Origin of the sequence: Noviherbaspirillum soli, from assembly GCF_015352955.1 — a bacterium.
In the GTDB taxonomy this organism is placed as follows: domain Bacteria; phylum Pseudomonadota; class Gammaproteobacteria; order Burkholderiales; family Burkholderiaceae_D; genus Noviherbaspirillum_A; species Noviherbaspirillum_A soli.
On sequence record NZ_JACYOX010000018.1, the window covers coordinates 1 to 57,671 of the forward strand.

General features: G+C 63.0%; 49 protein-coding genes and 6 tRNA genes (1 of these 55 running past the window's edge). 15 read left to right on the forward strand and 40 right to left on the reverse strand.

All coding sequences use genetic code 11. The annotated features are described in order from the left end of the window. Both IGW04_RS13980 and IGW04_RS13985 read left to right on the forward strand, forming a co-directional pair. Positions 1-113 (forward strand): transposase (locus tag IGW04_RS13980; protein WP_194713700.1); only part of this gene is annotated, 113 nt, incomplete at its 5' end. A 621-nt stretch (positions 114-734) separates the two neighbouring features. Next, positions 735-1,835: a GNAT family N-acetyltransferase gene (locus IGW04_RS13985; RefSeq protein WP_194713701.1), complete on the forward strand. Its 1,101-nt coding sequence runs from the start codon at positions 735-737 to the stop codon at positions 1,833-1,835. Between the two features lie 38 nt (positions 1,836-1,873). Here the strand turns inward: IGW04_RS13985 and IGW04_RS13990 are convergent, their stop codons facing one another. The 3 genes from IGW04_RS13990 to IGW04_RS14000 are packed head-to-tail and all read right to left on the reverse strand — an operon-like array spanning position 1,874 to position 3,827. After that, positions 1,874-2,740, reverse strand: coding sequence for a hydrolase 1, exosortase A system-associated (locus tag IGW04_RS13990; protein WP_194713702.1), 867 nt, complete (start codon positions 2,738-2,740; stop codon positions 1,874-1,876). Next, positions 2,737-3,579 (reverse strand): hydrolase 2, exosortase A system-associated, encoded by an 843-nt coding sequence (locus IGW04_RS13995; protein ID WP_194713703.1) that lies wholly within the window; start codon positions 3,577-3,579, stop codon positions 2,737-2,739. Before IGW04_RS13995 ends, IGW04_RS13990 begins: the two co-directional genes overlap by 4 nt. Then, complete coding sequence (locus tag IGW04_RS14000) at positions 3,579-3,827, reverse strand: acyl carrier protein (RefSeq protein WP_194713704.1); 249 nt, start codon at positions 3,825-3,827, stop codon at positions 3,579-3,581. Before IGW04_RS14000 ends, IGW04_RS13995 begins: the two co-directional genes overlap by 1 nt. A gap of 474 nt (positions 3,828-4,301) precedes the next feature. Between IGW04_RS14000 and prsT the strand changes: the two genes are divergently transcribed. Continuing rightward, complete coding sequence (gene prsT / locus IGW04_RS14005; RefSeq protein ID WP_228527093.1) at positions 4,302-7,040, forward strand: XrtA/PEP-CTERM system TPR-repeat protein PrsT; 2,739 nt, start codon at positions 4,302-4,304, stop codon at positions 7,038-7,040. Between the two features lie 81 nt (positions 7,041-7,121). Here the strand turns inward: prsT and IGW04_RS14010 are convergent, their stop codons facing one another. From IGW04_RS14010 to rnr, 4 genes are all read right to left on the reverse strand, one after another. Then, a complete protein-coding gene (locus IGW04_RS14010) occupies positions 7,122-7,775 on the reverse strand; it encodes a YceH family protein (RefSeq protein WP_194713706.1) in 654 nt (217 codons plus the stop codon). Between the two features lie 9 nt (positions 7,776-7,784). Next, the gene (cysE, locus tag IGW04_RS14015; protein WP_194713707.1) at positions 7,785-8,534 is read right to left on the reverse strand and encodes a serine O-acetyltransferase; all 750 of its coding nucleotides are present in this window, start codon (positions 8,532-8,534) and stop codon (positions 7,785-7,787) included. 83 nt (positions 8,535-8,617) lie between these two features. Next, complete coding sequence (gene rlmB / locus IGW04_RS14020) at positions 8,618-9,361, reverse strand: 23S rRNA (guanosine(2251)-2'-O)-methyltransferase RlmB (RefSeq protein WP_194713708.1); 744 nt, start codon at positions 9,359-9,361, stop codon at positions 8,618-8,620. After that, positions 9,362-11,905, reverse strand: a complete 2,544-nt coding sequence (rnr, locus tag IGW04_RS14025) for a ribonuclease R (protein ID WP_194713709.1) — start codon at positions 11,903-11,905, stop codon at positions 9,362-9,364. Positions 11,906-12,068: 163 nt separating this feature from the next. Here rnr and IGW04_RS14030 point away from each other — a divergent pair. Further along, positions 12,069-12,153: transfer RNA gene (locus IGW04_RS14030), tRNA-Leu, on the forward strand. A gap of 143 nt (positions 12,154-12,296) precedes the next feature. Here IGW04_RS14030 and galE read toward each other — a convergent pair. Next, positions 12,297-13,319: a UDP-glucose 4-epimerase GalE gene (gene galE / locus IGW04_RS14035; RefSeq protein ID WP_194713710.1), complete on the reverse strand. Its 1,023-nt coding sequence runs from the start codon at positions 13,317-13,319 to the stop codon at positions 12,297-12,299. 186 nt (positions 13,320-13,505) lie between these two features. Between galE and IGW04_RS14040 the strand changes: the two genes are divergently transcribed. Beyond that, positions 13,506-14,693, forward strand: a complete 1,188-nt coding sequence (locus IGW04_RS14040; protein ID WP_194713711.1) for a VanZ family protein — start codon at positions 13,506-13,508, stop codon at positions 14,691-14,693. Here the strand turns inward: IGW04_RS14040 and IGW04_RS14045 are convergent. Beyond that, a complete protein-coding gene (locus IGW04_RS14045; RefSeq protein ID WP_228527094.1) occupies positions 14,686-15,540 on the reverse strand; it encodes a lytic transglycosylase domain-containing protein in 855 nt (284 codons plus the stop codon). The genes IGW04_RS14040 and IGW04_RS14045 overlap by 8 nt on opposite strands. 376 nt (positions 15,541-15,916) lie before the next feature. Between IGW04_RS14045 and IGW04_RS14050 the strand changes: the two genes are divergently transcribed. From IGW04_RS14050 to IGW04_RS14085, 8 genes are all read left to right on the forward strand, one after another. After that, positions 15,917-16,615 carry a hypothetical protein gene (locus IGW04_RS14050; RefSeq protein ID WP_194713713.1) on the forward strand — a complete coding sequence of 233 codons (699 nt, stop codon included), beginning with the start codon at positions 15,917-15,919 and terminating at the stop codon, positions 16,613-16,615. 22 nt (positions 16,616-16,637) lie between these two features. Continuing rightward, positions 16,638-16,910, forward strand: a complete 273-nt coding sequence (locus tag IGW04_RS14055; protein WP_194713714.1) for an HPr-rel-A system PqqD family peptide chaperone — start codon at positions 16,638-16,640, stop codon at positions 16,908-16,910. 2 nt (positions 16,911-16,912) lie between these two features. Next, positions 16,913-17,830, forward strand: coding sequence for an HprK-related kinase A (locus IGW04_RS14060; protein ID WP_194713715.1), 918 nt, complete (start codon positions 16,913-16,915; stop codon positions 17,828-17,830). Then, a complete protein-coding gene (locus IGW04_RS14065; RefSeq protein WP_323744858.1) occupies positions 17,827-18,903 on the forward strand; it encodes a nucleotidyltransferase domain-containing protein in 1,077 nt (358 codons plus the stop codon). Before IGW04_RS14060 ends, IGW04_RS14065 begins: the two co-directional genes overlap by 4 nt. A gap of 361 nt (positions 18,904-19,264) precedes the next feature. Further along, on the forward strand, positions 19,265-20,209 hold the full coding sequence (locus IGW04_RS14070) for a glycosyltransferase family A protein (RefSeq protein WP_194713716.1): 945 nt from the start codon (positions 19,265-19,267) through the stop codon (positions 20,207-20,209). 34 nt (positions 20,210-20,243) lie between these two features. Beyond that, entirely contained in the window at positions 20,244-21,686 is a 1,443-nt protein-coding gene (locus IGW04_RS14075) for an oligosaccharide flippase family protein (protein WP_194713717.1), read from the forward strand. Between the two features lie 85 nt (positions 21,687-21,771). Further along, a complete protein-coding gene (locus tag IGW04_RS14080) occupies positions 21,772-22,806 on the forward strand; it encodes a glycosyltransferase family 2 protein (RefSeq protein ID WP_228527101.1) in 1,035 nt (344 codons plus the stop codon). A 57-nt stretch (positions 22,807-22,863) separates the two neighbouring features. Further along, entirely contained in the window at positions 22,864-24,159 is a 1,296-nt protein-coding gene (locus tag IGW04_RS14085; RefSeq protein ID WP_194713719.1) for a glycosyltransferase, read from the forward strand. Positions 24,160-24,248: 89 nt separating this feature from the next. On the opposite strand, the gene IGW04_RS14090 is transcribed toward IGW04_RS14085, so the two are convergent. The 5 genes from IGW04_RS14090 to IGW04_RS14110 form a co-directional block, all read right to left on the reverse strand. Then, positions 24,249-25,226 (reverse strand): glycosyltransferase family 2 protein, encoded by a 978-nt coding sequence (locus IGW04_RS14090; RefSeq protein WP_194713720.1) that lies wholly within the window; start codon positions 25,224-25,226, stop codon positions 24,249-24,251. Positions 25,227-25,317: 91 nt separating this feature from the next. Continuing rightward, positions 25,318-27,615: a glycosyltransferase gene (locus tag IGW04_RS14095; protein ID WP_194713721.1), complete on the reverse strand. Its 2,298-nt coding sequence runs from the start codon at positions 27,613-27,615 to the stop codon at positions 25,318-25,320. 1 nt (position 27,616) lies between these two features. Then, positions 27,617-28,942, reverse strand: a complete 1,326-nt coding sequence (locus IGW04_RS14100; protein WP_194713722.1) for a putative O-glycosylation ligase, exosortase A system-associated — start codon at positions 28,940-28,942, stop codon at positions 27,617-27,619. Next, the gene (locus IGW04_RS14105) at positions 28,935-30,092 is read right to left on the reverse strand and encodes a glycosyltransferase family 4 protein (protein WP_194713723.1); all 1,158 of its coding nucleotides are present in this window, start codon (positions 30,090-30,092) and stop codon (positions 28,935-28,937) included. The genes IGW04_RS14100 and IGW04_RS14105 overlap by 8 nt, the downstream gene beginning before the upstream one ends. After that, complete coding sequence (locus IGW04_RS14110; protein ID WP_194713724.1) at positions 30,089-31,267, reverse strand: glycosyltransferase family 4 protein; 1,179 nt, start codon at positions 31,265-31,267, stop codon at positions 30,089-30,091. Before IGW04_RS14110 ends, IGW04_RS14105 begins: the two co-directional genes overlap by 4 nt. Positions 31,268-31,679: 412 nt before the next feature. On the opposite strand from IGW04_RS14110, the gene IGW04_RS14115 reads away from it, so the two are divergent. Next, positions 31,680-33,047 (forward strand): UDP-glucose dehydrogenase family protein, encoded by a 1,368-nt coding sequence (locus IGW04_RS14115; RefSeq protein ID WP_194713725.1) that lies wholly within the window; start codon positions 31,680-31,682, stop codon positions 33,045-33,047. Further along, a complete protein-coding gene (locus IGW04_RS14120; protein WP_194713726.1) occupies positions 33,044-34,051 on the forward strand; it encodes an NAD-dependent epimerase/dehydratase family protein in 1,008 nt (335 codons plus the stop codon). The genes IGW04_RS14115 and IGW04_RS14120 overlap by 4 nt, the downstream gene beginning before the upstream one ends. 63 nt (positions 34,052-34,114) lie before the next feature. Here IGW04_RS14120 and IGW04_RS14125 read toward each other — a convergent pair whose 3' ends face one another. From IGW04_RS14125 to era, 26 genes are all read right to left on the reverse strand, one after another. Further along, positions 34,115-34,642: a hypothetical protein gene (locus IGW04_RS14125; RefSeq protein WP_194713727.1), complete on the reverse strand. Its 528-nt coding sequence runs from the start codon at positions 34,640-34,642 to the stop codon at positions 34,115-34,117. Between the two features lie 38 nt (positions 34,643-34,680). Continuing rightward, positions 34,681-35,211, reverse strand: a complete 531-nt coding sequence (locus tag IGW04_RS14130) for a hypothetical protein (protein WP_194713728.1) — start codon at positions 35,209-35,211, stop codon at positions 34,681-34,683. A gap of 285 nt (positions 35,212-35,496) precedes the next feature. After that, positions 35,497-37,422 (reverse strand): XrtA/PEP-CTERM system amidotransferase, encoded by a 1,926-nt coding sequence (locus IGW04_RS14135; protein WP_194713729.1) that lies wholly within the window; start codon positions 37,420-37,422, stop codon positions 35,497-35,499. Positions 37,423-37,424: 2 nt separating this feature from the next. Further along, on the reverse strand, positions 37,425-38,591 hold the full coding sequence (locus tag IGW04_RS14140; RefSeq protein WP_228527095.1) for a TIGR03088 family PEP-CTERM/XrtA system glycosyltransferase: 1,167 nt from the start codon (positions 38,589-38,591) through the stop codon (positions 37,425-37,427). Continuing rightward, the gene (gene xrtA, locus IGW04_RS14145; RefSeq protein ID WP_194713730.1) at positions 38,572-40,110 is read right to left on the reverse strand and encodes an exosortase A; all 1,539 of its coding nucleotides are present in this window, start codon (positions 40,108-40,110) and stop codon (positions 38,572-38,574) included. The genes IGW04_RS14140 and xrtA overlap by 20 nt, the downstream gene beginning before the upstream one ends. Then, positions 40,101-41,327 (reverse strand): TIGR03087 family PEP-CTERM/XrtA system glycosyltransferase, encoded by a 1,227-nt coding sequence (locus IGW04_RS14150; protein WP_194713731.1) that lies wholly within the window; start codon positions 41,325-41,327, stop codon positions 40,101-40,103. The genes xrtA and IGW04_RS14150 overlap by 10 nt, the downstream gene beginning before the upstream one ends. Before the next feature lie 3 nt (positions 41,328-41,330). Beyond that, entirely contained in the window at positions 41,331-42,413 is a 1,083-nt protein-coding gene (locus IGW04_RS14155; RefSeq protein WP_194713732.1) for a FemAB family XrtA/PEP-CTERM system-associated protein, read from the reverse strand. After that, complete coding sequence (locus IGW04_RS14160; RefSeq protein ID WP_194713793.1) at positions 42,410-43,231, reverse strand: XrtA system polysaccharide deacetylase; 822 nt, start codon at positions 43,229-43,231, stop codon at positions 42,410-42,412. Before IGW04_RS14160 ends, IGW04_RS14155 begins: the two co-directional genes overlap by 4 nt. A gap of 136 nt (positions 43,232-43,367) precedes the next feature. After that, a complete protein-coding gene (locus tag IGW04_RS14165; RefSeq protein ID WP_194713733.1) occupies positions 43,368-44,357 on the reverse strand; it encodes an XrtA/PEP-CTERM system-associated ATPase in 990 nt (329 codons plus the stop codon). Between the two features lie 16 nt (positions 44,358-44,373). Continuing rightward, entirely contained in the window at positions 44,374-45,924 is a 1,551-nt protein-coding gene (locus IGW04_RS14170) for a TIGR03016 family PEP-CTERM system-associated outer membrane protein (protein ID WP_194713734.1), read from the reverse strand. After that, positions 45,924-46,829 (reverse strand): XrtA-associated tyrosine autokinase, encoded by a 906-nt coding sequence (locus tag IGW04_RS14175; RefSeq protein WP_323744859.1) that lies wholly within the window; start codon positions 46,827-46,829, stop codon positions 45,924-45,926. The genes IGW04_RS14170 and IGW04_RS14175 overlap by 1 nt, the downstream gene beginning before the upstream one ends. Positions 46,830-46,905: 76 nt before the next feature. Beyond that, on the reverse strand, positions 46,906-48,420 hold the full coding sequence (locus IGW04_RS14180) for an XrtA system polysaccharide chain length determinant (protein WP_194713735.1): 1,515 nt from the start codon (positions 48,418-48,420) through the stop codon (positions 46,906-46,908). A 353-nt stretch (positions 48,421-48,773) separates the two neighbouring features. Beyond that, the gene (locus tag IGW04_RS14185) at positions 48,774-49,352 is read right to left on the reverse strand and encodes an XrtA/PEP-CTERM system exopolysaccharide export protein (protein ID WP_194713795.1); all 579 of its coding nucleotides are present in this window, start codon (positions 49,350-49,352) and stop codon (positions 48,774-48,776) included. A gap of 323 nt (positions 49,353-49,675) precedes the next feature. Continuing rightward, positions 49,676-50,716, reverse strand: a complete 1,041-nt coding sequence (locus IGW04_RS14190) for a hypothetical protein (protein WP_194713736.1) — start codon at positions 50,714-50,716, stop codon at positions 49,676-49,678. A 312-nt stretch (positions 50,717-51,028) separates the two neighbouring features. Beyond that, positions 51,029-51,105: transfer RNA gene (locus IGW04_RS14195), tRNA-Val, on the reverse strand. Positions 51,106-51,123: 18 nt separating this feature from the next. Beyond that, positions 51,124-51,197, reverse strand: a tRNA-Cys gene (locus IGW04_RS14200). Between the two features lie 264 nt (positions 51,198-51,461). Next, positions 51,462-51,537: transfer RNA gene (locus IGW04_RS14205), tRNA-Gly, on the reverse strand. 71 nt (positions 51,538-51,608) lie between these two features. After that, positions 51,609-51,684: transfer RNA gene (locus IGW04_RS14210), tRNA-Gly, on the reverse strand. 136 nt (positions 51,685-51,820) lie between these two features. Then, positions 51,821-51,896, reverse strand: a tRNA-Gly gene (locus IGW04_RS14215). Between the two features lie 53 nt (positions 51,897-51,949). Next, positions 51,950-52,546, reverse strand: coding sequence for a CDP-diacylglycerol--glycerol-3-phosphate 3-phosphatidyltransferase (pgsA, locus tag IGW04_RS14220; RefSeq protein WP_194713737.1), 597 nt, complete (start codon positions 52,544-52,546; stop codon positions 51,950-51,952). Positions 52,547-52,608: 62 nt separating this feature from the next. After that, complete coding sequence (gene uvrC, locus IGW04_RS14225; RefSeq protein ID WP_194713796.1) at positions 52,609-54,465, reverse strand: excinuclease ABC subunit UvrC; 1,857 nt, start codon at positions 54,463-54,465, stop codon at positions 52,609-52,611. A gap of 39 nt (positions 54,466-54,504) precedes the next feature. Continuing rightward, entirely contained in the window at positions 54,505-55,563 is a 1,059-nt protein-coding gene (nagZ, locus tag IGW04_RS14230) for a beta-N-acetylhexosaminidase (protein WP_228527096.1), read from the reverse strand. Next, positions 55,560-55,955, reverse strand: a complete 396-nt coding sequence (gene acpS, locus IGW04_RS14235; protein ID WP_194713738.1) for a holo-ACP synthase — start codon at positions 55,953-55,955, stop codon at positions 55,560-55,562. The genes nagZ and acpS overlap by 4 nt, the downstream gene beginning before the upstream one ends. Then, positions 55,952-56,716 carry a pyridoxine 5'-phosphate synthase gene (locus IGW04_RS14240; RefSeq protein WP_194713739.1) on the reverse strand — a complete coding sequence of 255 codons (765 nt, stop codon included), beginning with the start codon at positions 56,714-56,716 and terminating at the stop codon, positions 55,952-55,954. The genes acpS and IGW04_RS14240 overlap by 4 nt, the downstream gene beginning before the upstream one ends. A 26-nt stretch (positions 56,717-56,742) precedes the next feature. Then, the gene (gene recO / locus IGW04_RS14245) at positions 56,743-57,567 is read right to left on the reverse strand and encodes a DNA repair protein RecO (protein ID WP_194713740.1); all 825 of its coding nucleotides are present in this window, start codon (positions 57,565-57,567) and stop codon (positions 56,743-56,745) included. Between the two features lie 9 nt (positions 57,568-57,576). Further along, positions 57,577-57,671: the 3' portion of a GTPase Era gene (era, locus tag IGW04_RS14250; protein WP_194713741.1), read on the reverse strand. It continues 808 nt past the right edge of the window; 95 of the gene's 903 nt are visible here — the last part of the coding sequence; the start codon falls outside the window, past its right edge; its stop codon occupies positions 57,577-57,579.

Genomic DNA, 57,671 nt, shown 5'->3' on the forward strand with positions numbered 1-57,671 from the left:
AATTCTTTAACAAACTCAAGCAATATCGCAGCATTGCCACCCGCTACGATAAGACCGCCCGCAACTTCCTCGGCGCCATCCATCTTGCTGCCGTTGTTGTCTGGCTTAATTGATGACACGCCCTAGAAATTTTTAACACTTTTTCTACTCCAGACTCATACCGGCGCGCCTCCTTCGAAAGCGGCCTGGTCAATACAGGTCAAAGCCAGGCTGCAGACGCGATCGGAGCGCAACATGACCAATCACAGCAGTATTTATTTCCTACAATAAATATTACTATGAAGAAACGAATTATCCAAGAAGCATTTAAACACAGAACATTCGCACGTCCGGCAATACATGCTGCAGTGCATCATGCACCCGCAGCCTTATTGCGGCTTTCGATATTCGATTGTCGCATCGATACGACTCACAGATATCAAAAAGTCACTAGATTTCCGAACTGCATCAAACTTTCTTGGCATTACAATAAGACTATGGACTACTGGGCGGCATTCCACAGTTGTTATAGCCAGGCTCGATATAACGCAAACCTTGCGCAGCGCATTTCAATAAATTTCCTATAAGCAGCACCATAACCGCCCAGTATTTCGGCAAGCGCACATAGTAAACATGTGACAAGTCTTGGCAAGAAATAATGCCCTGCAGTTGATTGATAGCAATATTGCATCAAGGTTTTCCATCCACAGTGACTTGCCCCTTTTTGATGAACCATCCCATGCACCGTAACGTCGATGTTTGCCGCTGAAGCCTATTCACGTTTTCCCGATATGCCGGAACAGGCGTCCGCATTGTTTGAACAGGCGCTGGAACAAAGAGGGCTGTTCCTCAGCCTTCCCTGGTTCACGCACCTGGCCGCGACCGGGCTCGAAGGCAATGTGCAGCTGCGCCTCTACGGCGTGCGCGAGCAGAGCAACGGCAACCTGGCATTCGTGCTGCCCCTGCGCGAAGCCGCGGGCCGTCGCGGCATGCGTCAGCTGGAAGGCCTGTCGAACTGGTACAGCTCCCTTTATGGTCCCGTCGGCAGCGACGAAGCCGGCCTGCGCCAGGCGATGACAGCCCTGGCGGCGGCGATTGCCGCCGAACGGCCGCGGTGGGACATCCTGGACCTGCATCCCCTGGACCCCGAAGACCCGTCCTTCGAGGCATTGCTGCAGGCGCTGCGCGCGGCCGGCATGGCGACCCAGCGCTATTTCTGCTTTCACAACTGGTACCTCGATGTCGCCGGGCGCTGCTACGACGACTATGCGGCCGGATTGCCGTCGCGCCTGAAGAACACGCTCAAGCGCAAGGGACGGCAACTGGAAAAGTCGGGCCGGGCGCGGTTCGAGATCGTGACCGGCGGAGCGCAGCTGGAAAGCGCCATTGCCGCCTATGAACAGGTATATGCAGCAAGCTGGAAGTCGCCCGAGCCGTCATCGGACTTCATGCCCGGCCTGATGCGGCTTTGCGCCGGCCAGGGCTGGCTGCGGCTGGGCATTGCGACGGTCGACAACGAGCCGGCCGCCGCGCAGCTCTGGATCGTCTGCGCCGGCGTTGCCTCGATCTACAAACTGGCCTATGACGAAAAATTTGCCAGCCTCTCCATCGGCTCCCTGCTCACCGAGCGGCTGATGCGTCAAGTGATCGATATCGACCGGGTCAGGGAAGTCGACTACCTGACCGGGGACGACGCCTACAAACGCGACTGGATGTCGCACAGCCGCGAGCGCTGCGGGATTATCGCGTTCAATCTGCGCTCTGTACGCGGCATCGCGGCGGCGGCCCTGCATCTCGGCGGCGGACTGCTGAAAAACGGCTTGCGGCGGCTGCGCCGCGCACCGGACGCGGCATAGTCGCCGCCGGGCAGGAAGCGCCGCCTCGCCGCCCCGGCTTACCAGCGCTGCAGCCAGTCGGCAGTCCAGCGCGCCACCTGGTTGCGCCATTCAATGCGTGAAAAGGTGTGGTCGGCATCGCGCAGGCGTTCGCGGGCCACCCGCTTGCCGCGCATGGCCCTGCGCCAGTCGCGTCCGGACGCAAGCGCCTCGAATTCACGGGCGGTGAGGTCGGCGCCGCTGGTAATAAACAGCGTGTGCCCGCGGAACCGGGAATAGCCCTCCAGCATCCTCTGCGGCAGCGGCTGGGCGACGGCTTGCGCGGCTGCTCCTGGCTGGCTGGATGCCGCGGCGCCGCGCGTGGCCTTGCCAAGCAGCCCCCGGAACGAGCGCAGCGCCGCGGCCGGGTTGAAACGGCCGGCGGCGATCTTCTTCCACAGCCCCGGATCGAACAGCCTTGTCAGGTAGTAATGCCGCAGGTAGGCGCGCGCCGCCCCCTCCTCGGTGCGGGCCCAGGGATTAAGCAGCACCATGCCGGTCACCCGCTGGTCGTGGTGCGCATAGAGCATGGCTGCCGATGCGGCATCGCACAGGCCCCACAGGACAACTTCCGTTGTGCTGGGCACTTCGAGGAAAAACGCGTCGATTGCGGCGCGCAGGTCCGGTTCCACGTCGGAGAAGTCCCGCAGATCGCCTTCGCTGTCACCCATGCCGCGGTAATCGAAGCGCAGCACCGGCACCCCCTGCGATGCCAGTTCGCGCGCCAGCAGGGTGAACTGGCGATGGCTGCCGACCCGGTATTGCGGGCCGCCAACCACCAGCACCACGCCGCGTGCCGACGCCGGCATGGCCGCCGGCAGCGACAGCACGCCGTACAGCCAGCAGCCTGCGCAGTGAAAACCGACGCCCCGCTCCTCGATGTTCACGCGGTCTCCCCGGCCAGCAATGCCAGGCTGGCATCGAGCAGCGCGGGCGCCTCGGCAATTTCCTGGCTGCTCCAGAAGGCCGGCCCCTGCACCGTCTGCGTCAACAGTTGCCAGCCCTGCTCCACGCAGCGTGCCGCAGCCGCGGCGCGCGCCGGCGCCATGCCGCGCCCTGCCTGCGGCACCGTATCCAGCCAATGCAACGGACATGCCGGCGCAACCATGCCGGCCAGTGTTGCAGCGTCGATCGCCGCAGCCAGCGCCGGCGTCAGGGCATAGCCGGCAATTTCCAGCATGGCGCCCTCGCCCAGGCGGCGGCGCAGAGCATCGACGCCGCCGGCCTCGCCCTTGCCGGCGGCCAGCATGTCGGCCGCCAGTTTCAGCCGCAGGAACTGGGTGAGGTAGGCTGCGCCGTCGGTGACCGGCTGCCATAGCAGCAGAGAGGCAAGGTCAGGCCGCTGCTGCGCCACGTCGAGCGCGAGCAAGGCGCCCAGCCGCAGACCCCACAAGGTCGGCGCGATGTCGGCCTGCATGCGCATCCAGTCCAGCGCGCAGGCGACGTCGGCGCGCCAGATTTCCCATCGGGCATCGCCGGCATCGCCTTCGCTGTCGCCGCATCCGTAGAGATCAAGCTGGAGAACGCCGAAGCCGTGCTGGGCCAACAGACGAGACTGGCATGCCACCATGCGGCGCGACTTGTTCATTTCCTCGGCATGGGCCGGCAGGTGCAGCACCATTCCACGCGTTGCGCCCTGTGGCGGGTGATAGAGGCAGAAGCGTTTGCCGGGACTGGCTTGCAGGAAGAACGGGCGCGCCGGCGGATGGCTGGGCGCGGCCTGCATCAGGCAAGCTTCCGGTCGACGAAAGCGGCGAGGCTGCGCAGGGTTTCGAACACCTCCGCGCTGATCTCGTCATCGGCGATGCTGAAGCCATACTGCTCTTCCAGCGCGGTGATCAGGTTGATCACCGCCATCGAGTCCAGCTCGGGAATCGCGCCCAGCAGGGGACTGTCCGCGGTCAGGTTGGCGCCGCGTTCACCCAGGCCGAGGGTGTCGCTGACAAGGTTTTTCACGTCTTCGAGGGAATGCATGCTGCTGTAGCCGTCCTGTAGCTGTGAGCGCCCGACAAGAATGCGCGCCGGCGGTCTCCGGCCGTGCATGCTGCCGCAGAGATGCCAGAGCCAAATTGTCAGGCGCTCTGTGATTGATCTGATAACGATAAGCCGGGATCATACATCATGGGTCCGACGCGGTTATCGGCCGCCGGCGCCAGGCGGCGGCCGATATCTGCGTTTCCTCAAAACAAGTGCAATTCTATAAAGAATCGGGTGTCAACGCCGGGCGGTTGGTGTACTCTCATGCCAAACTGATATAAGGCAGTCATCGCTCACCGCTCAGCGCAACACGCTCCCGCAGGAACATGTGTAATACCTGCACGATCCGGCAGCGGTGCGCCCTGTCAGAATGCGTCGTCACGATCGATGTGCCGACCGCACCGCCACACCAAGTTCAGAGGAAAAGTCATGCCAAGTAAGAAGACGAAGCTGGCCACATCGGCCGTCGTAATGTCCGGAGTTTTGCTGCTCGGGGGTAGCCTTGCAGGCTGCGGCCGCAGCGACAGCCCGGAAGCGCTGGTGGCGGAAGCTGCCCAGTACCGCCAGAAGGGCGACCAGAAGGCCGCCATCATCCAGCTGAAGAATGCGCTGCAGAAAAAGCCGGACGACGCCGAGGCGCGCTTCATGCTCGGCAGCATCTACAACGAATCCGGCGATCCCCTGTCTGCCGAGAAGGAAATCCGCCGCGCCATGGATCTCGGCGTGGCCAAGGACAAGACCGCGCCCCAGCTCGCCAGGTCGCTGATGGCGCAGGGCAAGCAGCAGGAAGCGCTGGATGCGCTGAACGCCGCCGGCAGCCTGAGCGACGCCGGCGCGCAGGTCATCCGCGGCGACGCCTATACCGCGCTGAACAAGATCCCGGAAGCCAAGGCCGCCTACAACGACGCCCTCAAGATCACGCCCGACACGCCGCTGGCGCTGGTGGGCCTGGCCCGCATTGCCTATGCCGAAAAGGATGTGGCGGGCGCCACCCGCATGGTGGACCAGGCAGTGGCGAAGAATCCGCAGAGCACCGAGGCCCTGATCGCCAAGGCCGACCTGCTGCGCGCGCAGAACAAGAATGACGAGGCGATGGCAGCCTATGACGCGGCCATCAAGATCAAGCCCGACCATGTGCAGAACCGCATCGCCAAGGCCAATCTCGAGATTGCGATGAAGCGCTTCGACGAGGCCAAGGCCGAGATCGAGGCCGCGCGCAAGCTCTCGCCCGGATCGCCCAGCGTCAGCTATGCGCAGGCGCTGCTGGAATTCAGCCAGAGCAATCACAAGCAGGCGCTGGAGTCGATCCAGCAGGTGCTCAAGGTCGCGCCCGACCACATGCCCAGCCTGCTGCTGGCCGGCGCCATCCAGTTTGCGCTGGGCTCCAACGAGCAGGCCGAACGCAACGTCAAGCGCTATATCGATGCCAATCCCGGCAATCCCTATGCAACCAAGCTCCTCGCTTCCATCCTGCTGAAGAACAATGATCCGCAGCGTGCGCTGGCGGTGCTCGGCCCGATGATGCAGCAAACCCAGTCAGACCCGCAGATGCTGAGCCTGGCTGGCGAGTCCTACATGAAGTCGAAGGACTACGAGAAGGCCACCGAGTACTTCGAGAAGGCCACCACGCTGGCGCCGCAGGCGCCGATGATCCGCACCGCGCTGGGCATGAGCAAGCTGGCGCAGGGCGAGAATGCCAGCGGCATGGCCGAGCTCGAGATGGCCAGCAACCTCGACAACAAGAATACCCAGCCCGGCATGCTGCTGGTGATGAACCATCTGCGCCTGAAGGAATACGACCAGGCGCTGGCCGCGGTGAAGAAGCTGGAAAAGGAAAAGCCGAACGACGCCACCATCAAGACCCTAAAGGGCAATGTCCACCTGGCCCGACGCGAGTTTCCGCAGGCACGCGCCAGCTTCGAGGAAGCGGCCAAGCTGCAGCCGACCTACTTCGCGCCGGTCGTGAACCTGGCCCAGGTCGACGTGGCCGAGAAGAAGCCCGATGCCGCCAAGGCGCGCATCGAAGCCTTCATCGAGAAGGACAAGAACAATGTCGAGGCCATCACCGCGCTGGCCAGCCTGGCCAAGTCGCAGGGCAAGAACGACGAGGCCACAGCGCTGTACGAGCGCGCCGCCAACGTCAACGCCAACGACCTGCCGGCCGCGCTGCGCCTGGGCAACCACTACCTGCAGATCAACGACAAGCAGAAGGCGCAGGCGCTGGCGCAGCGGCTGCTGGTCAGCAATCCAAGCAGCCCCGAAGTGCTGGACTTCTCCGGCCAGACCGCGCTGGTCAATGGCGACAAGGAAGGCGCGCTCGACACCTATCGCAAGCTGGCTGGCCTGGTGCCGAATTCGGCGCTGGCGCAGTACCGCATCGCCACGGTGCAGATGCTGATGCAGAACCAGGGCGCGGCCATCGACTCGCTGAAGAAAGCCGTTTCCCTGAAGCCCGACTATCTCGAAGCGCAGGTGGCGCTGGCGGCGGTGCAGGCACGCACAGGCAAGCCGCAGGACGCGCTGGCCACCGCGCGCGAGATCCAGAAGCAATTGCCCAAGCTGCCTGTCGGCTATTCGCTCGAAGGCGACCTGATGATGCTGCAGCAGAAGCCGGCGGAAGCCGTCAAGCCGTATGAGCAGGCAATGGCTGCCAATGGCGGCAACGCGGTGCTGGTCAAGCTGCATGAGGCGCTGACCAAGGCCGGTCGCGCCAAGGACGCCGACGCCACGGTGGCTGCCTGGCTGAAGGCCCATCCGCAGGACACCGCGGTGCGCCTGCATATGGCCACGATGAGCCTGAACAACAATGACAGCAAGAGCGCCATCGAGCAGTTCCAGGCCGTGCTGAAGCAGGAGCCCAACAACATCGGCGCGCTGAACAACCTGGCGATGGCCTACCAGGCGCAGAAGGATGCGCGCGCGGTGGAGTATGCGGAAAAGGCGCTGGCGCTGGCGCCCAACAACCCGGCGGTGATGGACACGCTGGGCTACATCCTGGTGGAGCGCGGCGACATCAAGCGCGGCCTGCCTTACCTGGAAAAAGCCGCCGCAGCCGCGCCCGGCGCGATCAACATCCGCTACAACCTGGCGATGGCCCAGATGAAGGCAGGCGACAAGGAAGCCGCCCGCAAGAACCTGGAGGAAGTCGTCGCCAAGGGTGGCGCGTCAGGCAAGGCGGAGGAAGCCAAGGCCGCGCTGAAGACGCTGTAAGTCGCGTCGATCGGCAAAATAGAATGGCGCCCGCGGGCGCCATTTTCATTGCATCGTCTCGTTGGCAAGCCACCAGCGCGGCTACTCCAGCAGGCGCCTGAACTCGGTGAACTCCGCCGACAGCCTGGCCAGTTCCTCCCGCAACTGCGCCACCTCCGCCTCCAGCTGCGACACCCGGTCCTGCCGCGGTGCGGCGACTGCCTGCCCGGCAGCCTGCTCCGTGCCCTCGGCCGGTTCGCCCGACAGCAGATGCGCATGGCGCGCTTCCTTGGCGCCGGGCGCGCGCGCCAGCTTCACCGCCAGCGGCGGGTATTTATCGATCAGGAACTGCAGCGCTTCCTCGACCGCGGCAACGTTGCCAAATTCATGCATGCGGCCGGCGCGGCTGCGCACCTCGGCCGCGGTCTGCGGGCCGCGCAGCATCAGCATCACCAGCGCGGCCAGCCGGTCCTGCTCCAGCGTCCAGCGCAGGCGCATGCGGTGCTCGTATTTCGCCACGCGCGCACCGGCCTGGCTGACCTCGGCAGCCAGCTTCTTCGCCATGAGCCGGTCCAGCGCGTCCTGCACTTCCTCTTCGGCCAGCGTCATCACAGGGTCGCGGCTGGATAGCTGGTTACAGCCGCCAACCAGCGCATTGAGCGACATCGGATAATTGTCCGGCGTCAGCTGCTCCTTTTCGGCCAGCACCGCCAGCACACGCACTTCAACCGCATCCAGCGGCAGATCGTCGCTCATCAAACTCTCCTATTCCACCAGCCGGTTGAGCTGGTCGGGGTCGAAACGGTCAAGGTCGGCCAGCTTGTCGCAGGCAATGCCCGCCGCCTGCAGCGCAGACAGGATGCGCTGGAGCTGGGCTTCCTGGGTGGCGGTCTGGTTGATCAGGCCATGCAGCGCCCTGGACAGCGGATCGTCGGCATCGGGCGTGACGCCATAGGCGGCAAACATCCGCGCCGCCGCCTGCCGGGCCGGGCTGGCATCGTCCTTTTCGATGATGCGCGCCGGATTGCCGACCGCGGTGGCGCCCGCCGGCACCGGCTTGACCACCACGGCATTGGAACCCACGGTGGCGCCTTCGCCCACGGTAAAGCCGCCCAGCACCTTGGCGCCTGCGCCGATCAGCACGCCGCGCTCCAGCGTCGGATGGCGCTTTGCGCCCTTGACCAGCGAGGTGCCGCCCAATGTCACCCCCTGGTAGATGGTGCAGTCGTCGCCGACTACCGCGGTTTCGCCGATCACCACGCCGAAACCATGGTCGATGAAGACCCGGCGACCCAGGGTGGCGCCGGGATGAATCTCGATGCCGGTGAGAAAACGGCCGATATGGGAGAGGAAGCGCGCGGTCCAGTGCAGGCCGCGCTTCCAGCACCGATGCGCCAGGCGGTGCAGCAGGACCGCATGCAGTCCTGGATAGCAGGTCAGCACTTCCCAGCGGCTGCGCGCCGCCGGGTCGTGCTGCATGATGTTGGCGATGTCCTCGCGCAGCCGGGTAAACATGGAATGGATTAAATCGAAACGGGAGACAGCGATGGTAGCGGCAAATCGCGCCGCGCTGGCATCATTAGCCGGTCAAGGCGCTGTCACACGCCCTTGACCATGCGCTGGCGGCGCGCCTCGTACAGGCACACGCCCGAAGCCACCGACACATTCAGGCTTTCCACCGAACCCATCATCGGCACGTTGACCAGCAGGTCGCAGGTCTCGCGGGTCAGGCGGCGCATGCCCTCGCCTTCCGAGCCCATCACCAGCGCGGTGCCGCCGCTGAAGTCGGCCTCGTACAAGCCCTTTTCCGCGTCGTCGGCGGTGCCGATCAGCCAGATGTCGCGCTCCTTGAGCTCGCGCATGGTGCGGGCCAGGTTGGTGACGGTGATGTAGGGCACGGTGTCAGCCGCGCCGCTGGCCACCTTGGCGGCAGTGGCATTAAGGCCAACCGCCCTGTCCTTGGGGGCAATGACTGCATGCGCGCCGGCGCCGTCGGCAACCCGCAGGCAGGCGCCGAGATTGTGGGGATCGGTGATGCCGTCGAGGATCAGCAGCAGCGGCGGGCCGACCACCACATCCAGCAGTTCGTCGAGATTGCGCGCCAGCGAGATGGCGCCGGCCTTGGCCACCACGCCCTGGTGCCTGCGGCTGCCCACCATGCTCGACAGGCGCTGCTCGTCGGCCTGGATCACCCGCACGCCGGCGGCCTGCACTGCCCGCAGCAACTCGCGCATGCGCGGGTCGTGACGCCCCGCGTCAACATAGATTTCCTCGATGCTTTCCGCTTCATGGCGCAGCCGGGCGGTGACGGCGTGGAAGCCGAAAATCAGTTTGCTTTTCATTTACTTTTGTCGTTTCTTCTTGCCGCCGGCCTTGTCGCCGGCGCTTTTGCGGGAGGTGCGTGCCTTGGGCGCAGCGCCTGCCGCACTGCGTGGCTTGCGGTTGCCGCCATTGCTACTATTGCTGATGTTGTCGGCATTGCCGCCGCGCGCCTTGTGCGGCGCCTGCCGGGCGTCGACAGCCGTCTCGACCGACGACTCGCCGGCCGGAGCGGCCGGGCTGCTTGCCGGCACGTCGTCCGCCTTGCCGCGCCTCTTCTTGCGCCCACCCTGCTCGCTGTCTGCCCGCCGCGCCTCGTTCTTCAACTGGGTATGGATGCCAGGCTCGTTGACCAGTCGCAGGTCGATCTTGCGCGCATCGAGGTCGACCCGGCTGACCTGCACCGTGACCCGGTCGGTCAGCTGGTAGCGCATGCCGGTACGCTCGCCACGCAATTCATGGCGGGTGTCGTCGTACTGGAAGTAATCGGCGCCCAGTTCGGTCACATGCACCAGTCCCTCGATGAACAGGGTGTCGAGCTGGACGAAGATGCCGAAGGGCGCAACGCCCGAGATCGTGCCGGTGAACTCTTCGCCCAGACGGTCGCGGATGAAATAGCACTTCAGCCAGGCCTCGACATCGCGCGAAGCCTCGTCGGCGCGACGCTCGTTGGCCGAGCAGTGCACGCCCAGCGATTCCCAGATCGCGTAATCGCCATCGAGCTTCTTCTTGCCGCTGGCCTTGTCCTGCGCCGCCTTGCGCCGGCCGGCCGGCGACAGCTGGGTATTGAGTTCGCTGACCTCGATGCCGCGCGGATCGTAGCGCTTGCCTTGCAGGATCGCCTTGATCGCACGGTGCGTCAGCAGGTCGGGATAGCGCCGGATCGGGCTGGTGAAGTGGGCATAGGCTTCATAGGACAAGCCGAAGTGGCCGATGTTTTCCGGGCTGTAGACCGCCTGCTGCATCGAGCGCAGCAGCATGGTCTGCAGCAGCAGCGCATCGGGACGCAGCTTGATCTTCGGCAGCAGCTCGGCATAGTCGGACGCGCTGGGCGAGTCGCCGCCACCCAGGTTCAGGCCCATCTGCTTCAGGAAGGTGCGCAGCTGGTCCAGCTTTTCCTTGCTCGGGCTGGCATGCACCCGGAACAGCGTCGGGTGCTTGTGCCGCTCCAGCAGGTCGGCCGCGCAGACATTGGCCGCCAGCATGCATTCCTCGATCAGGCGGTGCGCGTCATTGCGGGTGCGCGGCAGGATCTGCTCGATCTTGCCGGCGCCGTTGATGACGATATAGGTTTCGGTGGTTTCGAAATCGATCGCGCCGCGTGCATGGCGGGCCTGCAGCAGCACGTGGAACAGGTCGTACAGGTTCTGCAGGTGCGGCACCAGTTCCTGCCGCCGCGCCGCTTCCACGCCGCGGGTATTGGTCAGGATGGCGGCGACCTCGTTGTAGGTCAGGCGCGCGGCCGAGTGGATCACCGCCGGATAAAACTGGTAAGCCTTGATCTCGCCCTTGGCGGTGACGACCGCGTCGCAGACCAGCGTCAGGCGGTCGACGTTGGGATTCAGGGAGCACAGCCCGTTCGACAGCTTTTCCGGCAGCATGGGAATCACGCGGCGCGGGAAATACACCGAGGTGCTGCGTTCCAGCGCATCGGCATCGAGCGCGTCGTTGGGACGCACGTAATGGCTGACGTCGGCAATGGCCACGATCAGGCGGTAGCCCTTGCTGCGGCCGATCTTCACCGGCTCGCAATAGACGGCATCGTCGAAGTCGCGGGCATCCTCGCCGTCGATGGTCACCATCGGGATGTCGCGCAGGTCGACCCGGCCGTCCAGGTCGGCCTCGAGCACTTCCGCTGGCAGCTTGGCAGCCTGCTTTCTGGCCGCGTCGGAAAACTCGTGCGGCACGCCGAACTTGCGCACCGCGATCTCGATCTCCATGCCGGGGTCGTCGATGTCGCCCAGCACTTCGATCACCCGGCCCACCGGCTGGGTATAACGGGACGGCTGTTCGGTCAGTTCGACGCTCACCACCTGTCCGCTCCTGGCCTTGCCCGGCGAGCCGGCCAGCAGGATATCCTGGCCGATGCGCTTGTCTTCTGGCACCACGATCCAGGCGCCGTTCTCGTTGAGCAGGCGGCCGATCACACGGCTGTTGGCACGCTCCACCACTTCGACGATGGTGCCTTCAGGCCGGCCGCGGCGGTCGGTGCCGGAAACGCGCGCCTTCGCCCGGTCGCCATGCAGCACCTTCTGCATTTCCTTCTCGGACAGGAACAGGTCGTCGCCGCCATCGTCGGGGATCAGGAAGCCGTAGCCGTCCCGGTGCCCGCTGACCCTGCCTTCGACGAAGTTGGGCATATGGCTCAGCTTGTAAATGCCGCTGCGCTCCGAGCTGATCTGGCCGTCGCGCTCCATCGCATTCAGCCGGCGCATCAGACCCTCGGTTTCATCGGGTCCCACATGCAGCGCCGCAGCGATGGTGCTGGCGTCTTGCGGTTCGCTTGCGGTACGGAGGATGCCGAGGATGTCTTCGCGGCTGGGTATGGAATAGGGAAATTGGCTCAAGAGCGTGTGGTGTTGGTGGTTAAAAATTGAGCGGGTAGTGTAACGGACTAAGGCTTCATTCGCCTAGAACTATGCCAGTTGCAAGAAATCGCTCAAGCCATGTTGACTTCGGGGAATTTGTCTCTATAATGCCAGTCTTCTTTGGGAAGCAGCAGATCCCAAGGCCCACGTGGCGGAATTGGTAGACGCGCATGGTTCAGGTCCATGTGCCGCGAGGTGTGGGGGTTCGAGTCCCTCCGTGGGCACCACGATTTGAAAGGCCGGTTGACATCGTCAACCGGCCTTTTTCTTTTGGCGGGCCTGGCGCGCCGTCGAACCTCGATGTCCGATGCCGCCATCGCTTCAGCGGCCCGTGGCAGCGGGGCCGGCAGACCCCGCCGCATGACCATCCTCAGTCGTCGCCAAAGCCTTCCGGATTACCGCTCTGCCAGCGCCAGTGGTCCTCGCACATCTGGCGCATGCCCTTCTCGGCGCGCCATCCCAGCAATTGCGCCGCCAGGTCCGGCGAGGCGTAGCAGCTGGCGATGTCGCCCGGACGGCGCGGCACAACCTGATACGGCACCGGCCGGCCGCTTGCCTCTTCGAATGCCTTCACCGTTTCCAGCACGCTGTATCCCTGCCCGGTGCCGAGATTGACCGTGAAGCCGCCGTCGTGCGCGAACAGGCGGTTCAATGCCGCCACATGGCCCTTGGCAAGGTCCACCACATGGATGTAGTCACGCACGCCGGTGCCGTCCGGCGTCGGATAGTCATTGCCAAACACCGACAGCTTCTCGCGCCGTCCCACCGCCACCTGCGCGATGAAGGGCATCAGGTTGTTTGGAATGCCGCGCGGGTCCTCGCCTATCAGCCCGCTCTCATGCGCGCCGACCGGATTGAAATAGCGCAGAACGCCGATGCGCCAGGAGGCGTCGGAGTGCTCCAGGTCGCCCAGTATCTGTTCCACCATGAGCTTGGAGCGGCCGTAGGGATTGGTGACGGACAGGCGCGCGCTTTCCACCAGCGGCAATGCCTCCGGGTCGCCATAGACCGTGGCCGAGGAGCTGAACACGAAGACCTTGACGCCGGCATCGGTCAGCGCCTCGAGCAGGTTGACGCTGCCGGCCACGTTATTGTCGAAGTACAGCAGCGGCTTTTCCACCGATTCGCCCACTGCCTTCAGGCCGGCGAAATGGATCACCGCATCGACCCGGTGCCGGGATAACAGCGCGTCCAGAGCGGCACGGTCACGGATGTCGGCCTCGTGCAGCGGGAAGTCCTTGCCGGTGATCTGGCGCACCCGGTCGAGCGCCTTGCGCGAACTGTTGCAGAGGTTGTCCAGCGCGACGATATCAAACCCGCTCTGCAGCAGTTCGACGCAGGTATGCGAGCCGATGAATCCGGAAGCTCCGGTCACGAGTATGGTTTTTGGCATAGAGAGGAAAGCCTTGTGAAGGTGGAATACGGGATAGCCATGTGCCGCAGGCGGCAACGCGCGTGCCATTTTACTCGCGTACAATCCGCCTCCACCCGGGTCTGATCAAGTTTGACGCTCCCCTCTCCCATGCCGCACGACCTTCCTCTCGTTACGCCCCTCGTTCCCGCCCGCTCCGCATGGCGCATGCTGGCCGCCCTGCTTTGCTATGCCGCGCTGCTGGCCTACGGCAGCCTGTATCCGTTTGCGCACTGGCACGCGCCGGAACTGCCGGCAATGGCATTTCTGCTGATCTGGCCGGCCCATCTCGACAAGGCGGACGTGCTGCAGAATGTGCTGGTGTATGCACCCTTCGGGCTGCTCGCTGCACTCTGGCTGGCAGGGACGATGCGCGCCACGCGGGCGGCGCTGCTGGCCACCCTGATGGGAAGCGGACTCAGCCTTGCCATGGAGTGCCTGCAGCAGTTCAACCCGGCGCGGGTCGCTTCGCCGGTCGATATCGCGATGAATGCGCTGGGCAGCGGCCTGGGGGCCCTGCTCGCCGGCACCATGCTGCGGCATACGCTGTCCGGTGCGCTGACGCTGGCCTGGCGCGACCGCTGGTTCCGACAAGGCGCGCTTGCCAATACCGGATTGGTGATCGTGTGCCTGTGGCTGCTGTCGCAAACCAGCCCGCTGGTGCCGACCCTGGATGTAAGCCATCTGCGCCGCGCCCTGTCCGGCCTGTGGCATGCGCTGCATGATCCGCAACTCATCGTCATGGCGCAGTTGCTGACCTACGCCTGCCTGTTCACCAGCATGAGCGCGATGGTCCTGCTGCTGGCGCGTCCGGGCAAGCCGGCGCTGGCGCTGTTCGCGCTGACGCTGCTGTCGCTGCTGGCGGCCAAGGCGCTCATCGTTGGCCGGGTGCTGTCGCTCGAGGCTTGCGCCGGCGCCTGCATCGCGCTGCTGGCAAGCCTGCTGCTGCGCCATCTGCCGCTGCGGATTCTGCCGTGGCTGGGCATGCTGACGATCGTGCTCGGGTTTACGGTTGCGGAACTGGCGCCGGGCGCGCCGTGGATGGTGGCGACCTTCAACTGGACGCTGTTTGCCGGCCAGATGCACAGCGTCGCCGGCCTGTCGAACATTCTCGAACTGCTGTGGCTGTTCATGGCGCTGGCCTGGTTCTTGCGCATCGCGCGGCCCAACGGCGGAGCGCGGCGAACGGCATTCGCTGGCGCCGTACTGACCGCCGTGGCGGTATTTGCGCTCGAATGGCAGCAGCAATGGCATGGCCGCTATGGCGACATCACCCAGGTCATGCTGTGTGTGGCGGGCTGGATCATTCCGTGGTGCGTGCCAGCGTCAGACCGCCCGATCGATCCGCCTATTTGACGCCCGGAGAGCCGGGAGAACCGGAAGAGGCGGCAAGGATGGGCGAAGCCTGCACCAGTCCTTCCCGGTAAGGATGGGTGGTCTTGCGGTAGAGCGCGGTGATGCGGCGCACATAGTCGCGGGTTTCCGGGTAAGGCGGAATGCCGCGATAACGCTCCACCGCTCGCTCGCCTGCATTGTAGGCAGCCGCCACCAGCGGCACATTGCCCTTGAAAAACGCCAGCAGCCACTGCAGGTACGCGACCCCGCCCTTGATGTTGTCTTCGGCGTTGAAGGCGTCCTTGACGCGGAAGCGCTGCGCGGTTTCGGGGATCAGCTGCATCAGGCCCTGCGCATTCCTTGGCGACACCGCCTTGGCATTGAAGCCGGATTCCACGGCAATGAATGCCAGCACCAGTTCCGGATCGATTTCATATTTGAATGACACCTTGCCGACCGTGTTGTAGATATGGCCGCGCGGATAGTTCGGCGCCGCGCCAGCTGGCACGGAGACTGCGGCAACGGCTGGCGGCGGCACCATGCAGGGCGGGACGACGGGCTTGATGGAAGCGAGCTGGCGCATGGTGGCCGCCTGCGCATGCCCCTGCTCGGCGGCCAGCCCAAACAGATGCGCTGCAATGCCGTCATCGCGCGCAACGCCACGACCGTTGGCATACATCCATGCCAGCCCGTACTGCCCATCGGCATTGCCGGCCCTGGCCGCCGCGCAATACAGATCGATGGCGCGGGCATAATCGCGCGGCACGCCTTCCGCATGCTCATAACGTGCAGCCTCTTCGACCAATGCCTGCGGCTTGCGGCTACCCTGACCGTACCCGGCGCCTGCGCTGTCGGCGTGCGCTGCCATGCTGCCGGACAACACGGCGACGCTACAGACAAACCTGGCGAAAAGCGGAAAACGCATGAAACGACCTTTCAATAAGATTCTTGTTGACCGAATTCGCATCGGCCACGCAGAACACATGCGATAATTTAATTATATTCTTTGCAACTTTCTATGCAAAATCTCTGCCTGGCATTGAGTAAGCCATGCTGCGCTGGGCGTTTTTAGGACATGATGCCGACAAACGACTGAAGTGATGTGATATTTGCAACTTCCTGTTGCGTGGCATCAAAGCAATAGCAAGCAGATATCATTCTGATTGTCAACTTTGAATCGCATTCTGTTAGTATTTGAGTAGACGGTTAAAATTACGTCAATTGAAGATACGGGAGTTCACAACATGACGATGGAAAATTCTGGACATGAGGAAACGGGTCGCCAGCCGGAAAACGGCGCAGCGGCGACGCCTCCGCAGGTGCGTAATCCATCGCGCCGCAGGTTCACCCGGGCTGGCGTGGGTGCATCCGCGGTCATTCTGACGCTTACCAGTCGTTCCGCGCTGGCGCAGGTCGCCTGCAAGTCCCCTTCCGGCTTTGCTTCCGCGAACCTGAGCCAGCAGAACACCGAGGCGGCCGCCTGCGATGGCATTACCGCGGCCAACTGGCTGGACCCGAACCGCAAGTGGCCTGTGCCCAAGGAAACACGCTTCATCGACATCTTCGGCAGTTCCAGCCTGATGTTTCGCACTGGTGCGCCGCAAAAATTCTACGACGCCTTTCCCAGCCGCGCCGACAAGAAGGACTTGCCGCCAGGCCAGGCGGCCAAGAGCACTTCTCTGGACGAGGCGACGCTGTACGACGCATTGAATGGCGGCGAAACGCCGGCAGTCGTGAAGTCCATCATCGCCGCTTACCTCAACTTCAAGGCCGGCCTGAATAAATATCCGACAGACCTGCAGGCCATCGCCATCTTCAAGGAATGGCAGGCCAATGGCATTTACACGCCCAGCGCCGGCATCAGGTGGGGTGAAGACGACATCATGAGCTACCTGGGCGCCACCCAGGGCCTGCCATTCACGCAACCGCGCAAGCTCGGCTGATGCAACTGCATTCTGCGTCCAGATGAACTGGAAGCTGCGCGCCGGGCAGCGCCTGCGCATGCTGTCGGACGCCGAGGAAACGGTTGTCTACAACGACCTCTCCGGCGACACCCATCTACTGAGCGGCATCGCGGCCAGCCTGCTGGAACGGCTGCGGCAAGGCCCTGCGGATCGCGACAGCCTGGCCGCCTTTCTCGCCAGCGAATGGGAGCTGGACGCCGACGACGCACCTGCCACGCTGGCCGAGCAACTGCTGTCCGAACTTGCCGCCCTCAGCCTGATTGAGCACACCTGACCTTGAAGATTTCCGAACTGCCAGACGCCGACCTGCGCTTGCGTTTGATGGCCGATGGCGTGTATTTCCGTACCGGGACTTTCACTGCCTGCCTGCGCACCCGCCTCGACCGGGTGGCGGACTCCTTCGGCCTGCTCTACAGCGACTACCCGCTTGTTGACGGCCCCTTTGCCGACTTCCACGTCGAACTCGCGCCGCCGCGCGGCTTGCGTCGCTGGTTCAGGCCGCAGGTGGACTTCATCGCCGACGGCCATGCGCCGTTCGCCGCGCTTCCCGCCAGCCAGGCATTCCCGATGTTCGAATGGGGACTGAACTGGTGCGTCTCCAGCCATGCGCATCATTACCTGATCATTCATGCCGCCGTGATCGAAAAGAATGGCCATGCCGCCATCCTTCCGGCGCCTCCCGGCTCGGGCAAGAGCACCCTGTGCGCCGCACTGATCCATCATGGCTGGCGGCTGCTGTCGGATGAATTGACGCTGATCCGCCGTGATGACGGCGCGCTGGTTCCCTTGCCCAGGCCGGTGAGCCTGAAGAATGCCTCGATCGATGTGATCAAGCGCTACGTGCCGCATGCCACCTTCAGCCCCAGCGTAATGGATACGGTCAAGGGAACAGTGGCGCAGATGAAGGCGCCAAGCCGCAGCATCGAATGCGCCGACCAGGTTGCCAGGCCCGGATGGATCGTGTTTCCGCGCTATGAGGCAAATGCAGCGCTCTCGCTGGCGCCGGTGCCGCGCAGCCGCGCCTTCATGCGGGTGGCCGACAATGCCTTCAATTACACCCGGCTCGGTGCGGCCGGCTTCGAAGCGCTCAGAGGCGTCGTTGCGCACTCCGATTGCTACGACTTCCGTTACAGCAGGCTTGACGAAGCGATTGCCGCATTCGACCAGCTGGCGAGCCAGGCAGGCGCGCGGTGAGGGCGGCACCCGTCCTGGTGCGGGTCCTGCGCGACCCGGAACGGCTGCGCGAGTTGTCTCTGGCGGAATGGGACCTGCTGCTGCGCCAGGCGCGCGCGGCCCAGCTGCTTGCGCGCATCGCCCTGCTGGCGAAGCGCCATGCGCCCGACGCGATTGCACCGCAGGCAGTGCCCCATTTCGAGGGCGCCCTGCTGGTCGCGCAGCGCCACCGGGAAGCGGTGGAGTGGGAAATCACGCAGATCGGGCAGGCGCTTGGCAGCGCCGGGCTGCCGCTGATCCTGCTCAAGGGCGCAGCCTATCTGGCGGCAGGCGCGCCCGCCGCCAGCGGCCGCAGCTTTGCCGACATCGATATCCTGGTGCCCAAGGCGCGCATCAACCAGGCCGAAGCCGCACTGATGATGCATGGCTGGGCCACCAGCCACCATAGCGCCTACGACGACCGCTACTACCGCGCATGGATGCATGAACTGCCGCCCATGCAGCATGGCCGGCGCATGACCGTGGTCGACGTGCATCATGCAATCCTGCCGACGACGGCATCCAGCAAGCCGGACTCGGCCAGGCTCATTGCCGCCGCCCGTCCGCTGCCGGGACGGCCCGGCGTGCTGGTGCTGGCCCCGGTCGACATGGTGATCCACAGCGCCTGCCATCTGTTTCATGAAGAGGAGCTTGAAAAGGGTTTGCGCGACCTGAGCGATCTCGACCTGCTGCTGCGCGATTTTGCCACCCTGCCCGGCTTCTGGTCCGAACTGCTGGCACGGGCAAGCGAGCTGGATCTGGAACGCGCCGTGTTCTATGCCCTGCGCTTTTCGGCGCATCTGCTGGGAACGCCGGTACCGCCGGCAACACTGCAGGCCGCGGCGCGCCTTGCGCCGGGACCAATGACGATGCGCCTGATGGATGCGCTGTATGGCCGGGCCCTGCTGCCGCATCATCCAAGCTGCGGCGACGGCTTTACCGGGCTGGCCCGCCGCCTGCTGTTCGTACGCGCGCACTGGCTAAGGATGCCGCCTGGGCTGCTCGTGCGTCACCTTGCGCACAAGGCTGCGGTTGCCGCCAGAGGGGAAGAATAGAGGAGCGCTGCGGGCGCCCTCCCTCCTCGCGAAAGCCGGCCGCATCGATTCGGCGCACGCCTTGTCGTTTCTCAATGCGCAGCAATCCGCTTCAATACACGGTCAAGGTCTTGAATCACTTGGGACGGCCGATAAGAATGGGATAGGTCGGGACTGGGTTTTTACGCGAACTCAACTATACGGCTTTCATCAATATTTGGTCATTTGAGCAATGCTATACTCCCTATCAACATTTCCCTAATGCATTATTCTTGGAAGAAATCCGTTGACTATCGCCCGAATGGCCCCTAGCCAACGTACTTTCCTGCCAGGGCTTCCCCGGTAGTGCGTCCGCGACTCCCCAACATTCAATACAGCCACAATGTCCATCATTTCCAAAATACAGCAGCGCCTGAGAAGAGACTATTACCGCTGGCTACATCAGAAAGCGAGTCGCGGCATCCTGGAAACGCCGCCGCTCAAGCCTGGCACATTGCCGTTCACGCTGCTGTCGATGGTGCAGAAGCGCGACGTGCTGGCCTACCTGGTCGCCCTGAAGTCCTTTGCAGCATTTGCCTGTCCGCAGCGGGTCGTGGTGGTGTGCGACCCGAGCATCGATGACGCGGACCGCAAGATGCTGCAGTCCCATGTGCCGCATATCGAGCTGCGCGCCGCAGATGAGTTTACCCACCCTGACATTCCGCGCGGCGGCACCTGGGAGCGGCTGCTGGCTATCTGCGATTACGCGCGCGACACCTATGTCGTCCAGCTCGATGCCGACACCGTCACCGTCGACCGACCACAGGAAGTCCTGCAAGCCATTTCGCGCCGCGTCGGATTCGTACTCGGCGAAGCACCAGAACAAACGCTGATCACGCTGCCCATGACCAGCGCAAACGCCCAGGCCGATCCGGACGGGCAAAAGCATATCCAGGGTTATGCCGAAGCCTGCATGTCGCAAGTTGGCCTGCCGGCCGACGCGCTCTACGTGCGCGGCTGCTCGGGCTTCACCGGCTTTCCTCCTTCGGTCGGCATGCGCGAAGCCCTGGTGCATTTTTCCAACTGCATGGCACGCAAGATAGGCCGGCAGCGCTGGTCCGCCTGGGGTACCGAGCAGATCACCTCGAACTACCTGGTGGCCAATGCAGCCGGCACCCAGGTGCTGCCCCATCCAAAATACGGCACACCCGACGTGATGAACAGCGACACCGCCTTCATTCACTTCATCGGCTCGCTGCGCTTTGTCAGCGACCGCTATGAAAAGACCTCGCGCAAGGTGATCGGGCAGATGAAGGAATCAGCCCTGCTACCCAGCCTAAGTGCCTGATTCCCCTTTTATACGATAAGAACGCCGCTTCGCCATGACCAATATCCGTCGCTCCCTGGTAATCAATTTCTTCTCGTCCACGGGAGCGACGATTGTGCAGTTCATCGTCAGCCTGCTGCTGGCGCGCATGCTCAGCCCCGCCGAGATCGGGGTTTTCTCTATGACGGTCGTGTTCGTCAACATCGCCCACATTTTCCGCGACTTCGGTGTCGGCACCTATCTGCAACGCGAACCGGAACTGACGGAAGAGCGAATGCGCGCCGCCATCGGCGTGATGTTTACGACCTCCTGGCTGATTGCCGTTGCGCTGTTCTTCGCCAGCGGCGCGATCAGCGGGTGGTTCGATGAACCGGCCATGCTGCCGGTGATGCAGGTGCTCGCCATCGGTTTTATCTTCATTCCGTTCGGCTCGATTACCCATTCGATGCTGACGCGCGAATTCGCGGCCGGCAAGCAGGCGATCGTCAATGTGGTCGGCACGGCGACCTTTGCCGTGACCTGCCTGGGGCTGGCAGCCCTGGGCTTCGGCACCATGAGCATGGCCTGGGCCAACCTTGCCAATATCATTGCCTGCGCCATCGCTTACGTTCCGCTGCGCCCGAAGATCCTGCCGTGGCTGCCCAGCTTTCGCAAATGGCGCCATGTGATGCATTTCGGCGTCGGGTCGCTGCTGTCGAACTGCCTGGGCTCGATCAACAATGCGCTGCCCGACATCCTGCTCGGCAAGCTCGGCAATGCCACCCTCGTGGGCCTGTTCAGCCGCGCCAGCTCGACCGTGTCGATCTTTGCCTACGTGGCTGGCAGCACGGTCAACTACGGTTCGCTTTCCTACATCTCGCAGGCGCACTACCGGAATGAACCGCTGGGCCCGCTGATCAACCGCGCCACCAGCCTGCTCACCGGCGTTGGCTGGACCGCTCTGGCACTGACCTACGTGTTCAGCAAGGAAATCATCGTTACGCTGTATGGCGAGAAGTGGCTGCCTGCCGTGCCGGCAATCGACGCGCTGCTGCTTGCTTCCGCCGTCGGCATGATGTTCAACTACACCTCGACGGCGCTGGCCGCCATCGGCCGGCCCTACCTGTCCGCCACGCCCATCGTCGCCATGCTGGCCACGCGCATCGTTTTCGGCTACGTGCTGTTCAAGGGCGACATCGAGAGTTTTTCCTGGTCGATCTGCCTGGCCACCCTGATTGCGGCGCCGGTGATGATCTACCAGCACTACGCCTACCTTGGCCATCGCTTCAGCACCATGCTTGTGGCCTTGTGGCCGAGCACGGCGGTGGCACTGATCTGCCTCGCCGCGGCGCTGATGTTCAAGGCCATCCTCCCGGCATCGCTCCCGCCCATGGCGGTCCTGCTGATCCTGGCGCTTCCGCTGGCAAGCGTCTGGTATGTCGCATTGCGACTTACCGGGCATCCGCTGTCGGCCGAACTGCACCATGTCGCCAATGGCCTGAAAGCGCGGCTGGCCTGACCGGAAGCGCCACGCCGCTTCGTCTTTTTGAAATGGGCCGCCTGCAACGGTGAGGCCCGGCTATTTTTGGAGAATCCCTATCGTGATGCCCACCAACCCGCCCGTGCATGACGATGCGGCGCCAGGCAGGCAGACTATCCTGATCAGCATCCTGAACTGGAATTCCGCCGCCGTGACCCTGGAATGCGTCCAGTCGCTGCTTGCGCTGCGTCCCGGCGCCACTTACGAGGCATCGATCGTGGTGATCGACAACGGCTCGGCCGAGCAGGACTATCAGCTGCTTCGGCAAGGGATAGACCCCAGCCGCGTGACCCTGCTGCGGCAGGACACCAACCTGGGTTTTGCCGGCGGCCATAATGTCGCAATGCGCATGGCGCTGGCCCAGGACGCGGATTTCATCTGGCTGGTCAACAGCGACGCCGTGATCGCCCCCGACTGCCTGGAAAAACTGGTGGCGCTGATGCAGGCCCATCCCGACTGCGGCGCCACCTCACCCGTGATCGTCGCGCTCGATGATGACCAGGAAATCGACTTCTGCGGCGCCCGGCACGACTGGCCGCGGCTGGAAACGGCCCGTCCCGGCAGCATCGAAGAGGCACGCAACTGGGAAGCCGGGCATGCCGCCACGATGTGGGTGGCCGGCACCGTGGTGCTGTACCGGGTGGCGGCGCTGCGGCAGGTCGGGCTGCTGGACGAGGCGATGTTTGCCTATTACGAGGATACCGATATCGGCGCCCGCCTGTCGCAGGCAGGATGGCGCAGCCTGGTCGCGTTCGAGGCGCGTGCCCGCCACCTGCGCTATCCCTATGACCTTCTGCACCGGCCGCCGTATTACTTTTACCTGATGACGCGCAACGGCATCCTGTTCTGGACCAGGCATACGCCAGTTGCCTACCGCGGCCGCCTGCGGCTGCGGCTGCTCGACCGCTCGCTGTTCCTGGCCAACATCCTGATGTCGAAGTCGCAGACCGAGAAGGCGCGCGCCTGCATGCTCGGCGCCCTGGATGGCATGCGCGGCAAGGGCGGTCCGCCGCAGCTGGAACGGCGGGTGCCGCGCCTGGTGGACTTGTTGCGCAAGCTGCTGCTGGTACAGCACTCCCGGCACATGGCGTCGAAATAGCAGCGAAGCCGACAGCAATGCATTCCGAAATCAAAAGGCACTACGAGAGGTACACCGATGACACGTAAAAAATTATTGATCCTGACGCAGACCCTGCCGGCGCTGGGCGGCCAGGGCACGGCAATGCGGCTGGGGAACATGCTGGAAGCGCTGGCGCGCCACTTCGACATCACGATGATCTGCGTGTCGGTGGACCGCCCCACCCATCCCGAAATCCTGGCGGAGCGCTGGAAGGACCTGTGCAGCCGCGCCGTGTTCTTCAACGTGGCCGACGAGGGCGAGCCGCTGCGGCATCGGCAGCGCAACACCCTGACCAGGCTGATGAATCCGCATCCGAAGCTGCTCTCCACCTGGCCGGTGGACTACGTCATGAGCCGGCTCAGCGAGTTCCGCAGCGAGCACTTCGATGCGGTGCTGGTATCGCGCATCCGCCTGATGCCGCTGTGGCGGGCGATGCAGGCGCAGCTCGGCGTCTCGGCCGAGCGCAAGATCCTTGACCTCGACGATATCGAGTCGCGTTCGCAGGCATTGCAGGTGAACATGCTGGGCGTGCCGCACCTGGGCAAGATGGGCTATGTGCTGGAGTGGCTGGAGGCAAGGAAGCTGGCGCGCGAGGAAGCCCGCGCCTTCAACGAGATGGAACGGGTGCTGCTGTGCTCGCCGGAAGACAAGGCCCTGCTTGGAGAGCGCTTTCCCGAACGGCAGATCGGCGTGATTCCCAACACGATACGGGTGCCGGCGCAGCATCCCGCGCGCCAGCCGCGCGCGCCGCTGCAACTGCTGTTCGTCGGCACGTTGAACTATGCGCCCAATGAAAACGCGGTGAAATGGCTGACGCAGGAAATCATGCCGGCCATACGCAAGCAGGTTGGCCAGGACAATGCGATCCTGACCGTGATCGGCCGCGGCCCGACCGACTGGATGAAACAGCAGGCAGCGGCAGGCGCCTTCGTGCTGCATGGCGACGTGCCCGATGTCGCGCCTTACTACGAGGCATGCGATGCCGTTCTGGTGCCCATCCGTGCCGGCGGCGGCACGCGCATCAAGATACTGGAAGCCTTCGGGTATGGCCGGGTGGTGATTTCCACCACGCTGGGCGCAGAAGGCATCGAGGCGGAACATGGCAGCGAACTGCTGATTGCCAACTACCCTGCGGAGTTCGCCGATGCGGCCGCGAGGCTGCTGCAGGAGCCCGACCTGTCACGGCAGCTGATCGCCAATGGACGGCAAAAGGTGATGGAACGCTATTCGATGACGGCCTGTGAACAGGCGATCGATGCGGTTTTTGTGCCGACGGGGGCTGGCCCGGCTCAGGCTGCGGTGTCGGATACGCAGGCGACCACGACAGGCTAAAACAAATCGGAAAAGACAAAGCGCCGGGCTGCATCTGGATGCAGCCCGGCGCTTTTGCATTGCGGGCCTGACTGGTCTATATGGGACGCTCAGGCGCCGTCGCGGCCGGACTGGCTCCAGCGCCATACCACGTCCCGCACCATCGGCGGACAGGCCGTGATCGCGCGCTTGAGCTGAAACTTCGGATCGGTGGGCAGGCTTGCAAATTCGGCCGCGGTTTCCCTTGCGGAAGAAAAGTCCCCGCGGGCATAGGCGATATCGAACGCCTCGCGCCGGCGCTGGTGGATCACGGCCTGCACCTGCTGCCGATGCTGCGCAGCGCCGGGATGCGTCTGCAGCGAATGCTCGAGGATGCGTATTTCTCCCTGCAGCATGCGCAGGGTATCGCGGGAATCGTTGCTGTCGTGCTTACGCACGCGCACCAGCGGCATGGTCAGATAGCCAAGCCGGCCACGGCAGACCGCACGCAGCAGGAATTCAAAGTCCTCGCCGCCAACGCCGTTGAAGCGGGCATCATAGCCGCCGACGGTTTCATAGAAGCGCTTGCTGAATGCGCTGCCTGAAGGAAAGAACGGCTGATAGCGAAGCACGCGCCGGTACAGGTCCGGAATCTCTGTGCAATAGCCATCGCCGCATCGGGCGCCTTCCAGCAAATCGGCCGGCGCCTGCGCCAGCTTGTCGGCCTGGTCCCCGTCGCTGGTGAAGGGAATGAAATTGCTATACCAGATGTCGACCCCGGGCTCCGCGGTCATGGCCCGGCGCACGGTCGCGCAGAATGCCGGATGCAGCAGATCGTCGGAATCGCAGAGCACGACGTGGGAGGAACGGCTTGCGGCAACGCCGCTGTTGCGGGCTTTCTGAACGCCGGCATTGACGGACGCGAGCACCACGATGCGGTCGCCATATTTTTCGAGCCGGCCGAGCGTGTCGTCCGTTGAACCATCGTCGACGACGATGATCTCGTCGAACGGCACTTCCTGATCCAGGGCGGATGCGATGGTCTCATCGATCAGATGGCCACGGTTATAGCTGGGTATGACAAGGGACAGCGTTTGCAGCACAGGCATGGCGGATCTTTCGTATTGTAAACATGAAGCGCCGTCTACCCGGGCGCAAGCGAAGCGCGCCTGCCTTCGCCAAGCCCTCCCCCGCAACGCGTCAGCGTTGCCGCAGCACGCGTTCCGAAATCTGCACAAACTGCCTGGCCACTGCCTCGGTATTGTTACACCGCGCAATCTCCATGCCGCGTGTGCCCAGAAAACGCGCCAGGGCTTCATCGTCAAGCAAGGTCAGAACCCGCCCGGCAATCTCGTCCGGATCCTCGCCATTGACGAGAAAACCCGACTGGCCGTCGATCACCGCTTCCACCACGCCGCCGGCGCGGCCGCCAATGACCGGCTTGCCGCAGGCATTGGCTTCACGGAACACCAGGCCAAAGCCTTCGGTATCGCCATCCGGCATCGTGCGGTTGGGCATCAGGAAGAGATCGCATAGCCGGAAATAACGGACCAGATCTTCTTCGGATGCCTTGCCCACCAGCGTGACGTATTCGCCCAGGTTTTCCTCGGCGATCAGGCGTTCGAGTTCGGGCCGGAGTTCGCCTTCCCCAACGATCAGGTAGCGGACATCGGAGCGCTGCCTGATGACCTTGGCCATTGCGCGTATGCCCATGTCGGCACCCTTGCGCGCGACCAGGCGACCCAGGGTCAGCACTACCTTGCACGATTGGAGTCCATGCTTGCTTACAAGTTCCGGATCACGTTCACCCGGCGTGAAGCGTTCGGTATCCACGCCGTTGGGCACCAGTGATACCTGCTCGGCGCGCAGGCCCATCTGCTGGGTCAGGGCGTCGCAGGTAAAGGCGCTGACCGCAATCACCTTGTCAGCCGCGTTCAGGTACTCGCGCCGCTTGTTGCCATGCAGCCGGCCGCCGGTGGCGGTGGTGATCTCTTCACCATGCACGTAGATGATGAGCCTGGTGCCGAATATCTTCTTCAGCGCAATGCCGAGCCAGCTGCCCGATACCAGTTCGCCGATGCAGATCACGTTGATCTGATGCTGCCTGACCAGCCTGGCCGCCGATATCAGCACGTTGACATACAGCGGAATGTCCTGGAAAGCGAAGCGCGCCAGCGACACGGCGATATTGGCCGGCGGCGGCTGCATCATCGGCCGCAGCAGCTTGATGCGGTCGACCGGATACACGGCAGCGGCATCATGCTCGCGCCAGCCATCGATCTCGCGGCCATTAAGATAATTCGTGTGCGCAGTCAGGACCCGCACGCTGCCCGGCGGCATGTGCATGCAGAGGTTTTCATAGACCACGGCCGAGCCGCCATGCAATGGCGCGAATGTGCTGGCCACCATCAGGCAGCGCACCGGCGTCTGCGCCACGCCCTCCTGCCTGGTCCTGGCCAGGGGAACGGTCACTAACGCCTTGCGCTCGGGCGTCATCAGATTGCGCGCCAGTTGCAGCGCCATGCGCTCCTTCGTCAGTCCCCACGGGGTAAAGCGCGGCAACTGGTAGATGTCCGACCCTTGCCGCGCAGCGCCGCCACTGGTGGCGACCGCCGCCTTGTAGCCGCAGGCCCGCACCATGGCGACGTGCCTGCCGTCATAGTCCTTGAGGGGGCGTCCGTTCGGATAGGCAAAGCTGTGCACCGGACCACCAATGATGGCTTCCAGCCTTTCCTTGCAGCCGCCGATTTCTTCCATGGCCTGTTGATCGCCGCATTCATTCAGGATGGGATGGCTGACCGTGTGACCGCCGATCTCGAATCCCTGGCTGTGCAGCTGGCGTACCGAGTCGCGGTTGAACGGCTTGGGCCATACCAGCGGCGACACGACCTGCGCCTCGATCATCTCGATGGCGCCCAGGCGCTCCGCCAGCGGCGCGTACTTGAGTCGCTCCTGCAATTCGGAAATCAGCCTGATGCGGTTGCCGGGCTGCTTCAGGTCGGCATAGGCGGCGAACCCATACGGCAGGCGCGCGCCGCTGTCGGGCAGCGCACGTACCGCCGCGATGATGCGTTCATGCCAGAGCGCCGGCCCATCCAGCTGCTCGGTGGTGACGAAGAAGGTCGCCTGCATGTTGCGCGCACGCAGCGCCGGACTGACGGTGCTGAGCCATTCGTCGTACCCATCGTCGAAGGTGATGGAAACCGCCTTCTTTGGCAGCTTGCCGCGCGCGAGCGCGGTTGCGGCATCGGTCAGCGGCAGGACGGTGGCATGCTCCTTCAGGTAGTCGAGAATGTGCTCGAACTGGGCAAAGACCGGCTCGTTCGGCGTCAGCGGGTCGGCGAACAGGGGCAGCTTGTGAAACAGCAGGATCGTCAGCCGCGCATTCTGGCCCTGTGGCGAGAGCAGCGAAAACAATCCATTGGAAAAGCGTGCCGCGAGCCCGCGGCTCTGCGGCGGCACATCGCCGCGACGCAGGGGTAACAGGGAATTCTGCATGTCAGGCACCGGCATGCGCCCTTCCCGCCTTAAGCGCGGGCTGCGGCTGCATTTCCACGTCCTGGCCAAGCACATTCTTGCGCACGGCTGGCGCGAGCTGCCTGGCAACGATGCGCTGGGTGGCAACCAGCGCTGCCATCACATAGTAGAAGTAATCGTAATACGCCAGCGACAGGAAGGCGCCGCCCACCATGTAGCCGATCATGCTGACCTGTGACATCGCGGCGAAGTCGGCGGCCCATTTAAGCTCGGGATGCATGCGGGTCTTCCTGATGATGCGGTAGGCCATGTGCCAGGTCGATGCCAGCAGGCTGACGAAGATCGCCAGGCCAATATAGCCATGCTCGCCCAGCACCTGGAAATAGATGCTGTGGGCCGCGTGGAAATCGGTTGGGTCCGGCGCATACACCCGGAACATCGCCGGGTTGAACACCATGAAGCCGCCGCCCAGCGCATGGTTCTTCGCCACCTCCATCGCGAAGTACCAGGCATTGATACGGCCCAGCGCCGAGCCGTCGGTCTTGTATTCGCCAATGGACGACATGCGCTCGTGCCACTGCTCCGGCATGGCCAGAAACACCAGCGGGATCATCAGCAGCAGCACCAGGCCGGTGCTGACCTTGTTGCGGCTCTTGAGCCACAGGAAGCCCATCATTACCGCGCCGGCCAGCAGGGCGCCGCGTGAATAGGAGCCGGCGGCCGCCACCATGGTCAGCGCAGTCAGCGCCTCCAGGCTGTGGCGCACCCAGCGTTTCTGCGCCTGCAGCCGCAGATACCAGATGATGGGTGCAGCCATCACCAAGGCCAGCGCCAGGGAATTGTTCTCGGCGATATAGCTGCCGCTCGGCCCGAGCACGCGGTACGAGCCGCCTGTTGCCAGCGTGAACAGGCCGCCCTTGGCGCCAAAGATCGCCAGCGACAGCGCCAGGATCCAGATCATCTTCTTCAGGTCATCTTCCTTCTGCACCACCATGATGGTGACGACCACCATGACGAATGTCTTGATCACGCGGCTCCATTCCGCGTTGACCAGGAAAGGCGGTGAAATCGCAAACAGGGTCGTGACCGTGGTCCATATCATGAACGCCACCAGCAGCACGGTCGGCATCGTGACGGGATACTGCCGCGGCTCCTTCGAAAACAGCACTGCCAGGATCGTGATCGCGGCCACCATCATCGCAAATGGAAAATCGTGCGCCGGGCCGTAGGCAAGGCGGTGCGGGTTCATCAGGCTGATCCACATGAACACCAGGGCACCGATCGCGGGCCGCTTCCACATCACGGGAACGAGGCCGAAGATGATGCCGAATATGACTATGTCACGCATGCTTCGGAATCCTTTTAAACAATTCGACGGCGCGTATCGCGTTTTCCCGCCAGGTCAGTCGCTTCTCGCTGATGGTCTTGCGTGCGTTCTCGCCCATGCGCTCGCGCAGGGCAACGTCGGCGCTGAGCTTGCCGATCGCACCTGCCATGCCATCGGCCGCCTTCGGGTCGAACAATACCGCATTCTGGCCGTCGGTGAGGATTTCCATCAGGTTTGGTTGCGCAGGGCCAATAATCGCCTTGCCGAGGGCCAGATATTCAAACAGCTTCAACGGCGAAGCATATTCCACCACCGCCGGCTGCAGGGCGATATCGAAGGCGGCGACATAGCGCGCGACCTCATCGCGCCCGATCACCCCGGTGAAACTGACGCGATGCCGGATGTTCAGCGCCGTGGCCTGCGCTTCCAGCGCCGCCCGTGCCGGCCCGTCGCCCACCACCAGCAAATGGCGGCTGGACTCAGGCGGATCGTCGGCGATCATCGTGATCACCTTGTCCAGGCCATGCCAGTCGCGCACGAAACCGGTGAACCCGAGCACGATGTTGCCGTCAAGCCCGAGCGCAGCCTTGGCGGCACGGGCCTCGGGCGCCTCGCTGAACTGGCTGGCATTGATCCCGTTGGGAATCACCACGATGCGCTCGCGCGGCACGCCATAGGAGGCCACGATGTCGCCCAGCACCTGGGTCACCGGCAGCACATAGTCGGCCGCTTTCCAGGCATATGCCTGGGACCAGCGCGCCAGCCCCTTCAACGCTAGGCCGTCGTAACGGGTACGTTCCTCGAAGATCGGCGCATTTACTTCCAGCAGCATCGGCAGCCCGAACTTGCGCTTGAGCCAGATGCCGGCGGGCAGGAACAGGTTGTAGCGCTCATACAGGCAATCCGGCCGATGCTCGCGCACCGCCCTGACCAGGCGGCGGTAGGCAACCAGGCTGTAGGCAAGCTCCATCAGCTCATACATCCACTGCGGGATGCTGCGCTTGAGCCACGCGACCATGCCGGCGTCGGAGCCAAAGTCCTCGGTTTCGGCGCTGGGCGGCGCGACCACGATGACTTCATGGCCAAGCTGGCGCAGCGCGCGGATCATCTCTTCGATATGAACGTATTGCCCGTCCTTGGAACGGGTCCGGTGGTGATACAGTATTTTCATGCCCTGCCCTGTGCAGCAATCCTTTGAAATAGCGCGATCTGCCCCTGCGTGGTGTCATCCCAGCTGAATCGCTCGGCATACCGCCTGGTCGCCTCGTGCGACGGGTAACTGGCGCGCAGCGCCGCCACCGCCTCGGCCACGCCATTTGGCGTGCGCTCCCGCATCAATACCCCGGCCTCCGGCGACGCCACCACTTCCGGCGTGCCCCAGACATTGCTCGCCACGACCGGCGTACCGCAAGCCATCGATTCGAGCAGCACGTTGGCCCAGCCTTCCCGGCTGGAAGCCAGCACCAGCGCATCGGCGCCGCCATACCAGCGCTTGAGCTCGGCTTGCGGCAAGGGGCCAAGGAAGCGCACCCTGTCCTGCACCTTCAGCGACTGGGCCAGGTCTTCGAGCTTTTTGCGGTCCGGCCCGCTGCCGGCAATATTGAGGTGCACATCGGGCAGCGCCGGCATGGCCTGGATCACCAGTTCGTGGCCCTTGCGGGGTTCGAGGTGGCCAACCGACATCAATGTGAAGCCTTCCATGCCAAGCTCGGCCCGCAGCGCGGCGCGGTCGCCCGGCTGGAACAGTTCGAGATTGACGCCATTGCGCAACGGGGTGATGCGGCTGCCATCGATGCCCAGCGCCATCATCTCGTCCTTCAACGCATTACAGACGGTGATCATGCCGGCCGCCTGCTCGGCTGCCCAGCGTATCATGCGCCGCGGCAGACGGTATTGCGGCACCAGGTTGATATCGGTGCCGCGGGCCGTTATGACCACCGGCTTGTTGAAATAGCGGCCCAGCATCACGGCGGCGACGCCGTCAGGGTAGAAGTAATGGGCGTCGATCAGGTCGAAGTCATAGCCTTCGTCAATAATGCGGCCCAGCGCGGACTTCAGCGAATTGGCCAGCAGCACCGGCGCTGCACTCATGCCCATCTTCGGGATCACGGGATACCGCGGATGGCTCACGTCCAGGCCGAAGCGCTGCTCGCTGCGCGGCACCTGCGCATAGGTGGCATACAGGCCGAATCGCGGATGCGTGAAGGGAAACCAGGGTACCGGGGCGACCACGCGCGACTGCACCTGGCGGCTGGCCACCAGGTAACGCAGGCGGGTCTCCACGAAAATGCCGTGGTTGGGCCTTTGCTGGTTGGGGAACAAGGTGCTGAACGTAAGTAGTTTCATTGTCCTGTCTGAGAGCGGCGCTACCTTGTGTTGTAGCCTGCGGCCGCGTTTGCACGTGAGAAAAACGCAGCATCATGCCTGATTGACCATAGTCCACAATGAGCCGGCGCATAGTAAAGCAGTTTTGCAGCGGCGCACTGTTTATTGCGTCAAATCAATTGGAAAACCGGCACAGTTGAATGATAATTCATTCTTGATAACATTTACATTGAGCAATATCTAACGTAGTGCGATTTGCGTCGATGTTCTTACCGGTTTGGAAAGCGGCAGTCTGGCCCGGCAAGAATGTTGATGCTGAATCAGCCCGGCGTTATTAGGCCCGGACAGCCCGACGTCGCCGCTATACTGCTGACCTTGTGCCAGGCAGAGCCGCTCTGGCATCCGTTTTCGACTCTTAATACTGAATCCGCTTATGAAAATTACCATTATCGGCACCGGCTACGTTGGCCTGGTTTCCGGCGCCTGTTTCGCCGATGTCGGCAACACGGTCCTGTGCCTGGACGTCGACGCCAGAAAAATCGACATGCTCAACGCGGGCCAGATCCCGATCCATGAACCGGGTCTGGACAAGCTGGTTGCCAGCAACTCGGCGGCCGGACGGATTCTGTTCACCACCGACTACGACCGCGCGGTTGCACATGCCGACGTGATCTTCATTGCGGTCGGCACGCCGCCCGATGAAGACGGCAGCGCCGACCTGCGCCATATCCTGTCGGCCGCGCGCAGCATCGGCCAGCGCATGACGCGCCCGATCGTGGTGGTCGACAAATCGACCGTGCCGGTGGGCACCGCCGACCAGGTGCGCGCCGCGATCGCCGAGGAACTGGCCAAGCGCGACATGAAGATCGACTACACCGTGGTCAGCAACCCGGAATTCCTGAAGGAAGGCGCGGCGATCGACGACTTCATGCGGCCGGACCGCATTGTCGTCGGCAGCGACGACCCGCAGTCGACCAGCATCATGCGCAAGCTCTACGCGCCATTCAGCCGCAATCACGACAAGCTGATCCACATGGATGTGCGCAGCGCCGAACTGACCAAGTACGCCGCCAATGCGATGCTGGCCACCCGCATCAGCTTCATGAACGAACTGGCCAACCTGGCCGAACTGCTGGGCGCGGACATCGAAGCCGTGCGCATGGGCATAGGCTCGGACCCTCGCATCGGGCCGCATTTCCTCTACGCCGGCATGGGCTATGGCGGCTCCTGCTTCCCGAAGGACGTCAAGGCGCTGCTCAAGACCTCGGTCGACCATGGCCGGCGGCTGCATCTGCTCAACGCGATCGAAACGGTCAATGAAGAACAGAAGGCGATCATGTTCGACAAGATCGTCCGCCATTTCGGCAGCTTCCAGGAATTGCGCGGCAAGACCGTGGCGCTGTGGGGCCTGTCCTTCAAGCCCAACACCGATGACATGCGCGAGGCGCCCAGCCTGGTGCTGATCAGGAAACTGCTGGAAGCCGGCTGCCAGGTGCGCGCCTACGACCCGGTGGCTTCGTCGGAAGCGCGGCGCCTGCTGCTGCAGGAACATGGCGAGGAAGCGTTCGGCGGCCAGATCACCCTGTGCGGCAGTGCATGGGAAGCGGTCGAAGGCTGCGATGCGTTGGCCCTGGTCACCGAATGGAAGGAGTTCCGTTCGCCTGACTTCGAGCGCCTGGCGAAGACGCTGCGCGGCCGCGCCATCTTCGATGGCCGCAACCTGTACGACCCGGCCACGGTGGCCGATGCCGGGCTGGCCTATTACGGCATCGGCCGGCGCGGCCAGGCCGACGCGCGATGACGCAGCACACGATCCTCGTGACGGGCGCCGCCGGCTTTGTCGGCAGCTTCGTCGCCGCGCGCCTGGCCGACATGGGGCACCGCGTGTTCGGCTGCGACAACTTCAACGACTACTACGACCCGCAGCTCAAGCACGACCGCGTCGCGGCGCTGCTGGCGCCGCGCGGCATCGATTGCCGTCGGCTTGAATTGTCCGACGGCCAGCAGGTGGCCGCGCTGTTCGAGTCGGTGCAACCCACGCATGTGGTGCATCTGGCGGCCCAGGCCGGCGTGCGCTATTCGCTGGAAAACCCTGCCGCCTATATCCAGTCCAACCTGGTCGGGTTTGCCAACATGCTGGAAGCCTGCCGCCGCCACCGCACGGCGCACATGGTGTACGCCAGCAGCAGCAGCGTCTATGGCGCCAATACCAAGGTGCCGTTCGCCGAGTCCGACCAGACCGACGCCCCGGTGTCGCTGTATGCCGCCACCAAGAAGTCCAATGAACTGATGGCCTATTCGTACAGCCATCTGTATGACCTGCCACTGACCGGCCTGCGCTTCTTCACGGTCTATGGGCCATGGGGCCGGCCCGACATGGCCTACTTCAGCTTCACCCGCAAGATCGTCAACGGCGAGCCGATACCGGTCTTTGCCAAAGGCGAGCTGGAACGCGACTTCACCTATATCGATGACATCGTCGAGGGCGTGGTGCGGCTGCTGTTCAAGCCGACGCCGGCTGCGAGCGGGCGCCCGGCGCATGCGGTGTTCAATATCGGCAATCATCAGCCCGTGCGGGTGATGGATTTCATCGCCACGCTGGAACAGGCTTTGGGACGCAAGGCGGTGATCGACTTCCAGCCGATGCAGCCGGGCGATGTGCCGGCGACCTATGCCGATACCGACAGGCTGAGGGACTGGGTTGGTTTTGCGCCGGCTACGCCGCTGGCGCAGGGGCTGGCCGAGTTTTACCGCTGGTATGCGCAGTGGTCCGACAGCCGCGCCGCGGGCCAAGTACCCGGATAGCCAAGCTCTCAACGACGATCCCAACACCGCCAGACGGAAAGCAATCCGGTTTCATTCCACGCGCTACGCGTTGGGATCGTCATGCGCGTTGTTGCGTCCCTGATAGGCTGCCACCAGTTGCTTCACGCCCATGGCGGTCAGGCCGAAGGCGCCTGCGACAGCGGGCAAGGATGCCAGTGCAAGAAACGTGCAAGGATTGGCGCCAAGGGGATCTTTCGAGAGATTCGAGCAAACCACTGCATTCACCGTCACGATGCCGGCGGCTGCCACGAGGCCCGTCACGGCATTGCGCACGCCATGCACCTTGGCCGCTGTGAGAGCAGATATTTCACATGGCTGCCAGCCCTCTTCGGGATCAGGTTCGCTATCGATCCCCTGGGAGCCGTATTTGAAGTTCACGTCCCTGAGATTGATGAGATTGATGTCTTCGTCCTTCGACAAAGGCAGGTCCCTGTCCTGGCCACTGCAAAAGGACCATGTGCAACTGGCGCTGGGACTATCCACGGTTTCATGCTGCGCATCATTCCGGGAAGTTTCCTGCGAATGATAGGCCGGTGCAGCATTTCTGGCTGGTGCGAAAGATACGCTCATGTGCATCACTCCTGTGCTTGTGGTGTTGATCAATGATTTCAGCAGTCCTGGCGATCGATGCGTGCCTGCGCCATGTCCTGCAATACGGCGTAATTGAACTGCCCTCGGCAGACGTCGACCGCTCGCGCATAGGCTTGCATTGCTTCGCGAACGAAGCCCATCGCTTCCAGGCATTCGCCGAGCCGGTAAGCCGCCACGGCATGCGTGCTGTCCAGCTCCAGGCAGATCGCATAGAAAAGCGCGGCATCGGACGCATTTCCGGTGCGCTGCAGGCAGGAGGCGCACAGGAAGGCAAACCGGCTGTCACGCGGCTTATGCGCTACCAGCTGCAGGGCAACCGGCAAGGCATGGTGGAACTGCTCCTCGTCGCACAGCCTGCATGCAGCCCGGTAAGCCAGGTCGTGCTCTTCATCCGTGATGCCACGCAGCGAACCCAGGGTCGCGCCGCTTTCCAGCGCCTTGCGATGACGCTCGAACTCGGCTGGCAACGTGCGCAGCCCCGCACGCATGCGTGCCACGAGCTCGGCCATATCCGGGTCTGATGGCGGATGCTGGTACAGGGACGGCATGGGCAGGCTCCTTGGGAAAACAGGTTCGGGCAGCAACAGCGCGGCAGCCCCCGATGGAAGGACTGGGCAGGCGCTGCTGTTCGCTCACGGCCTAGGTTACCGGGAAGCCTGATTTGGTTGCATGCAGGTGGATAAAACAGTGCGAACGACGTGGCGCAACGCAGCGGGCAAGGAAGTTCCGGAGGAAGGGAAAGCACCTGCCGCCTGCATGGCAGGAGGCGGCAAGCACGGCTTGGCGGGCTGAAAAAAATGCGGGATACCGTATTCCCAGCGAAGCGAAAGGCGTCAGGCCGCAGCCAGGCTATGCGCCGGCGTCTCCTCCAGGCAGTTGCGCAGGAAGGCCTCGAACATCATCACGGTGTAGATCGGCGCGGTGTAATCGCGCCGGCCGGACTGGTGCTGCTCCACCATGTCCTGCAGGAAGCGCATGTTGAAGATGCCGGTGCCGGCCAGCGTTGGCCCGAGCAGGGCCTGCTTCACGCGCTCGCGCAGCGGCCCGCGGAACCAGCTCGCCAGCGGAATCGAGAAGCCCATCTTGTCCCGGTACAGCACGTCATGCGACAGATGCGGCTCCAGCGACTTCTTCAGAATGTACTTGCCTTCCTGGCCGCGCAGCTTCAGCGACGACGGCACGCCGGAAGCCCATTCCACGAATTCATGGTCCAGCAGCGGCACCCGCACTTCCAGTGCATGGGCCATGCTGGCGCGGTCGACCTTGGTCAGGATGTCGCCCGGCAGCCAGGTCTTCATGTCCACATACTGGATCAGCGACAGCGGATCGTCGGTGGGGCTATTGGCCGCATGGCCGCGCATGACTTCGATGGCACTGTAGCCCTGCAGCGAGCGCTTGAAGCCGTCGGAGAACAGCTGCGCCCTGACCCGGTCCGGCATCACCGACACGCCATGAAAATAGCCTTCCACCAGGTCGCGCGCCAGCGCCTCGAAGGTAGTCTTGGCGCGGAACATGCGCGGCGCCCAGTCCGCTTTCGGATAGACATTGCCGAGGAAGCCGAACACGGGCTTCCTGAGCGAGGAAGGCAGCACCGAACGCACCCGCTGCTCCGCCATCGCATACCGGTAGCGCCGGTAGCCCGCGAAATTCTCGTCGCCGCCATCGCCGGACAGGGCCACGGTGACGCGCTTCCTGGCCAGCTCGCATACGCGGTAAGTCGGAATGGCGGAGCTGTCGGCGTACGGTTCATCGTAGAGCCGGGCCAGCGTGTCGATCAGGCCATAGTCGTCCTTGTCGACCACCTCGCGATAATGCGTGGTCTTGTACTGCCGCGCCACCTCGGCTGCATACTCCGATTCGTCGTAGGCCTGGTCGTCGAAACCGATGGAGCAGGTACTGACCGGCTCGTCGCTCATGCCGGCCATCATCGCCACCACCGCGCTGGAGTCGACGCCGCCGGACAGGAAGGCGCCCAGCGGCACATCGGCCACCGTGTGGCTCTGCACCGCGTCGCGCAGCTTGACGATCAGCTCCTGCTCGGCTTCCTCGGCCGACATCGGCGCATGCGGCTTGAACGGCACGTCCCAGTATTGCTTCTGCGCCGGCAGCGTGGCCGCGCCGGCCTTCAGCGTCATCATGTGGCCCGGCTGCAGCTTGAAGGCGCTCCTGAAGATGGTGCGCGGCTCGGGCACATAGCCATAGGCGAAATAGTCCTCGACCGCATGCGGGTCGAGTTCGCGCGACAGCCCCGGTATCGACATCAGCGCCTTCAGTTCCGAGCCGAACAGGAACATGCCATCGTCCAGCAGCGCGCAATACATCGGCTTGATGCCGAGCCGGTCGCGGGCCAGGAACATGGTCTGCTTGTTGCGGTCCCACAGCGCAAAGGCGAACATGCCCCGGAAACGCTGCACGCAGGCCTCGCCCCACTCTTCCCAGGCATGCACGATCACCTCGGTGTCGCAGCGGGTGCGGAAGGTGTGGCCCAGGCCGGTCAGCTCGTCCATCAGCGCGGCGAAGTTGTATATCTCGCCATTGAACACCAGCACCACGCTGTGGTCCTCGTTGAACAGCGGCTGCTGCCCCGACGACAGGTCGATGATGGACAGCCGCCGATGGCCGAAGCCGATGCCCGCCTCGCGATGCACCCCGCCCTCGGTCGGGCCGCGATGGTGCTGGGTTTCATTCATCCGCGTCAGCAGTTGCAGGTCGATGTCGCGCATCTGGCGCATATCGAAGATTCCGACGATTCCACACATAGTCAGGCCTTGCTGGTTCTGGTTTTCATTGCGCGCAGGGTGTCGTACAAGCCGGCATAACCGGCCACCATGGCGGCGATACTGTTGCTCTTCTCTACCCGCTCGCGGCCGGCGGCGCCGTGCCGCGCGGCGAGCTGCGGGTCTTCCACATACACAGCCAGCGCCCTGGCGAGCGCCTCGGTGTCCGACGGCGGCGGCATCAGGCCGGTCACGCCCTCCTGCACCACTTCAGGTATGCCGCCCACTCTGGATGCCACCACAGGCAAACCGCATGCCATGGCTTCCAGGATGGTGACCGGCGTGCCTTCGGCAATCGACGGCAGCGCGAACACGTCGAAGTCGGCCATCCGTTCCGCGATGTCGGTGCGCGAGCCGGGCAGCCAGACCACATCCTGCAAGCCCGCCGCATGCACCTTTTCGCGGATGCGCGGCAGCAATGGCCCGTCACCGATGATGGCCAGGCGCAGCCGGCCCGCATCCTCGGGAAGCATGTCGCGCAGCCGGACGAAGGCATCGATCAGGCCGCTGTGGTTCTTCACGTCCTGGATGCGGCCGACCGTGCCGATCACGAACTCGCGGCGCGGATAGTCGCGCTGGCGCGGCGCGAAGCGCTCGGTATCGACACCGTTGGCGATCAGCAGGGTCTTGGCATCCGGCACGCCGACCACCTGGCGCAGCCAGCGCTGCAGGTCGTCCGACACCGGGATGTAGCGGTCGATGAACGGGGTCACGCCACGCCGCAGCAGGTTGTGCTTGCGGTTCAGTCCATGCGGGTCGGCCGCATCGCGGCCATGCTCGGCATGCACCCTCACCGGCACGCCGGCAAGCGCGGCGGTGCAGGCATATTCGACCGCGGCCAGGTTATAGCTGTGCAGCACGGCCGGCTTCAACCGGCGCAGCAGCTTCCACAGTTTGAGGTGGGTGCCCAGCGCCAGCCCGGGCGGCTTGTCCAGCGCAATGATCTGCACGTCGTCGCGGCTGATCTTCCTGGCGAACTCGGTGTAACCGGTCAGGCAGACGATCGCATGCCGGTACTGGCGTGCCGGCATGCGGTTGATGCATTCGGCCACCAGGGTTTCCAGCCCCCCAAAGTCGAAGCGGTAGATCAGGTGGACGACCAGAGGCGCGGCATTCATCGCTTCAACACCATCAGTGCGCCCGGTTTGCATTCAGCGTTGCCTCCAGCGAGGGGAGCTGCGCGGCAATGAAGCTGCGCAGCGCGGCACGCGCGGCATCCGGGTTTTCTTCATAGCGGGCATAGACCAGGATGCCGGCGCCATCGTCGCCGCGCATCAGCAGGCGCTCCTTGGCCTGCAGCAGCTTGCCCAGATAATCGTTGGCGGTGAAGCCGCCATCGATCCAGTACCACTGCCAGGCCACCAGCGCGCCGTCCGGGCCGCGCAGCCGGGTTTCCCGTATCTGCAATTGCCGCCCATTGATGTCCTCGATGCGTGCCGAAGAACCGGTGCGGCGCCATGGGTCGGTCTCGACATCGCCCACCAGCTGGTTGGTCGAGCTGATCAGTCCGGCGCCCTGCGGCTGGTTGCGGTAATAACGCACCATCAGGCCCACCTGCTGGCCATCCTGCGCCCGCACCTGGTTCAGGCTGGCGGCTGCCTTGTTCAGGCGCGGCGTCCAGGCCGTGAACGGCTGGCCCGCCGCCCAGGCCGGCTGCAGGCCGGACAGGCTGGGCGCAGCAGCCGATTCGCTGGCGCGCAGGGTGAAGCCGGCATACAGCGGCCAGAATGCCAGGCAGGCGAGCACCGCTGCCGCAGCCGCGGCCACCTGCATCGAACTGGCGGCGCTGGCGCCATCGCGGCGCACGGTCTCGGCATCAGCCTCGTCGGCGGCGCTGATGTCCTCGCGCCAGCGGCTGCCGAGCCAGAACATGATGAACATCACCAGCCCGAAGAACAGCCAGCCATAGATGATGTGATCCACGCCCGTTGCCAGCTCCATGCCGGACAGGTGCCCGATCATCACGATCATGTAGGCGCGCAGGCCGTTGGCGACGATGGGCACCAGGATGGAGATCAGCACGAACAGCAGCTGCCGCTTGCGCGAGCGGTAAGTCAGGTAGGCATACAGGCAGCCCAGCGTGAAGGAGGCAATCAGGTAGCGCACGCCGCTGCAGGCTTCCACCACCGACCAGTTGCCGGTCGGGATGGAAAAATTGGTGCCGTCGCGCAGCACCGGAATGCCGGTCATCTGCAAGGCCCAGACGGTGAAGTCGGCGGTCACATTGATCAGCGGATCGATGAACACCTCGCCAAACGGCACGGCCAGCAGCACATACGCCAGCGGAAAGGCGATGGCCCAGGAGATCCTCAGGCCGCATACCACCACCACGGTGAGCGGCAGCATCGCGGCGAACGCGTACTGCCTCACCACCTGCACGTCGCCCATTTCGGCCAGCAGCCAGCCGAAGCCGCACACGGCCAGCGACAGCAGGGCCGGCCAGTAAGGCTGCGGCGACATCTGCATCAGCGTCGCGCGCCGCTTCCAGATCAGCCACAGGCTGATCGGCAGGATCACATAGCCGTGGGCAAAGGTTTCCGAGCTGTTCCAGATCGCGACGATGGAGCGGGCCGTCGCCGCATAGATGAGGAACGGCGCCAGCACCGCCACGGCGATGGCAATGATCTTGAGCATATCGCGCGGCGCGGCGCGGGTTTCGGTCAGGAGCATGTGGACGCCGTTCTCGGTTGATGGGAAGGGATGTCCAGCAGCGCATCGACCCGCGACATGTTGACGTCCCAGTTATAGCTGGCCTCCACCTGCGCCCGCGCCGCGCGTCCCAGGTCGGCCGGCAGTTCATCGAGCGCGTCGCAGGCCAGCCCGACGAATTCACTGGCGTCGCTGGCCAGCAGCAGATCGCGGCCGGCCTGCGCGCTGATGCCTTCCAGCGCCTGCGGCGACACGATCACCGGCTTGGCCATGGCCATGGCTTCCAGCACCTTGTTCTGTATGCCGCGCGCAATGCGCAGCGGCGCCACCGATAGCTGCGCATGGGCCAGATACGGACGCACATCTGGCACGGTGCCGGTGACATGGATGCCGGGCCGCTGCCCCAGTGCCTGGACCTGCGGCGCCGGCCGGGAGCCGACGATATAGAAGCGCGCCTGCGGATGCCGCTGCAGGATGGCGGGCAGCATCTCGTCGGCAAACCATTGCACCGCATCGACATTGGGCCAATAGTCCATGGCGCCGGTGAAGACCATCACGGGCCCGCCTTCCGGATAAGGATTGTCGAAGTCATGCATCGGCGAGAAATAGCCGCTGTCCACGCCATTGCTGAACCAGCCGATGCGCGCCTGGCTTTCCGGCGCCAGGCCGGAAAAAAGCGCCGCTTCCTGCGCCGAGACGAACAGCGAGGCATCGAATTCCCGCGCCACGCGGCGCTCATAGCGCAGCAGCTGCCTGCCCTCGCGGGCATACACCCGGTTCATCGGCCAGGACTTCTGCACTGCATACTGGCTCCACTTGGCGGAGTCGACATCGACGAAGTCGATCACCTTGCGCGCATAGCGCTGCGGCTCGACGAACTGCGCCATCACCGACGAGAACACCAGCACCCGCGACACCGGCAGCTTGCGATGCAGCCGCGCCACCCATTCCGACAGCGAGCGGCTGCGGTAATAGTCCAGGCTCAGCGGCCGGTTCGCCAGCAACGCGGTCGCGCTCATCATGCGCGCGCGGCGGCTGTCCAGTTTCACGAAATGGGTTTCGCCGCACAGCTTCCTGACCGCGTCCACGTACTGCCAGTCATCCGGATCATCGATGAAGGTGCCCAGATGCACCTGATAGCGCTCGGACAGGTGCCGCAGCAGATGATAGGAACGGATCTTGTCGCCCTTGTTGGGCGGATAAGGAATCCGGTGCGCCAGGTAAAGGAGATGCTCCACGGTTCAGCCCAGGTTCTTGACGATATGCGGGCCGATGAGGTTGGCAAGCGCGATCGGCATTTTCTGCCAGGTGCGTATCATCAGCTGGTACTTGGGATTGAGCGGATTGGTGTCCGGCACCTCGGTCGCGCGCACCAGCTTGTATTCATAGTGCAGCGGCGTCGGCTCGAAGCCCCAGTTCTTCTTGAAGTCGTGCGAGCCGGTGCCCTTCTTGCTACGCCCGAAATCGAAGATGCGGTATCCGCGGGTGCAGGTACGGCGCATCAGTTCCCAATACATGAAGTCATTGCCGGCGACTTCCCGCGCTTCCGGCATGCCGCCGCCGTAATAAGGCAGCACTTCGTCGCGAAAATAAAAGCTCATCACGCTGCTGATCAGGTTGCCATCCTTGGTGATGGTCATCACCTCGCAGTCGTCGCCGAAGGTTTCCTTCAGCAGCCGGAAGTACTTCTTTGAAAAGACCGGCGTGCCGAGCCGGTGCACGCTGGTGGAATAGGCGGCGAAGAAACGGTCCACATTGGCGTCGATCTCGCTGGCCAGGCCCGCCTTGATGCCCTTGCGCACCATCGCGCGCTGCTTGCGCGGGATGGCATTCATGTTCTTTTCCGGGTCCGGGTCCATTTCCTTGCGGAAGGTGACGTACAGGTCCTTGGCATGCCAGTCGGCATGGCGCGGTGCGACGTTGTGATACTCCAGGTGCCCCACCTGCAGCTTCGCTGCCAGCGCCTGGGCTTCGCGGTCGAGCGCATCGGCCACGGCATCGGAGGTGGCGGCCGGGCCGCCATAGACGCAGAACGGCAGCGAGCCCAGGGAGTGCCCGAACAGGCGGCTTTTGATTTCGGCCAGCGGCAGCACGCCCTCGATGCGGCCGTCCACCTCGGCGAGGTAAAAATAGGTCTTGTGGCCGAAGGCCTGTTCGATCACCTTCTGCCAGCCGGCGCGGTGAAAGAAGCTGGCTTGCGGGCAGTTCAGCACGAACTCATCCCAGCGCGCCGCATCCTGCGGCTGCATCAGGCGGATCTGTGGCGCGGCTTGCGCCGCGTTGGCCCGGGCGCGGTCCTGCGATGCTTCGATAATGGCGCTCATGATTTATGCAAGAAAATGTTGTCCATGCGATCCCACTGGAAGTCGCGGGTCAGCGCCCGCAGACGGGTTTCCATGCGATCCAGATTGACGTAGTGGCGGAACCGGGTCTTGAAGCCCACGCCATGCTGGCGCGGTTGTCCTGGATCGATTTCCCACGGATGAAAGTAGAAGATGCCGGCCTGCCTGTCGTCGCGGTTGACCTTGTCGATGAACCAGCGCGACAGCGCATACGGAAAGAAGCGGAAGTAGCCGCCGCCGCCCGCCGGGAAATTGCGGTCCATCACACGCACCGTGGTGATCGGCACTTCCAGCAGGCCGTCCTCGCCATTGGGATAGAACGCAAAGCGCGGCGCATCGGGCATGCCGTAATGGTCATGCTGGATCGGATAGATGCTGGAGCTGTAGCGGTAGCCGGCATTGCGCAGCGTGTCCAGCGCCCACAGGTTGCGGGTGCCGATCGAGAAGCTGGGCGCGCGATAGCCCAGCACCTGCTGGCCCGATATGTCTTCCAGCAGCGCCTTGCTGCGGCTGATGTCGTCGCGGAATTCCTCGGCACTCTGGTCGGATGCGCGCAAATGCGCATAGCCATGGCTGGCCAGCTCATGGCCGCCGTCGACGATGGCGCGCACCACCTGCGGATAACGCTCGGCGATCCATCCCAGCGTGAAGAAAGTGGCCTTGACGTCGCGCTCCTTGAGCAAGGCGAGTATGCGATCCACATTGCGCTCGACGCGGCAGTCCATGCTGTTCCAGTTTTCACGCGGGATGTGGGGCGCGAAAGCCGAGACCTGGAAGTAGTCCTCGACGTCGATCGTCATTGCATTGCGAATTCCGGCTGCAGGCCGGCCTGTTGCCTGGCCTTGCGCGCCTGAATGTGTAGTGCCTGTCTGCATGGTGTGCTCCTGTTCCCCGCCACGGGCGCTGGCGCCGGACAGGGAGCTTTTCAATCAGGTATCAGATTTTCGACGTGGAGATCAGCCGCTTCAGCACATCCAGCACCGAGGTGACCGAGCGCTCGATCTTGGACAGCCTCTCGTCCAGGTGCTCCATGCTCTCGGCCGTAGTGTCGGCAAAGCCGCGCGGCATGCCGCCCGCATAGGCCGGCAATGCGCTCATTTCCGGCGGCGGCGGCGTGAACTCTTCCTGGATGTCCTTGATGACTTCGCCCACTTCCTCCGCATTGAACTGATGCAGTTCCTCGAGGTAGCCCATCAGGAACAGCCTGTCGCACAGGGTATTGATCTTGCGCGGTATGCCGCCCGAGTAGTCGAAGATGGCCGCATAGGCTTCCGGCGTGATCACGGGATCGCCCTTCCAGCCCGCCGTCTGCAGGCGGTGCTCGATATAGGCCTGGGTCTCGGCGGCATCCATCGGCCCGAGGTGATAGGTGGCGATCACGCGCTGGCGCAGCTGCTGCATGTCCTCGCTGTGCAATGTGCGGCGGAATTCCGGCTGCCCGAGGAGGAAGGTCTGCAGCAGCGACTTCTCGTTGGTCTGGAAGTTCGACAGCATGCGCAGCTCCTCCACCGTCTGCGGCGTCAGGTTCTGCGCCTCGTCCACCACCAGCAGCACCCGCTTGCCCTGCTTGTCGCTATAGCGCAGGAACTGCTCGAACCGCGCCAAGAGGCCGGTCTTGCTCGGGTCGTCGAAAGGCAGGCCGAAGGCGGCCACGACCGAGCGCAGCGTATCGTCGGAGTTCAGGTGGGTGTTGACGATCTGGGCCGCAATGATGCGGTTCGATTCGAGCTTGCGAAACAGGTTGCGCACCAGCGTGGTCTTGCCGGCGCCGACTTCACCGGTGATGACGATGAAGCCCTCGCCTTGCGACAGTCCGTATTCCAGGTAGGACATGGCGCGCTTGTGGCCCTTGCTGCCGAAGAAGAAATTCGGGTCCGGCCGCAATTGGAAGGGCTTGGCATGCAGCCCGTAGAAAGATTCATACATCGATTCAGTTTCTCCGCTATAACCGCATGGTCAAGTAGGCCGAGATCGCGTTCTCGCGGAAATCGGTCCCCGTCTGGCTGTAGGAGCCCTGGTAGCGGCGCAGCTCGACCGTGCCGGTTGTCTTTGGCGACAGTTGATGCGACAGGCCCAGCGTGACGAGCGTGTTGTCGTCGGTGCGGTTGCTCAGCAGCGAGGTGGTGCGGTAGTAACGCGCATTCAGGTTCATCGAGGTCAGTGGCGTCAGCCGCAGATTCCACAGGCCACTGACGCCGCGCTGGCGCGATTCGTCGATGAATAGCTGGTTGCTGGCGGTGAACAGGCCGACATTGTCGGACACGCCCGTCTGCGGACGGCGCAGGGTGTTATACACCGACACCAGCACCGTGGACTTGCCGGTGTTGAGCGCCACCGAGCCCTGCAACCGCTTCTGCAGGAAGAATCGGTTGGACAAGCCGGCATTCGGGTTGGCCAGGGTCGCAGGCAGATTGGTGGCGCGGATGAACGCGTCGACCGCCTGCGCGCGCGCCGTCGGGTCTGCGATGGTCGCGGAAAACACCTGGTCCAGGAAGGCGGTGGTGCTGATCGATCCGGAATCGACCAGCTGCTGCTGGGTGGTGGTGATGTCTTCGTTGTAGCTGACGTTCCAGGTCGTATAGCGGCTGCGGTGAATGCCGTTCAGGCTGTACGCGTTGCCATAGAAGCGGCGGCCGGCGGTGGCGGCCAGGCTGGTGCGCGACGACGGCTTCCAGTCGAAACCGACGCTCCACGATGCGCCCCTCGGGCCGTCGCCAATGCTCTGATAGGTGTAGCGGTCATAGCCGGCCGAGCCGGTCAGGCTGAACTGGTCGGTCAGCTTGTAGCGCAGTACGCCATTGAGATAATCGTTGTCGACCGAATTGAGCGAGTTGTAGCTGCTATGGCGGCGCGATGCGGTCACATCCCAGCTCACGAGGCGGAATGCCTCGCCGCTGTTGACGAAAAGATTGAGCAGGTCGCTGTTGTAGTTGGAAAAGCCGGCGGTGTCGCTGCTCAGGCCCTGGTGGGTATAGCGCGCTTCCGCCTGCGCCACGGAACCATAGCGCTGGCGCACATAGGGACTGATCGAATAGGTCCGCACTTCGCTGCGGTTGTTGATCGCATAGCTGCTGTCGAGCGCCTGCGGTCCGTACGGCGAGGTGCTGAGATTGGTGATGTTGGCCGTACCGTCGATGAACAGCAGGTCGTCGACCAGCTGCGCCGTGCCGCGGGCATTCAGATAGTTCTGCAGATTGCTGCTGCCGACATCGTTGCTGTAAGTAACGCCACGCGCCTGGTAGGTGGCCTGGAACTGGGAACGGCGACCAAGGCCGTTCACGGAAATGCCCGGCATGACTTCCGTCACGAATGACGATTGCTCATTGCCGGTTGGCGCGAGCCTGATGTTGTCGCTGTAGGTTTCACGCAGCGTCAGCGTCGGATTGAAGCGCCATTCGGCTGCCAGCGCGGGCGCTGCCTGCATGCCCAGCACGGCCAGTGCGGCCAGCGCTGCGGGACGACGCACGAATTTTTTACATGTAGTACGCGCCATCAGTTGTATCCATACCCATAGCTGTTGCCGGAAAACGCCTTGGTCTTGTTGTAGACCAGGCTGACGTTGTTGTCGCTGCCGAGCTGTCGCAGCGCATCCTTGACCGCATGCTGCGTCGTGGTTTCGGCCTCGACAACCATCACGATTTGTCCCATGTGGCTGGCCAGCACCTTGGCCTCGGTCGTCATCAGCAGCGGCGGCGAATCGAAGATCACGATACGGTCCGGATAGCGGCGCGCGATATCGTCGAGCAGATTGCTCATCGACAGGCTGGCGAGCAGTTCGGTGGAATTCTTGTGCGGCTGGCCTGCCGGCAGGATGCGCAGCGTATCGACATTGGTACGCAGCATCACATCCGACAGATCGAGCTTGTCATTGAGCAGCACATCCATCAGGCCCTCGGTGGCTTCGATGCCGAGATAGCGGGGCACCGACGGACGCGCCACATCGGCGTCGACCAGCAGCACCGTATGGTCCATTTCCATCGCAATGCTCATTGCCAGATTGATGGCGCAGAAGGTCTTTCCCTCGCCCGGCAGCGCACTCGTCACCATGATCAGGTTGTTGTGGCGCTCCACGCCGCCGCCCTTGGACAGCGCGTGCTTGATCAGGGGGCGCTTGATCATCCGGAATTCCTCGGCCACCGGCGTGCGTCCGCCCTCCGGCGTCACCATGCCCAGCCGGTGCAGCTGCTCCAGGTTGATCTCGACGCGCCGGCTCGGCTGCCCGCTGGGCTGCCGCATGTCCGGCATGGGCTCATGCTGTGGCGCATAGGCGACCGCGGCTTCCACTACGGGGTCATGGTGACCGAAGTCGCGCGCAAGCGGGTTGTCGATGTCATGTACGAGTGGCTTGTCCACCTTGTTGCGGTCAAGCCGGCCAGCGGCCTTTTCAATAATGCTCACGCTTTCTCCCAATCGTATTCAATGCAATGCATCCGAAGCTGTTGCAGCGGCGGCCAGGGCCGCGCTGATGTCGTCATCACGTCGTTAGCAGCATGCGCGCCATCACGCCTGCATACAGCGTGATCAGCACCGCCAGGGAGGCGCCGAACGCGTAGAAACTGCGCTTGCGCTTTGCCCTCTCATGGTCGGTCCAGTTCATCGAGACCGAACCCAGGATAGGCAGACCGGTCGATTCGCGCAGCCCATGCTGGCTGAGGTAAGTCGGACGCAGCTGGCTCATCAGCAGAGCGATGGCGATGCCGGCGATCAGGGCGCCGACGAACACCAGGGAAGCCAGGCGCAGGCGGTTCGGGCCGGCAGGCGTCAGCGGGACGGTTGGCGGGTCAACCACGCGGAACTTCACCATGTCGGTCGTGTTGGACAGGTCGCCGGAAAGCCGTGCCGACTCGCGGCGGGCCACCAGCTGGGAATAATTTTCCTTGTTGACCTGGTAGTCGCGGTTGAGCTGTGCCAGCTGCGTTTCAAGCTCGGGGCCGTTCACGCTCTGCGCCTTCAGGCGGTCGTAGCGAGCCGTGTATTCATCCACCCTGGCGCGCATCGACGCCACCCGCGCCTCGGCCGTCGACAGCGACACGTTGAGCTGTTGCAGCATCGGGCTGTAATGGGCGCCACGGTCGCCGCCCGGCTTGGCGCTCTTCGCCTCTTCCGCCTTCTGGCTTTCCAGCTGCTTGATCAGGCGCTTGGTCGAAATGATGTCCGGATGCTGCTCGGTGAACTGCATGCGCATCGTATCGAGGTTCTTCTGCAGCGTCAGGATGCGCGCATCCAGCTCAGGGTTGACTGCCACCGCGCCATTCGGTCCGGTGCCATTGCCATAGATCTGCGTCTGGATCGCATTGCGTGCCTGTTCCGCCTCGCGCAGGTCGAGCCGAGCCTGGTTCAGCGCATCGCTGGCTGCCTGCACCTGGGTGCCATAGTCGCCGCCCTGGGGCAGCGAACCGCTGTGCTTGATCTTGAAGTCCTTCAGCGCATTTTCCGCGGCCACCAGCTTGGTTTCGTAATTCTTGATCTGCTCGTCCAGAAACTGGATGGCCTTGTCGGAATCGTTCTTCTTGTCGCCGAAGCTGCCCTCGACGAAGATGGTCAGCAGTGCCTGCACCACATCCTTGGCCACGCGCGGGTTTTCATCGCTGTAGGAAAGCGTGTAGATGTCGTCGCGGCCGGTGCCGACGATCTTGATCTGCTTCATCAGGTCGTTGAGCAACTCCTCTTTTTCCTTGGGCGTCTTGGCCCGGATGTCGAGGTCCACCATGCGCATGACCTTTTCCACATTGGGACGGCTAAGCAGCGTGCGGCTCATGATGGAAACCTGCTGCTCGACGTTGGGCAAGGTGGTCATGCCGGCCATCAGCGGCTTCAGGATGCTTTGGGTATCCACGAAGACGCGGGCCGACGCCTGGTAATCGTCGGGCAGCGTATACACGCGCACCCAGCCGGCGATTGCAATTGCCCAGGCGACGATCACAGCATGCCACCGGTATTTCCATACGCCCTTTAACAGGAAGAGCACCTGGTTGATCGTTTCTTCCATTTCTACCTCTCCATCTATCTGCCGCTAACCGACGTCCTCGTGAATTTCATGTTGCATTGCCGCACGATCATTGCGGATGATGAAAAACCGGAACAACGGGTGAAATTATACGTTTGCCATCAAGGCGCGGCTTAACGAACATCTGTTATCTAAACAATTTGCGCCGCAACATTATGGCCATTTACAAAACGATCGGGGATGCTGAATCAATCCGTAACAATTTATTTTAAGCAATTTTTCCTGCTGCATACGGAGTTTATTTCTTTACAGGAAGAGCTGCATTGTCTTGAGTCGTATTCCGCGACTGCGCGGCACTATCCGAATGCAGCCCTTCACGGCTATTACTGGTGCGGTCAGAAAAAGCTTTCCGGAATGACCAGAATGTCGCCCGGACGCATCGCTGCATTCGCAGACAGATCGCCGCGCTTGATCAGGTCATTCAGGCGCACTGAATACGTCTGCTGCTTGCCATCCACATTACGCACGATGACGGCACGATTTCCGGAAGCGAATTCAGTGACACCACCGACTGCAATCAGCACATCCATCAGGGACATGTTTTCACGGTACGGAAGAGCCTGGGGCTTGGCGGCCTGGCCAATCACGCGGATCTGCTCGCTGTAGGGCCCCACGAATCCGGTCACGATCACGGTGACGATCGGCTGCTGGATGTATTTCTCCAGCGACTTTTCCATGTCACGGGCAAGCTGGGTCGCGGTCTTGCCGCTGGCACTCATATCCTGGACCAGAGGGGTGGTGATCTTGCCATCCGGCCGAACCGGCACACTCAGCGACACTTCGGGATTGCGCCAGACGGTGATATTGACCGTGTCGCCCGGGCCAATCAGGTATTCATGCTTGGGCGCCTCGGTACGGTCGGCTGACAGCGATGGATAGTCGGGCGTGGTGACGCAGCCGGTCAGGGCCAGCATCGCGCCGATCAATGCAACGCTGGCGGTCCGCCTGATGAGATGGGCTTGATTGAACTTCAATTGGTCTTCTCCTTGCTTTATGGGTAAATGCGCTCCGGGCGGATGCGGCAGGAAATCTGGTGATGGCTGTGAAGAGAAACGAAACTTGCCGTTCTGTTACGCGCGGTTAGCATGCCATAAACAAAAAAATTGGCATAGAGTAATTTTGTATTTTCGGCCACTTTCTGAGGGCGATCAAAGCTGGACCCTTTATCCATAAAGGTCCAGCCCTGCACGTGCGCTGTTTCACAAAAGAAAATCAACAGCAAAAAAGCGGATCAGATTTAGTTTTTGACGACATTCGTGAGGTCAATATTCGTCTCGGTGAGGAACTTGTCCCTATCCGTCGTCGGCTCGCCGCCTGGATAGGAGCGCACGCCCCTGTATTTCACGTTTCGGCCGAGAATCGGATCAAACCAGACCGTAACGGTTTGCTGATAACCCTTGCCCGGCAAGCGCAGGTCCGTGCTGTTGGTTACGACAGTCTTGGTCTCGATGCTGAATGCCCTGAACACGCCACCGGCAGTAGTCACCTGCTCATAGGGTCCGACGACGGCGCTGAACGTTTCCAGCTGGCTGTCCGGCGCGCAGGAGGTTGTCCAGCTGCTGCCGTAAGTCTTGCCCTGGACCAATGGAAATTCGAGCAGCTTCTCTTCCGGGTTGAACAGCGCGTTCTTGCAGCCGTTCGGATCGTTGGCCGTAGCCTGGTAGCCGATACGATTGCCGTTCTTGTTGAAATTGACTTTCGACATCACAACCGGGCCGGGATTGGCAAAGTCCTCATCCCATCCAGCCGCGGTCAGCGCGGTGACGATGTGCGTGGACAGAGGGAACGGCACGGTAGTTCCGGCCAATGTCTTGTCGGTTTCGGCGTATGTGAAACGATCGCCCACTTTCGGCGTGACTGCATTGAAGCTGGTGTCGCTGCTGCTGACTGTAATGACGACGCCGGCGGTGTTGAGCGGATTTGTCGATTGCGCAAAGACGCGCTTTGCAATCGTGTGCTGGGTCGTCGTGAAACGGGCTCGGTAATTCGTGTCGGTCTTGGCCAGCTCTGCTGCGCTGGCGGCGCCGTTATCGGTCGTGAGCAGGGTGGACGGAGCGTTGGCGATAATTTCCACGTCCTGCCCAGTGGTAATGCCGAGAACCTTGCTTTCGCCTGGCTTGACGGTGAAGTTGGGGACATCCACACCGTTTATCCGTGCGGTGAGCTGGTATGCCACGCTCGTATCGATGCCACTACCGCCACCGCCACCACCTCCACCGCCGCCGCAAGCAACAAGCGATGCGCCCAGGAACGTTATGGTCAATAATTTTAGTTTCATGGTTGTCTCTTTTTCCAAAAAAGTGTCTGCGATCTTGTGCTTGAACCGCCTCCCCGCATGCCAGCGCGGTCCGGAGATCGCTCTGTCAGTGCTCAGCGCGGCTTCAGTATGTACAGATTTTTTGATACAGACTTGAGGACAAACAATAGACTCTTCGACAACATTTGTATGTGCGGAAACACACACAAAAACATTGTCTAAACGCAAATGGATGAAGGAAAGAAACGCAAGCAGACGGAAAAGGGGAAACGGACAACAAAAAAGCCGACCAGGACCGGTCGGCTTTTCCAGGCAGGTATGCTGCCGCTATTCTGGTAGGCGCGAGTGGATTCGAACCAATGACCCCTACCATGTGAAGGTAGTGCTCTAACCAGCTGAGCTACGCGCCTGAAGCGTCAAGAGAAGGATGGAGGCGGGGGTCGGGATCGAACCGGCGTACACGGCTTTGCAGGCCGCTGCATAACCACTTTGCTACCCCGCCATTGACTCAATGACTGTACTGCCTTACTACGTTCCAGCACATGCATGCATGCACCGGACTACTGCTTTCGCCATCGTGCATTTCGTTCCAGCACGTTGACGAGGCGTGATTATACGCATTTATCGACAGACGTACAGCCCAGCCAGGCATTTTTATTCAGGCAAGAAAAGCACCTGAATGCTTGCTGGCTGAACAGGAACCGGTTCATGTTCCCCGCCTGCCTGAAACAAAAAAGGAAGTCCTCGCGGACTTCCTTTTCGAATCTGGAGCGGGAGAAGAGTCTCGAACTCTCGACCTCAACCTTGGCAAGGTTGCGCTCTACCAACTGAGCTACTCCCGCATTTCACCTGCTACAACGCACTGCCCTGCGTCTCCGGAACCACTTCATCATGCATGGCCCCAGATTTATTCTGGAGCGGGAGAAGAGTCTCGAACTCTCGACCTCAACCTTGGCAAGGTTGCGCTCTACCAACTGAGCTACTCCCGCATTTTTTCGAGCCGCCACTATAGACGATTCAGCCAATTTTGCAAGTGGGAATCTTCAAAAATTTCTTCAGATCCACTCGCTTCCAGCTTTTTCCCGTAAAAAAAGAAGCCGGACAGGCCTCTTTCTAACGATACTTTGGAGCGGGAGAAGAGTCTCGAACTCTCGACCTCAACCTTGGCAAGGTTGCGCTCTACCAACTGAGCTACTCCCGCGTCACTGGAGAAGCCAGCATTATAGAGATTTGAACTTGTGTGTCAAGCACGCATCATTTTATTCCGGACGACTGGGCCCGCTCGGTCGCCTGTATCAGCGGCCATGCCTTGCGCAGGTAGTAGAACATCGACCAAACGGTCAGCAGCGCGGCGATCACCAGCAGGATCTGGCCCCAGAAACCGGTGTCGATCGCGCCGAACAACTCACCGTAGTACAACAGCATCGGAATCGCCATCATCTGGGCAGTCGTCTTGATCTTGCCGATCGAACTGACCGCCACCGATTTGGAGGCGCCGATCTGCGCCATCCATTCGCGCAAGGCGGAAATCGCGATTTCGCGGCCGATGATGATGAAGGCCAGGATCGAGTCGGCGCGGCCCAGCTGCACCAGCAGCAGCAATGCGCCGGCCACCATCAGCTTGTCGGCAACCGGATCGAGGAAGGCGCCGAAAGCCGAGGTTTCATTCCAGCGCCGCGCCAGGTAGCCGTCGAACCAGTCCGTAACGGCGGCGGCAATGAAGATGGCGGTGGACGCCACGCCCTTGTCGAAGAGCGAGATCCAGCTGTCTGGCAGATAAAACACGCCAACGATCAGGGGAATCATGGCGACGCGCAGCCAGGTGAGCAGAATCGGAATATTCAGCGGCATAAGTCAGTTCTTGTTGTAAAAGGTTGGCGGCGCGCGAACGCGGTGGCGACGCAGGCCGTAATTTAATGGAGTTGCCGGTAAATGTCTTCCGCAAGCTGACGTGAAATGCCATCGACGGACGCCAGGTCCTCGACGCTGGCGGCCATTACGCCGCGCAGGCCGCCGAAACGCGCCAGCAACTTCTGCCTGCGCTTGGCGCCTATGCCCTCGATTTCCTCCAGCCGCGAGGTCTGGCGCGCCTTGGCCCGCTTGGCGCGCATGCCGGTGATGGCGAAACGATGCGCCTCGTCGCGGATCTGGGCGATCAGCATCAGCGCCGCCGAGTCGCGCCCGAGTTCCTGGGGTGCGCGGCCGTCGGCGAAGATCAGCGTTTCCAGGCCGACCTTCCTGCCCTCCCCTTTGGCCACGCCGACAATCTGGCTGATGTCCAGCCCAAGTTCCTCGAACACCTGGCGCGCCATCTCCACTTGTCCCTTGCCGCCGTCAACCAGCACGATGTCCGGCATCACGCCATCGCCATTGGCCACCTTTTCGTAGCGCCGCATCAGCACCTGGCGCATTGCCGCATAGTCGTCGCCAGGCGTGATGTCATTGATGTTGTAGCGGCGGTATTCGCCGTTCTGCATCGCATGATGATGGAACACGACGCAGGAAGCCTGGGTTGCCTCGCCCTGGGTGTGGCTGATGTCGAAGCATTCGATGCGCAGGGTTTCGATGTCCTCGCTTTCCAGCGCCAGCGCCTCGACCAGGGACCGGGTGCGCGCCTGCTGCGAGCCCTGCTCGGACAGCAGCCTGGCCAGCGCGATTTCGGCGCCCTTCTGCGCCATCTCCAGCCACTGTCGGCGCTGGCCCTGCGGCTGGAATACCAGGTTGATGCGATGGCCGCATTGCTCCATCAGCGCCACCATCAGTTCCGGTTCGTTCAGCTCCATGTTCAGCACCAGGGTCGCCGGGATGAACTTGTCCAGATAATGCTGGGCCAGAAAGGCTTTCAGCACTTCCTGCTCGACCGGCTCGTCGCTGGCATTCATGCCGTTTTCCAGATGCAGCGGGAAATAGGAGCGGTCGCCCAAGTGCCGGCCGCCGCGCACCATCGCCAGATTGACGCAAGCACGGCCGCCCTGCACCAGCACCGCGATGATGTCGATGTCGGCATCGCTGCCGGTTTCCATGGTCTGCTTCTGCAGTACCCGCGACAGCGCGCTGATCTGGTTGCGCACGGCTGCCGCCTGCTCGAAGTGCAGGTCGGCCGCATAGGCATGCATCTTCTTCTCGAGGCTGGCCATCAGTTCATTCTGACGGCCGCGCAGGAAGTTGGCGGCATTCTCGACGTCGGCCGCATAGTCTTCCTTGCTGATCAGGTTGACGCACGGCCCGCTGCAGCGGTGAATCTGATGCAATAGGCAGGGCCGGGTCCGGTTGGCAAAGACCGAATCCTCGCAGGTGCGCAGCAGGAAGATCTTCTGCAGGATCTGCATCGACTCCTTCACCGCCCAGGCGCTCGGGAAAGGCCCGAAATACTGGTTTTTCTTGTCCACCGCGCCGCGATAGTAGGCCATGCGGGGAAAGTCCTGCCCGGTCAGTTTCAGGTAAGGATAGGACTTGTCGTCGCGGAACAGGATGTTGTAGCGCGGCTGCAGCGTCTTGATCAGGTTGTTTTCCAGCAGCAGCGCTTCCGCCTCGCTGCGGGTCACGGTGGTCTCCATGCGCGCGATGCGCTCGACCATCATCGCCGTGCGCGGGCTCGAATGGGTTTTCTGGAAATAGCTCGACACCCGTTTCTTCAGGTCGCGTGCCTTGCCGACATAGAGAAGATTGTTCTCAGTGTCGAAATAGCGGTACACCCCGGGCAGATGCGGCAGCTTGCTGACCGTATCGAGGACGACGGCGCGTGGATCAGGGGTGGTCGGGTCGGACATCATTCATCAACAAATCCAGGTCGGAATCGGCAAGCACCTTTACATGGCGCGCAGGGAAAGCGCGAGTTCGCGCGCGGCCAGGTAGCGCGCATCTTGCTGCAATGCCTCCCAGGTGGGGGCGCTCCCCCGCGCCAGCAAGCCGTCGATGCGCGCAGCCGATCGGGCGCTGCCGGCATCGGGCGGCAACTGCGCCAGCAACTGGCCGGCCTTGTCCGGCGAATTGCAGATCAGGACCATGTCACAGCCGGCATCCAGGGCCGCCCGGGCCGCGTCGGTTACCGTGCCGGCGACGCTGGCGCCTTCCATGCTCAGGTCATCGCTGAAGATCACGCCCTGGAAGCCGATCTGCTCCCGCAGCAGCGTAAGCCAGCGGCGCGAAAACCCGGCCGGCTGGCTGTCGACCTGCGGATAGATCACATGGGCCGGCATCACGGCAGACAGGCTCATGCCCAGCCAGTCGTACGGCATGGCATCCCTTGCGATGATGTCTTCCAGGCTGCGTTGATCCACCGGCACCGCCACGTGGGAGTCCGCGGCGACATAGCCATGTCCAGGAAAATGCTTGCCGCAATTGGCCATGCCAGCCAGGGCCAATCCATGATTCAGGCTCTTGGCCAACTGCGCCACCGCGCGCGGATCATGATGGAGGGCGCGGTCGCCGATCACGCTGGAGCCGCCGTAGTCGAGGTCAAGCACGGGGGTAAAGGACAGATCGACGCCGCAGGCCCGCAATTCCGAAGCAAGCACGAAGCCGACCGCGGTGGCGGCGCGCGCCGCCGCTTCCGGATCCTTATCCCAGAGTTGGCCCACCAGGCGCATCGCTGGCAAATGAGTGAAACCGTCGGTGCGGAAGCGCTGCACCCGCCCGCCTTCGTGGTCGACGGCAATCAGCACGCCCGGCCGCACTGCATGGATGGCTTTGGTAAGCGCACAGAGCTGTGCACGGTCCGTGAAGTTGCGTGCGAACAGGATCACGCCGCCCGTCAGCGGATGCCGGATGCGGCGCGCATCGTCCTCGGTGAGCGTCAGCCCCACCACATCCAGCATTACCGGTCCGAGCCGCTTTCCTGCCACCGGCGATTGATCTGCTGCACTCATGCGTTTTTCTCCAGGATCACGAAGGCCACCGCGTAATCGGCCTCGTCTGTCAGCGTGACCTGCGCGCTCAGGCCGTTGTTGTCCATATATTGTTTCAGTACCCCGCTGGCTACCGCGATCGGCCGCCCGCTTGGCGCATTCAGGAATTGCACACCGCGCCAGGTCATGGGCATGCGCATGCCCAGGCCAATCGCCTTGGAAAAGGCTTCCTTGGCGGCAAAGCGGGTCGCCAGGAAACGGATGCCGCGCACCGCCACCTTGTCGCGCCGGCGCTGGTATTTGGCGTACTCTTCCGGCCCGAGTATGCGCTGCGCGAAGCGGTCGCCGTTGCGGGCCAGCGCCGCCTCGATCCGGCTGATCTGGATGATGTCGGTGCCGATGCCGTAGATCATGGCGCGATGCCGCCGCGGCGGGCGGCCACCATGATGGCTTTCATGTCGCGCACCGCTTTCTGCCAGCCATCGAATACCGCCTGCGCAACGATCGCATGGCCGATATTCAATTCGGCAATCTCGGCAATCTCGGCAATCGCCTGCACATTGGTGTAGTGCAGGCCGTGCCCGGCATTGACCTTCAGGCCATGACGGATGCCGTGCGCCACGCCTGCCCGGATGCGTTCCAGTTCCCGTTGCTGGCTGTTGCCTTCGGCATCCGCATAACGGCCGGTGTGCAGCTCGATGACCGAGGCACCCGCTTCCGAAGATGCCGCGATCTGGTCCGGATCGGCGTCGATGAACAGGCTCACGCGTATGCCTTCGGCCTGCAGTTGCCGCACCGCCGCCTGGACAGCCGGGAAATAACGGCGCACATCCAGTCCGCCCTCGGTCGTGACCTCCTCGCGCCGCTCCGGCACCAGGCACACATCCTGCGGCCGTATTGTGCAGGCAATATCCAGCATTTCCTGCGTCACCGCACATTCGAGATTCATCCGAGTCACCAGGCGCGGACGAATCGCCTGCACGTCGGCATCGCGGATATGCCGCCGGTCTTCGCGCAGGTGCAGCGTGATCAGGTCGGCGCCGGCTTCCTCGGCCAGCAAGGCGGCGCGCAGCGGATCGGGATACACCGTGCCGCGCGCATTGCGCACCGTGGCGACGTGGTCGATATTGACACCCAGTTCAATGACCTGACTGGCCGGTTGCAGATAACTCATGGGAGACGGATCCTGAAAGTAGGGTTTTACAACTGCATCAGATCGAGCAGGATCTGGCGGGTATTGAGCGGTGCGCCGCCCAGGTGATGGGCCAGCAGGAAACGCATCAGGAACTTGCTTTGCGACTGGGTCGCCGCATCGGCATAGTCGCCGCGCTGCATGTCCTGCAGCGTCTTGCCCGCCACCCGCGGCCAGGTATCGGAAGGCAGAGCGGGCCGCGGGCCGCGCTCGGGATCGACCACATACCAGCCTTCCGGCTCGACTGGCTGGCGCGTCGTTGCATCGACCGCGATGTCGCCGGCCACGCCGGTCTCGCGCAGCAGCGCCAGTTCGAAGCGCCGCAGTACGATGGGGGCCGCTTCCCCATGCGCCAGCCTGTTCAGCGCTTCCACATAGTGATCGAACAGCGCCGGATGGGGGTCGTCCCTCGCCAGCAGCTTGACCAGCAGTTCATTGAGATAAAAGCCGCACAGCAAGGCGGACTTCTCCAGCGGCAGCAGGCCGCCCAGCCATTCGGCCGCCGTCAGGTTGCGCACTTCGGATTTGCCGCTCCAGCCCACCGACAGCGGCTGGAAGGTTTGCAGGACGCCCCGCAGCTTGGAATGCGGCCGCTTGGCCCCCTTGGCGACCAGCGCCACCCGCCCATAGTCGCGCGACAGCACATCGACGATCAGGCTGGTTTCCTTGTAGGGATAGCTGTGCAGCACGAAGGCCGGCTGCTCGGCCACCCGCATGTCCCGCTCCGGCGTACGTGGCCGCCTGGCGGGCGCAGCGCTGGACTTGACGGCAGGCGCTGCCGCCCTGCGCTCCGCAACATGCCCGTCCTGGTCTAGCTGGCGATCCGCATCCATCGCCGTGGCCTATTCATAACCATAAGCCCGCAGGCCGGCTTCGTTGTCAGCCCAGCCCGATTTGACCTTGACCCAGATTTCCAGATACACCGGGCCGCCGAACA

Excerpts from the sequence above, each read along its gene's own strand:
- IGW04_RS14240 (WP_194713739.1), bottom strand. The coding sequence starts at position 56,716 with ATGAGTTATCTGCAACCGGCCAGTCAGGTCATTGAACTGGGTGTCAAT.
- IGW04_RS14110 (WP_194713724.1), bottom strand. The coding sequence starts at position 31,267 with ATGAAACTACTTACGTTCAGCACCTTGTTCCCCAACCAGCAAAGGCCC.
- IGW04_RS14070 (WP_194713716.1), top strand. The coding sequence starts at position 19,265 with ATGTCCATCATTTCCAAAATACAGCAGCGCCTGAGAAGAGACTATTAC.
- IGW04_RS14100 (WP_194713722.1), bottom strand. The coding sequence starts at position 28,942 with ATGCGTGACATAGTCATATTCGGCATCATCTTCGGCCTCGTTCCCGTG.
- IGW04_RS14040 (WP_194713711.1), top strand. The coding sequence starts at position 13,506 with ATGCTGGCCGCCCTGCTTTGCTATGCCGCGCTGCTGGCCTACGGCAGC.
- rlmB (WP_194713708.1), bottom strand. The coding sequence starts at position 9,361 with ATGAAAAGCAAACTGATTTTCGGCTTCCACGCCGTCACCGCCCGGCTG.
- uvrC (WP_194713796.1), bottom strand. The coding sequence starts at position 54,465 with ATGTCCGACCCGACCACCCCTGATCCACGCGCCGTCGTCCTCGATACG.
- IGW04_RS14140 (WP_228527095.1), bottom strand. The coding sequence starts at position 38,591 with ATGCAAACCGGGCGCACTGATGGTGTTGAAGCGATGAATGCCGCGCCT.
- IGW04_RS14095 (WP_194713721.1), bottom strand. The coding sequence starts at position 27,615 with ATGCAGAATTCCCTGTTACCCCTGCGTCGCGGCGATGTGCCGCCGCAG.
- IGW04_RS14135 (WP_194713729.1), bottom strand. The coding sequence starts at position 37,422 with ATGTGTGGAATCGTCGGAATCTTCGATATGCGCCAGATGCGCGACATC.
- IGW04_RS14120 (WP_194713726.1), top strand. The coding sequence starts at position 33,044 with ATGACGCAGCACACGATCCTCGTGACGGGCGCCGCCGGCTTTGTCGGC.
- IGW04_RS14050 (WP_194713713.1), top strand. The coding sequence starts at position 15,917 with ATGACGATGGAAAATTCTGGACATGAGGAAACGGGTCGCCAGCCGGAA.
- IGW04_RS14055 (WP_194713714.1), top strand. The coding sequence starts at position 16,638 with ATGAACTGGAAGCTGCGCGCCGGGCAGCGCCTGCGCATGCTGTCGGAC.
- IGW04_RS13995 (WP_194713703.1), bottom strand. The coding sequence starts at position 3,579 with ATGCAGGCCGCGCCCAGCCATCCGCCGGCGCGCCCGTTCTTCCTGCAA.
- IGW04_RS14075 (WP_194713717.1), top strand. The coding sequence starts at position 20,244 with ATGACCAATATCCGTCGCTCCCTGGTAATCAATTTCTTCTCGTCCACG.
- nagZ (WP_228527096.1), bottom strand. The coding sequence starts at position 55,563 with ATGAGTGCAGCAGATCAATCGCCGGTGGCAGGAAAGCGGCTCGGACCG.
- cysE (WP_194713707.1), bottom strand. The coding sequence starts at position 8,534 with ATGTTTACCCGGCTGCGCGAGGACATCGCCAACATCATGCAGCACGAC.
- IGW04_RS14185 (WP_194713795.1), bottom strand. The coding sequence starts at position 49,352 with ATGCTGGCCCTGACCGGCTGCGTCACCACGCCCGACTATCCATCGCTG.
- IGW04_RS14085 (WP_194713719.1), top strand. The coding sequence starts at position 22,864 with ATGACACGTAAAAAATTATTGATCCTGACGCAGACCCTGCCGGCGCTG.
- IGW04_RS13985 (WP_194713701.1), top strand. The coding sequence starts at position 735 with ATGTTTGCCGCTGAAGCCTATTCACGTTTTCCCGATATGCCGGAACAG.
- IGW04_RS14000 (WP_194713704.1), bottom strand. The coding sequence starts at position 3,827 with ATGCATTCCCTCGAAGACGTGAAAAACCTTGTCAGCGACACCCTCGGC.
- IGW04_RS14170 (WP_194713734.1), bottom strand. The coding sequence starts at position 45,924 with ATGGCGCGTACTACATGTAAAAAATTCGTGCGTCGTCCCGCAGCGCTG.
- IGW04_RS14190 (WP_194713736.1), bottom strand. The coding sequence starts at position 50,716 with ATGAAACTAAAATTATTGACCATAACGTTCCTGGGCGCATCGCTTGTT.
- IGW04_RS14010 (WP_194713706.1), bottom strand. The coding sequence starts at position 7,775 with ATGAGCGACGATCTGCCGCTGGATGCGGTTGAAGTGCGTGTGCTGGCG.
- acpS (WP_194713738.1), bottom strand. The coding sequence starts at position 55,955 with ATGATCTACGGCATCGGCACCGACATCATCCAGATCAGCCGGATCGAG.
- prsT (WP_228527093.1), top strand. The coding sequence starts at position 4,302 with ATGTCCGGAGTTTTGCTGCTCGGGGGTAGCCTTGCAGGCTGCGGCCGC.
- IGW04_RS14115 (WP_194713725.1), top strand. The coding sequence starts at position 31,680 with ATGAAAATTACCATTATCGGCACCGGCTACGTTGGCCTGGTTTCCGGC.
- xrtA (WP_194713730.1), bottom strand. The coding sequence starts at position 40,110 with ATGCTCCTGACCGAAACCCGCGCCGCGCCGCGCGATATGCTCAAGATC.
- IGW04_RS14080 (WP_228527101.1), top strand. The coding sequence starts at position 21,772 with ATGCCCACCAACCCGCCCGTGCATGACGATGCGGCGCCAGGCAGGCAG.
- galE (WP_194713710.1), bottom strand. The coding sequence starts at position 13,319 with ATGCCAAAAACCATACTCGTGACCGGAGCTTCCGGATTCATCGGCTCG.
- recO (WP_194713740.1), bottom strand. The coding sequence starts at position 57,567 with ATGGATGCGGATCGCCAGCTAGACCAGGACGGGCATGTTGCGGAGCGC.
- IGW04_RS14180 (WP_194713735.1), bottom strand. The coding sequence starts at position 48,420 with ATGGAAGAAACGATCAACCAGGTGCTCTTCCTGTTAAAGGGCGTATGG.
- IGW04_RS14125 (WP_194713727.1), bottom strand. The coding sequence starts at position 34,642 with ATGAGCGTATCTTTCGCACCAGCCAGAAATGCTGCACCGGCCTATCAT.
- pgsA (WP_194713737.1), bottom strand. The coding sequence starts at position 52,546 with ATGCCGCTGAATATTCCGATTCTGCTCACCTGGCTGCGCGTCGCCATG.
- IGW04_RS14165 (WP_194713733.1), bottom strand. The coding sequence starts at position 44,357 with ATGTATGAATCTTTCTACGGGCTGCATGCCAAGCCCTTCCAATTGCGG.
- IGW04_RS14045 (WP_228527094.1), bottom strand. The coding sequence starts at position 15,540 with ATGGCAGCGCACGCCGACAGCGCAGGCGCCGGGTACGGTCAGGGTAGC.
- IGW04_RS14090 (WP_194713720.1), bottom strand. The coding sequence starts at position 25,226 with ATGCCTGTGCTGCAAACGCTGTCCCTTGTCATACCCAGCTATAACCGT.
- IGW04_RS14130 (WP_194713728.1), bottom strand. The coding sequence starts at position 35,211 with ATGCCGTCCCTGTACCAGCATCCGCCATCAGACCCGGATATGGCCGAG.
- IGW04_RS14160 (WP_194713793.1), bottom strand. The coding sequence starts at position 43,231 with ATGACGATCGACGTCGAGGACTACTTCCAGGTCTCGGCTTTCGCGCCC.
- IGW04_RS14155 (WP_194713732.1), bottom strand. The coding sequence starts at position 42,413 with ATGAGCGCCATTATCGAAGCATCGCAGGACCGCGCCCGGGCCAACGCG.
- IGW04_RS14105 (WP_194713723.1), bottom strand. The coding sequence starts at position 30,092 with ATGAAAATACTGTATCACCACCGGACCCGTTCCAAGGACGGGCAATAC.